This is a genomic window from Streptomyces sp. NPDC054961 (genome assembly GCF_053609145.1).
In genome coordinates this window covers 167,763-210,329 of the sequence record NZ_JBSGWY010000006.1, presented here as the reverse complement: position 1 = coordinate 210,329, position 42,567 = coordinate 167,763, and the positions used below count along the sequence as shown (strand labels likewise).

General features: G+C 71.5%; 40 protein-coding genes and 1 riboswitch. Of the genes, 10 read left to right on the top strand and 30 right to left on the bottom strand.

What is annotated here, in order from left to right; all coding sequences use genetic code 11:
• Positions 1-129: 129 nt before the first annotated feature.
• Positions 130-1,485, bottom strand: a complete 1,356-nt coding sequence (locus tag ACWF9Z_RS09220; RefSeq protein WP_356653979.1) for a class II 3-deoxy-7-phosphoheptulonate synthase — start codon at positions 1,483-1,485, stop codon at positions 130-132.
• A 69-nt stretch (positions 1,486-1,554) separates the two neighbouring features.
• On the opposite strand from ACWF9Z_RS09220, the gene ACWF9Z_RS09215 reads away from it, so the two are divergent.
• Together ACWF9Z_RS09215 and ACWF9Z_RS09210 are read left to right on the top strand one after the other, a co-directional pair.
• A complete protein-coding gene (locus ACWF9Z_RS09215; RefSeq protein ID WP_453599260.1) occupies positions 1,555-1,671 on the top strand; it encodes a trp operon leader peptide in 117 nt (38 codons plus the stop codon).
• A 102-nt stretch (positions 1,672-1,773) separates the two neighbouring features.
• On the top strand, positions 1,774-3,714 hold the full coding sequence (locus tag ACWF9Z_RS09210) for an anthranilate synthase family protein (RefSeq protein ID WP_453599338.1): 1,941 nt from the start codon (positions 1,774-1,776) through the stop codon (positions 3,712-3,714).
• On the opposite strand, the gene ACWF9Z_RS09205 is transcribed toward ACWF9Z_RS09210, so the two are convergent.
• The 5 genes from ACWF9Z_RS09205 to ACWF9Z_RS09185 all read right to left on the bottom strand — a co-directional run bounded on the left by ACWF9Z_RS09205 (position 3,669) and on the right by ACWF9Z_RS09185 (position 8,656).
• Complete coding sequence (locus ACWF9Z_RS09205; protein ID WP_453599258.1) at positions 3,669-4,661, bottom strand: 2-hydroxyacid dehydrogenase; 993 nt, start codon at positions 4,659-4,661, stop codon at positions 3,669-3,671. The genes ACWF9Z_RS09210 and ACWF9Z_RS09205 overlap by 46 nt on opposite strands.
• An 82-nt stretch (positions 4,662-4,743) precedes the next feature.
• Positions 4,744-5,772 (bottom strand): 6-phosphofructokinase, encoded by a 1,029-nt coding sequence (locus ACWF9Z_RS09200; RefSeq protein WP_453599255.1) that lies wholly within the window; start codon positions 5,770-5,772, stop codon positions 4,744-4,746.
• A gap of 174 nt (positions 5,773-5,946) precedes the next feature.
• Positions 5,947-6,591: a response regulator gene (locus ACWF9Z_RS09195; protein WP_453599336.1), complete on the bottom strand. Its 645-nt coding sequence runs from the start codon at positions 6,589-6,591 to the stop codon at positions 5,947-5,949.
• 59 nt (positions 6,592-6,650) lie between these two features.
• Positions 6,651-7,859, bottom strand: coding sequence for a MacS family sensor histidine kinase (gene macS, locus ACWF9Z_RS09190; RefSeq protein ID WP_453599252.1), 1,209 nt, complete (start codon positions 7,857-7,859; stop codon positions 6,651-6,653).
• A gap of 38 nt (positions 7,860-7,897) precedes the next feature.
• Positions 7,898-8,656, bottom strand: a complete 759-nt coding sequence (locus ACWF9Z_RS09185) for a lysophospholipid acyltransferase family protein (protein ID WP_453599333.1) — start codon at positions 8,654-8,656, stop codon at positions 7,898-7,900.
• Between the two features lie 164 nt (positions 8,657-8,820).
• Between ACWF9Z_RS09185 and ACWF9Z_RS09180 the strand changes: the two genes are divergently transcribed.
• From ACWF9Z_RS09180 to ACWF9Z_RS09170, 3 genes are all read left to right on the top strand, one after another.
• Positions 8,821-9,600 carry an alpha/beta hydrolase gene (locus tag ACWF9Z_RS09180; RefSeq protein WP_453599249.1) on the top strand — a complete coding sequence of 260 codons (780 nt, stop codon included), beginning with the start codon at positions 8,821-8,823 and terminating at the stop codon, positions 9,598-9,600.
• Positions 9,593-10,180 (top strand): hypothetical protein, encoded by a 588-nt coding sequence (locus ACWF9Z_RS09175; RefSeq protein WP_453599246.1) that lies wholly within the window; start codon positions 9,593-9,595, stop codon positions 10,178-10,180. Before ACWF9Z_RS09180 ends, ACWF9Z_RS09175 begins: the two co-directional genes overlap by 8 nt.
• A 218-nt stretch (positions 10,181-10,398) precedes the next feature.
• Entirely contained in the window at positions 10,399-10,845 is a 447-nt protein-coding gene (locus ACWF9Z_RS09170; RefSeq protein ID WP_453599243.1) for a DUF7144 family membrane protein, read from the top strand.
• 76 nt (positions 10,846-10,921) lie between these two features.
• Here ACWF9Z_RS09170 and ACWF9Z_RS09165 read toward each other — a convergent pair whose 3' ends face one another.
• From ACWF9Z_RS09165 to ACWF9Z_RS09140, 6 genes are all read right to left on the bottom strand, one after another.
• Positions 10,922-11,677 (bottom strand): endonuclease/exonuclease/phosphatase family protein, encoded by a 756-nt coding sequence (locus ACWF9Z_RS09165; protein WP_453599240.1) that lies wholly within the window; start codon positions 11,675-11,677, stop codon positions 10,922-10,924.
• 107 nt (positions 11,678-11,784) lie between these two features.
• Positions 11,785-12,726: an ROK family glucokinase gene (locus ACWF9Z_RS09160; RefSeq protein ID WP_453599238.1), complete on the bottom strand. Its 942-nt coding sequence runs from the start codon at positions 12,724-12,726 to the stop codon at positions 11,785-11,787.
• A gap of 61 nt (positions 12,727-12,787) precedes the next feature.
• A complete protein-coding gene (locus ACWF9Z_RS09155) occupies positions 12,788-13,318 on the bottom strand; it encodes a DUF5304 domain-containing protein (protein WP_453599235.1) in 531 nt (176 codons plus the stop codon).
• 76 nt (positions 13,319-13,394) lie between these two features.
• A complete protein-coding gene (locus ACWF9Z_RS09150; RefSeq protein ID WP_453599232.1) occupies positions 13,395-14,534 on the bottom strand; it encodes an ArsA family ATPase in 1,140 nt (379 codons plus the stop codon).
• An 87-nt stretch (positions 14,535-14,621) separates the two neighbouring features.
• Positions 14,622-15,065 carry an SRPBCC family protein gene (locus ACWF9Z_RS09145; RefSeq protein ID WP_453599229.1) on the bottom strand — a complete coding sequence of 148 codons (444 nt, stop codon included), beginning with the start codon at positions 15,063-15,065 and terminating at the stop codon, positions 14,622-14,624.
• Between the two features lie 109 nt (positions 15,066-15,174).
• Complete coding sequence (locus ACWF9Z_RS09140; RefSeq protein WP_453599226.1) at positions 15,175-15,957, bottom strand: metallophosphoesterase family protein; 783 nt, start codon at positions 15,955-15,957, stop codon at positions 15,175-15,177.
• A 229-nt stretch (positions 15,958-16,186) separates the two neighbouring features.
• Here ACWF9Z_RS09140 and ACWF9Z_RS09135 point away from each other — a divergent pair, with 229 nt between their 5' ends.
• Positions 16,187-17,983, top strand: a complete 1,797-nt coding sequence (locus ACWF9Z_RS09135) for an AMP-dependent synthetase/ligase (protein ID WP_453599223.1) — start codon at positions 16,187-16,189, stop codon at positions 17,981-17,983.
• On the opposite strand, the gene ACWF9Z_RS09130 is transcribed toward ACWF9Z_RS09135, so the two are convergent.
• From ACWF9Z_RS09130 to ACWF9Z_RS09100, 7 genes are all read right to left on the bottom strand, one after another.
• Positions 17,980-19,605 (bottom strand): GMC oxidoreductase, encoded by a 1,626-nt coding sequence (locus ACWF9Z_RS09130; protein ID WP_453599220.1) that lies wholly within the window; start codon positions 19,603-19,605, stop codon positions 17,980-17,982. The two genes, ACWF9Z_RS09135 and ACWF9Z_RS09130, sit on opposite strands and share 4 nt — an antisense overlap.
• Before the next feature lie 106 nt (positions 19,606-19,711).
• The gene (locus ACWF9Z_RS09125; protein WP_453599218.1) at positions 19,712-20,854 is read right to left on the bottom strand and encodes a glycosyltransferase family 4 protein; all 1,143 of its coding nucleotides are present in this window, start codon (positions 20,852-20,854) and stop codon (positions 19,712-19,714) included.
• 21 nt (positions 20,855-20,875) lie between these two features.
• Positions 20,876-22,138 carry a hypothetical protein gene (locus ACWF9Z_RS09120; RefSeq protein ID WP_453599215.1) on the bottom strand — a complete coding sequence of 421 codons (1,263 nt, stop codon included), beginning with the start codon at positions 22,136-22,138 and terminating at the stop codon, positions 20,876-20,878.
• 25 nt (positions 22,139-22,163) lie between these two features.
• Positions 22,164-23,216 (bottom strand): NlpC/P60 family protein, encoded by a 1,053-nt coding sequence (locus ACWF9Z_RS09115; RefSeq protein ID WP_453599212.1) that lies wholly within the window; start codon positions 23,214-23,216, stop codon positions 22,164-22,166.
• 242 nt (positions 23,217-23,458) lie between these two features.
• A complete protein-coding gene (locus ACWF9Z_RS09110) occupies positions 23,459-24,481 on the bottom strand; it encodes a C40 family peptidase (RefSeq protein WP_356654011.1) in 1,023 nt (340 codons plus the stop codon).
• A 252-nt stretch (positions 24,482-24,733) separates the two neighbouring features.
• Positions 24,734-26,098 (bottom strand): NYN domain-containing protein, encoded by a 1,365-nt coding sequence (locus tag ACWF9Z_RS09105; protein ID WP_453599331.1) that lies wholly within the window; start codon positions 26,096-26,098, stop codon positions 24,734-24,736.
• A 40-nt stretch (positions 26,099-26,138) separates the two neighbouring features.
• The gene (locus ACWF9Z_RS09100; RefSeq protein WP_215027827.1) at positions 26,139-26,378 is read right to left on the bottom strand and encodes a hypothetical protein; all 240 of its coding nucleotides are present in this window, start codon (positions 26,376-26,378) and stop codon (positions 26,139-26,141) included.
• A 140-nt stretch (positions 26,379-26,518) separates the two neighbouring features.
• Here ACWF9Z_RS09100 and ACWF9Z_RS09095 point away from each other — a divergent pair, with 140 nt between their 5' ends.
• Both ACWF9Z_RS09095 and ACWF9Z_RS09090 read left to right on the top strand, forming a co-directional pair.
• Complete coding sequence (locus ACWF9Z_RS09095; protein WP_453599208.1) at positions 26,519-27,241, top strand: rhomboid family intramembrane serine protease; 723 nt, start codon at positions 26,519-26,521, stop codon at positions 27,239-27,241.
• A complete protein-coding gene (locus ACWF9Z_RS09090; protein WP_215027823.1) occupies positions 27,238-27,519 on the top strand; it encodes an Lrp/AsnC ligand binding domain-containing protein in 282 nt (93 codons plus the stop codon). The genes ACWF9Z_RS09095 and ACWF9Z_RS09090 overlap by 4 nt, the downstream gene beginning before the upstream one ends.
• A 75-nt stretch (positions 27,520-27,594) precedes the next feature.
• On the opposite strand, the gene ACWF9Z_RS09085 is transcribed toward ACWF9Z_RS09090, so the two are convergent.
• The 7 genes from ACWF9Z_RS09085 to ctaE form a co-directional block, all read right to left on the bottom strand.
• Complete coding sequence (locus ACWF9Z_RS09085) at positions 27,595-28,179, bottom strand: ferredoxin (RefSeq protein ID WP_453599205.1); 585 nt, start codon at positions 28,177-28,179, stop codon at positions 27,595-27,597.
• 13 nt (positions 28,180-28,192) lie between these two features.
• Positions 28,193-29,638 (bottom strand): aminotransferase class V-fold PLP-dependent enzyme, encoded by a 1,446-nt coding sequence (locus ACWF9Z_RS09080; RefSeq protein WP_453599203.1) that lies wholly within the window; start codon positions 29,636-29,638, stop codon positions 28,193-28,195.
• Positions 29,639-29,860: 222 nt separating this feature from the next.
• Positions 29,861-29,977, bottom strand: a riboswitch (SAM riboswitch).
• A 117-nt stretch (positions 29,978-30,094) separates the two neighbouring features.
• Positions 30,095-31,159, bottom strand: a complete 1,065-nt coding sequence (gene trpD, locus ACWF9Z_RS09075) for an anthranilate phosphoribosyltransferase (protein WP_453599200.1) — start codon at positions 31,157-31,159, stop codon at positions 30,095-30,097.
• Between the two features lie 193 nt (positions 31,160-31,352).
• Positions 31,353-32,978: a cytochrome bc1 complex cytochrome b subunit gene (gene qcrB, locus ACWF9Z_RS09070; RefSeq protein WP_453599197.1), complete on the bottom strand. Its 1,626-nt coding sequence runs from the start codon at positions 32,976-32,978 to the stop codon at positions 31,353-31,355.
• The gene (qcrA, locus tag ACWF9Z_RS09065; protein ID WP_453599194.1) at positions 32,975-34,033 is read right to left on the bottom strand and encodes a cytochrome bc1 complex Rieske iron-sulfur subunit; all 1,059 of its coding nucleotides are present in this window, start codon (positions 34,031-34,033) and stop codon (positions 32,975-32,977) included. Before qcrA ends, qcrB begins: the two co-directional genes overlap by 4 nt.
• Positions 34,030-34,839 (bottom strand): cytochrome bc1 complex diheme cytochrome c subunit, encoded by an 810-nt coding sequence (gene qcrC, locus ACWF9Z_RS09060; RefSeq protein ID WP_453599192.1) that lies wholly within the window; start codon positions 34,837-34,839, stop codon positions 34,030-34,032. The genes qcrA and qcrC overlap by 4 nt, the downstream gene beginning before the upstream one ends.
• Before the next feature lie 76 nt (positions 34,840-34,915).
• A complete protein-coding gene (ctaE, locus tag ACWF9Z_RS09055; RefSeq protein ID WP_453599189.1) occupies positions 34,916-35,536 on the bottom strand; it encodes an aa3-type cytochrome oxidase subunit III in 621 nt (206 codons plus the stop codon).
• A 211-nt stretch (positions 35,537-35,747) separates the two neighbouring features.
• On the opposite strand from ctaE, the gene ACWF9Z_RS09050 reads away from it, so the two are divergent.
• Positions 35,748-36,149, top strand: coding sequence for a hypothetical protein (locus ACWF9Z_RS09050; RefSeq protein WP_453599186.1), 402 nt, complete (start codon positions 35,748-35,750; stop codon positions 36,147-36,149).
• A gap of 90 nt (positions 36,150-36,239) precedes the next feature.
• Here ACWF9Z_RS09050 and ACWF9Z_RS09045 read toward each other — a convergent pair whose 3' ends face one another.
• From ACWF9Z_RS09045 to ctaC, 4 genes are all read right to left on the bottom strand, one after another.
• Positions 36,240-37,487, bottom strand: a complete 1,248-nt coding sequence (locus ACWF9Z_RS09045; RefSeq protein WP_453599183.1) for an Ig-like domain-containing protein — start codon at positions 37,485-37,487, stop codon at positions 36,240-36,242.
• 144 nt (positions 37,488-37,631) lie between these two features.
• Positions 37,632-38,030, bottom strand: coding sequence for a cytochrome c oxidase subunit 4 (locus ACWF9Z_RS09040; protein WP_453599180.1), 399 nt, complete (start codon positions 38,028-38,030; stop codon positions 37,632-37,634).
• Positions 38,027-39,757 carry an aa3-type cytochrome oxidase subunit I gene (gene ctaD, locus ACWF9Z_RS09035; protein WP_453599177.1) on the bottom strand — a complete coding sequence of 577 codons (1,731 nt, stop codon included), beginning with the start codon at positions 39,755-39,757 and terminating at the stop codon, positions 38,027-38,029. Before ctaD ends, ACWF9Z_RS09040 begins: the two co-directional genes overlap by 4 nt.
• Positions 39,754-40,728, bottom strand: a complete 975-nt coding sequence (gene ctaC, locus ACWF9Z_RS09030; protein WP_453599174.1) for an aa3-type cytochrome oxidase subunit II — start codon at positions 40,726-40,728, stop codon at positions 39,754-39,756. The genes ctaD and ctaC overlap by 4 nt, the downstream gene beginning before the upstream one ends.
• A gap of 294 nt (positions 40,729-41,022) precedes the next feature.
• Between ctaC and ACWF9Z_RS09025 the strand changes: the two genes are divergently transcribed.
• Positions 41,023-42,402: an aminotransferase class V-fold PLP-dependent enzyme gene (locus ACWF9Z_RS09025; RefSeq protein ID WP_453599171.1), complete on the top strand. Its 1,380-nt coding sequence runs from the start codon at positions 41,023-41,025 to the stop codon at positions 42,400-42,402.
• Positions 42,403-42,567: the final 165 nt, after the last annotated feature.

Sequence of the window (42,567 nt, the reverse complement as noted above, 5' to 3'; positions counted from 1 at the left end):
CACCCCCCCACCCCCCGATCCTGCATGTTGGGGGGGGAGGTTTTTTTATAAAACCCCCCCCGCGGGGGGGCGCTAAACACATCGATCCGCGCCCCATCGTCGTCGAAAGCTACAGCGTGAAGATCGCGCCTACTGGTCGCGGTACATCTCGGCCACCAGGAACGCCAGGTCCAGGGACTGGCTGCGGTTCAGACGGGGGTCGCAGGCCGTCTCGTAGCGCTGGTGCAGGTCGTCGACGAAGATCTCGTCGCCGCCGCCCACGCACTCGGTGACGTCGTCACCGGTGAGCTCGACGTGGATGCCGCCCGGGTGGGTGCCGAGACCCTTGTGGACCTCGAAGAAGCCCTTGACCTCGTCGAGCACGTCGTCGAAACGGCGCGTCTTGTGGCCGGAGGCCGCCTCGAAGGTGTTGCCGTGCATCGGGTCGGTGACCCAGACGACGTTCGCGCCGGAGGCGGTGACCTTCTCGACCAGTTCGGGGAGCTTGTCGCGGACCTTGTCGGCGCCCATGCGGACGACGAAGGTCAGCCGGCCCGGCTGGCGGTCGGGGTCCAGGCGGTCGATGTAGGTCAGCGCCTCATCCACCGTGGTGGTGGGGCCGAGCTTGACGCCGATCGGGTTGGCGATCTGCGAGCAGAACTCGATGTGCGCGTGGTCCAGCTGCCGGGTGCGCTCACCGATCCAGACCATGTGGCCGGAGGTGTCGTACAGCTTGCCGGTGCGCGAGTCCGTACGGGTGAGGGCGCCCTCGTAGTCGAGCAGCAGCGCCTCGTGCGAGGAGTAGAACTCGACGGCCTTGAACTCGGCCGGGTCGGTCCCGCACGCCTTCATGAAGTTCAGCGCGTTGTCGATCTCCCGCGCGAGCTGCTCGTAGCGCTGCCCGGAGGGGGAGGACTTCACGAAGTCCTGGTTCCAGGCGTGCACCTGGCGCAGGTCGGCGTAACCGCCGGTGGTGAAGGCGCGCACCAGGTTCAGCGTCGAGGCGGACGCGTGGTACATGCGCTTCAGCCGCTCGGGGTCCGGGATCCGGGCCTCTTCGGTGAAGGGGAAGCCGTTGACCGAGTCGCCGCGGTAGGTCGGCAGGGTGACGCCGTCGCGGGTCTCGGTGTCCTTGGAGCGCGGCTTGGAGTACTGGCCCGCGATGCGGCCGACCTTGACGACCGGCACGGAGGCCGCGTACGTCAGGACGGCGCTCATCTGGAGCAGCGTCTTCAGCTTGGCGCGGATGTGGTCCGCGGAGACGGCGTCGAAGGCCTCGGCGCAGTCGCCGCCCTGCAGCAGGAACGCCTCGCCCTTGGCGACGGCTCCCAGACGGGTGCGCAGCTGGTCGCACTCACCCGCGAAAACGAGGGGAGGATACGACTCGAGGTCCGCGACGACAGCGCGCAGGGCCTCGGCATCGGGGTACGAAGGCTGCTGCGCCGCGGGGAGGTCTCGCCAGGTCGCCTTGGCGGCGGGGGCATGGGATTCAGCGTTCACGGTCACCCCACACACATTACGGCGTCCCACGGCGCGTCCAGCCCGACGCCCACTACGTGAGACGGATGTCTCTGGATGTGTTACCCGTCCGTGCGCCACCCCGGGTGGGCTAGGGTTCACCGCATGTACGCGCACTCCGGCAAGAACTGGTGGTGGACCGCTCCCGGCGGCCCACCCCTCGTGCGTACCTGAAGACACGAGTGACGCGAAGGCCGCCCCGAGGGGCGGCCTTCCGTGTTTTCGCGGAGCGCAGGCCGTCCCTCCACCACCCGGAAGGACGCCCCCTCCATGCCGATGTCCATGGACCCCAGCCGACCGTTCGACCTGCACGCCCTGCTGGACGGGTCCGGCCCGCCGTTCGCGCTGCTGCGCCGCCGCACCCCCGGCCGCGACCACGACACCGTCGAGGTCCTGACCGGCCCGGTCCACGAGGCCGAGCGCCTCGCCGACCTGCCGGTCGGCGGGCGTCCGGCCCTGGCCCTCGTCCCGTTCCGGCAGATGAGGGAGCGCGGGTTCGACGTCCGCGACGACGGCACGCCGCTGAGCGTGCTGGTCGCCGACGAGGCGTACGAGGTCCCGCTCGCGCAGGCGCTGGCCGCCCTGCCGGACCACGAGGTGCGGGTCGACGGGGGCGCCTTCGACGTCCCCGACGAGGAGTACGCGCGGACCGTCCGGCGCGTCATCGAGGACGAGATCGGCCGGGGCGAGGGCGCGAACTTCGTCATCCGGCGCACCTTCGAGGGCCGGATCGACGGCTTCGGCCGCGCCGACGCGCTCGCGCTGTTCCGGCGCCTGCTGGAGGGCGAGCGGGGCGCCTACTGGACGTACGTGGTCCACACCGGGGACCGCACCCTCGTCGGGGCCAGCCCCGAGGTGCACGTGCGGATGTCCGGCGGCACGGTCGTGATGAACCCGATCAGCGGGACGTACCGGTACCCGGCCGGGGGCCCGACGGTGGACTCCCTGCTCGGCTTCCTCGGGGACCGCAAGGAGACCGAGGAGCTGTCCATGGTCGTGGACGAGGAGCTCAAGATGATGTGCACCGTCGGCGACATGGGCGGGGTCGTCGTCGGGCCGCGGCTCAAGGAGATGGCCCACCTCGCGCACACCGAGTACGAGCTGCGCGGCCGCTCCTCGCTGGACGTGCGGGAGGTCCTGAAGGAGACCATGTTCGCGGCGACGGTGACGGGGTCGCCGGTGCAGAACGCCTGCCGGGTCATCGAGCGGTACGAGACGGGCGGGCGCGGCTACTACGCGGGCGCGCTGGCGCTGCTGGGCGTCGACGGTTCGGGGGCGCAGACCCTGGACTCGCCGATCCTCATCCGCACGGCGGACATCGCCGCGGACGGCGCGCTGCGGGTGCCCGTCGGGGCCACCCTCGTGCGCCACTCCGACCCGGCCTCGGAGGTGGCGGAGACGCACGCGAAGGCGGCGGGCGTGCTGGCGGCGCTGGGCGTCCGGCCGGCGGCCGGGCGGCCGGCCCCGGCGGCGTCCGGCCTCGCCCGCGACCCCCGGGTCCAGGCGGCCCTGGCCGAGCGGCGGCGGGACCTGGCGCCGTTCTGGCTCCGGATGCAGGAGCGGCCGGCGGCGGTGACGGGCCACGCGCTGGTGGTGGACGGCGAGGACACCTTCACCTCGATGCTGGGGCACGTGCTGCGGGTGGCCGGCCTGGAGGTGTCCGTACGCCGCTACGACGACCCGGGGCTGCGCGCGGCGGCCCTGTCGTGGGACGGGCCGGTCGTGCTGGGCCCCGGGCCGGGGGATCCGGGGGACGCCCGCGATCCGAAGGTCCGGATGATGCGGGGGCTGGCGGCGGAGCTGCTGGACGCGCACCGGGGCGGGCTGCTCGGGGTCTGCCTCAGCCACCAGCTGATGGCGGCGGAACTGGGGCTCCCGCTGGTCCGCAAGGCGGAGCCGGCGCAGGGGGCCCAGACGCGGATCCCGTACTTCGGGGCGCGGGAGGTGGTGGGCTTCTACAACACGTACGCGGCCTCCTGCTCCGCGGAGCAGGAGGGGGAGCTGGCGCAGCGCGGCATCGAGGTGTCGCGGGACTCCGCGACGGGGGAGGTCCACGCGCTGCGCTCCACGGGCCGCGGCTTCGCGAGCGTCCAGTTCCACCCGGAGTCGGTCCTGACCCTGCGCGGCGCGGAACTCGTCCGCGACCTCGTCGCCGCGGTGCGCGCCGGGCGTCAGGAGGGCGACAGGGTGTTCTCGGAGCGGCGGCCCGCCACGTAGTCCGCGACGTTGGCGACCGTGGTGTCGATGATCTGGCCGACCGCGTCGTGGGTGTAGTACGCCTGGTGGGAGGTGACGACCACGTTCGGGAAGGTGATCAGGCGGGCGAGGGTGTCGTCCTCGACGGCCACCAGTGACTTGTCCAGGAAGAAGAGTCCGGCCTCCGCCTCGTACACGTCCAGGCCCACGCCGGCGAAGCGCCCGGACCTCAGTTCCGTGACCAGCGCGTCCGTGTCGATCAGGCCGCCGCGGCTGGAGTTCACCAGGATCGCGTCGTCCTTCATCGCCTTCAGCGCCCGGGCGTCGATGATGTGGTGCGTGGACTCCAGCAGCGGGACGTGCAGGCTGATCAGGTCCGCGGACGCGAACAGGGTGTCCTTGTCCACGTACCGCATGCCCAGTTCCCCGCACGCCGGGTTCTGCGCCACGTCCCAGCCCAGCAGGTTCATCCCGAAGCCGTGTGCGATCCGGGTGAACGCCTCGCCGATCTTGCCGGTGCCGAGCACGCCCACCGTGCGGCCGCGCATGTCGCGGCCCATCAGGCCGTTCAGCCGGAAATCGAAGTCCCGCGTCCGATTCGAGGCGCGGACGATCCGCCGGTTCACCGCCATGGCCAGGGTCCACGCGAACTCGGCCACCGAGTAGGGGGAGTAGTACGACACCCGGCTGACCGTCAGGCCGAGCTCGCGGGCGACCGCCAGATCGATGTTGTTGAAGCCGGTGGAGCGCTGGGCGATCATCCGCGTCCCGCCCGCCGCCAGGATCCGCAGCACCCGTCCGCTCAGGTCCGCGTTCACGCTCGACGACACGATCTCGTACCCGGCCGCGATGGGGGCGGTGTCCTCGTTCAGGAAGACGTCGAGGCAGCGCACCTCGTGCTGTCCCTCGAAAGCCTTCTCGAGGAGCGGCTTCTCGTCCGCCTGCACCCCGAATGCCAGGATTTCCACGTTCGCTCCCGTCGTGCGCGAAAGATTCGGATCATGGGCCGTCCGTCACCTTACGACCCATGCTCCGCCGTCGCGCTCCGGCTCAGCCGAAGAACACCCCGGCCTCCTGGTACAGCGCCGGGTCCACGGTCTTGAGCTTCGCCGTGGCCTCCGCGATCGGCACCCGCACGATGTCCGTCCCCTGGAGGGCGACCATCGTGCCGAAGTCTCCGTCGCGCACCGCGTCGATGGCGTGCAGACCGAACCGGGTCGCCAGCCACCGGTCGAACGCGCTCGGCGTGCCGCCGCGCTGGATGTGCCCGAGCACCGTCGTGCGGGCCTCCTTCCCGGTCCGCGCCTCGATCTCCTTGGCCAGCCACTCGCCCACGCCGGAGAGTCGGACGTGCCCGAACGAGTCCGTGGTGGCGTCCTTGAGCACCATCTCCCCGTCCTTGGGCATCGCGCCCTCGGCGACGCACACGATCGGCGCGTAGCTGGCCTTGAAGCGCGAGGTCACCCAGGCGCACACCTGGTCCACGTCGAAGCGCTGCTCCGGGATGAGGATGACGTTGGCGCCGCCGGCGAGGCCCGAGTGCAGGGCGATCCAGCCCGCGTGGCGGCCCATCACCTCGACGACCAGGACGCGCATGTGGGACTCGGCGGTGGTGTGGAGCCGGTCGATGGCCTCGGTGGCGATGCCGACGGCCGTGTCGAAGCCGAAGGTGTAGTCGGTGGCCGACAGGTCGTTGTCGATGGTCTTCGGGACGCCGACGCAGGGGATGCCGTACTCCGCGTACAGCCGTGCGGCCACGCCCAGGGTGTCCTCGCCGCCGATCGCGACCAGGGCGTCGACCTCGTACTTGGCGAGGTTCTCCTTGATCTGGCGGACGCCGTTCTCCAGCTTGAACGGGTTGGTGCGCGAGGAGCCGAGGATGGTCCCGCCGCGCGGCAGGATGCCGCGCACGGCGGGGATGCCGAGCGGGACGGTGTCCCCCTCCACGGCTCCGCGCCAGCCGTCCTTGAATCCGATGAACTCGTACGCGTACTCCTGCACGCCCTTGCGCACGACGCTGCGGATGACCGCGTTGAGACCCGGGCAGTCGCCGCCGCCGGTCAGCACTCCGACCTTCATGGAATTTCCCTTCGCCACAGGGCCCGCTGAGGCCGCGGGGCCCGCATGACCGTCACGCTAGTGGTGACTCAGGTCACAGCAAGATGCCGGGAAAGGGCAATTCCGGTGGAATGAAGGGGTGTTGCGTACGCCAGTTCACTCGTACGGGGATCCGGTCACCCCGTACGCGCGCCCTCACACCTCGTCGAGGCCGCGCTCGATCGCGTACCGGACGAGCTCGACCCGGTTGTGCAACTGGAGCTTGCCCAGGGTGTTCTGCACGTGGTTCTGCACCGTGCGGTGGGAGATGACCAGGCGCTCCGCGATCTGCTTGTACGACAGCCCCTTGGCCACCAGGCGCAGCACCTCGGTCTCCCGGTCGGTCAGCTGCGGGGCCTTCGGCTCGTCGGCGGCGGCCGGCGCGGGGTGGGTGGCCAGGCGCCGGTACTCGCCGAGGACCAGCCCGGCCAGGCCCGGGGTGAAGACGGGGTCGCCGGCGGCCGTGCGGCGGACGGCGTCGATGAGCTCCTGGGCCCCGGCGGACTTCAGCAGGTATCCGGTCGCGCCGGACTTCACCGCCTCCAGGACGTCGGCGTGCTCACCGCTCGCGGACAGGACCAGCACCCGCAGTGCCGGGTTGGCGCCGACCAGCTCCTTGCAGACCTGGACCCCCGGCATGCCGGGCAGGTTGAGGTCGAGGACCAGCACGTGGGGGCCGGTCGCGCGGGCCCGGCGCACCGCCTCCGGGCCGTCCCCGGCGGTGGCCACCAGGTCGAAGCCGGCCGCGGCCAGGTCCCGGGCCACCGCGTCCCGCCACATCGGATGGTCGTCGACGACCATGACCTTGATGTCGCCGGCACTGTCGGCGCCGCCGGTGCGGCCGGCCGCGTTCTGCTCGTTCACTGGGTGCTCCCCCTCGGTACTTTCAGTTCCACTTCGGTGCCCTGCCCGGGGACGGACACCAGCTCGGCGCTGCCGCCGAGTTCGCGCAGCCGGCCCCGGATGGACAGGGCCACGCCCATCCGCCCCTCGCCCTCCGCCTGGTCGAGCCGGCCCGCCGGGATGCCCGGACCGTCGTCGCGGACGGTCACGATCACCTCGTCGCCCCAGTCCTCGACCAGGATCCAGGCGCGGGCCCCGTCGCCCGCGTGCTTGCGCACGTTGTCCAGGGCCGCCCCGACCGCCGCGGCCAGCTCCCGCGCCGCGGGCACCGGCAGCGGCACCGGGGTGCCCGGCTCGGCGAAGCTCACCCGGGAACCGGCGTGCGGGGCGAGCAGGGTCCGCAGGTCCAGTTCGCCCTCGTCGGCGCCCGGCTCCTCGACCTCGTACGCGGCCACGAGCGCGCCGAGCGACTCGTCCCGGGAGACCCGGGAGGGGCGCACGAGACCGCTGGTGACCAGGGTGCGCAGCGCCACCTCCTGCTCCCCCGCCATCCGGCCGAGCTCCGCGGCCTCCCCGCCCAGTTCGGTGCCGCGCCGCTGGACCATGGCGAGGACCTGGAGGACCCCGTCGTGGATGTCGCGGGCGAGGCGTTCGCGCTCACGGGTGGCCGCCTCGATCTCCAGGGCGCGGGCGAGCGTGGCCTCACTGGCCCGGGCGACCTCGACGACGTAGCCGATGGCGACGGAGGCGACCCAGACCAGCAGCACGTTGTGCAGGGTGTCGCGGGTGGGCTCGCCGCGCTGGACCAGGTTGGCGGCGCCGACGAAGGTCGAGGCGAAACAGGCCCAGCGCCAGCCGCCCTTGAGGGCGAAGGCGAGGACGGCGCCCGCGGTCCAGATGCTGGGCAGGGTGGGGCCGCCGGCCGCTATCCGCGCGTGGGTGTCGGCGAGCGGGGTGAGCAGGATCCCGACGCAGGCGACGGTGAGGTCGGCGCACAGGAACCGCTTGGTGCAGCTGGCGGCGTTCGCCACCTTGGGCAGGGTGAGCAGGGTCCAGCCGCCCAGGACGGCCAGGTAGCAGACGGCGATCCACGGGCGGTCGAACTTCTTGTACGCGGAGGCGAACAGCAGCACGGCGTAGACCGTGGTGAGCACCCGGTAGGCCGTCAGGGCCCGCCACAGCGGCTGCTCGACCGACATGCGGACGACACGCTCGCGCTTCGCCATCTCCCCCACCCCGTACGGGCGGTCCCGCCCGCGTCCTGCTACTGGTCGGTCTCCGCGGCCTTCGCGGCCTTGTCCGCTTCGGCCTTCTCGGCCTTTTCGGCCTTCTCGCTCCTGGCAGCGGCCTTCTCGCCGTCGGCGATCTGGCGCTTGGCGGCCGTCGCGTAGATGTCCGCGTACTCCTGGCCGGACAGCTTCATGATCTCGTACATGACCTCGTCGGTCACCGCCCGGAGGATGAACCGGTCCCCGTCCATGCCGTGGTACCGGCTGAAGTCCAGCGGCTTGCCGATCCTGATGCCCGGACGCATCAGCTTCGGAACCACCTTGCCGGGCGGCTGGATCTTCTCGGTGTCGATCATCGCCACGGGGATCACGGGCGCGCCGGTGGCCAGGGCCACGCGCGCCAGGCCGCCCGGCTTGCCGCGGTACAGGCGGCCGTCGGGGGAACGCGTGCCCTCGGGGTAGATGCCGAACAGCTCTCCGCGCTCGATGACCTCGATGCCGCTCTTGATCGCGGCCTCGCCCGCCCCGCGCGCACCGGAACGGTCCACCGGGAGCTGTCCGACGCCCTTGAAGAAGGCGGCGGTCAGCTTGCCCTTGATGCCCGGGGAGGTGAAGTACTCCGCCTTCGCGATGAAGGTCACCTTCCGGTCCAGTACGGCCGGGAGGAAGAAGGAGTCGGAGAAGGACAGGTGGTTGCTCGCGAGGATCGCCGGCCCCTCCGCGGGAATGTTCTCGAGGCCCTCCACCCACGGCCTGAAGGCGAGCTTCAGGGAACCGCCGATCGAGAACTTCATTGCGCCGTAGATCAACTCGAAAGCCTTCCTGTGTCTGTCGGACAGACCTTAACCCGTGGCCGCCCCGGCAGCGGCCCTACGGCCCTGGTCGGTGCCACCCCCGTCGCGTACGGTGAAGTCACACAGCGCTACGCACCCCCCGTGCCCCCTCGAAGGAGATCCTGGTGCCCGTCCTCCCTGGAGCTGAGCCGTTCCGCCACGAGGGCGGAAAGGTAGGCGTCCTCCTCTGCCACGGCTTCACCGGTTCCCCGCAGTCGCTGCGCCCCTGGGCCGAGCATCTCGCGGCGCGCGGACTGACGGTGTCGCTGCCCCTGCTCCCCGGGCACGGGACCCGCTGGCAGGACATGCAGCTCACGGGCTGGCAGGACTGGTACGCCGAGGTGGACCGCGCCCTGCGGGACCTGCTCGACGCCTGTGACCAGGTGTTCGTCTTCGGCCTGTCCATGGGCGGCGCGCTGACGCTGCGGCTTGCGGCCAAGCACGGGGAGTCCATCAGCGGGATCGTCCTCGTCAACCCGGTCAACAAGATCCACGACCCGATGGCCGTGACCCTTCCCGTGGTCAAGCACCTCGTCCGGTCGCGGCCGGGCATCGCGAGCGACATCGCCAAGCCGGGCGCGGAGGAGGTCGGCTACGACCGGGTCCCGACCCGGGCCGCGGACTCCCTGCGGCGGTTCCTGCTGATGCTGGACACCGAACTGCCGCAGGTGACCCAGCCGCTGCTGCTCCTGCACAGCCCGCAGGACCACGTCGTACGGCCGGCCGACTCCGCGCGGATCCTGGCGCGGGTGTCCTCCACGGACGTCACCGAGACCCTGCTGGAACAGAGCTACCACGTCGCGACGTTGGACCATGACGCGGAGCGGATCTTCGCGGACAGTTATGCGTTCGTCGGACGACTGGCGGAGAGCGTGGGCAGGGAGGGGGCGGCCAGCGGTGGCTGAGCACGAGGAGTCCGCGGGGGGCGTTCCTCCGCTGGACGAGGAAGCGGCGTGGGCGGCGATCGTCGCCGGCTACGGCCAGGAGCCGGCGGACCCGCCGGGCGCGCGGCCCTTCAGACCGATCGAGAACCTGCTCCTGCCGGAGGAGGACGTGAAACCGTCCCCGCCCGAGTCCGGTACGGACTCCCCCGCGGACGCCGTGCCGGACTCCGCCCCCGAGGCCCCGTCCGCGACGGCCCTGGGCAGTTCGGTGGTGTTCGCGCCGGGCGTGGGCATGGCGGGCCCCCGGGACCACTCCCTGGCGGATCCGGAGGACTCCCCCGCCGCGGCGAAGGACGAGGGCCACTTCGTGCCCCCGGAGCCGGAGCTGCCGGAGGCGGACGCGACGTCGAAGTTCGCGTGGCTGGCGGTGGTGGGCGGACCGGTCCTGCTGCTGCTGGCGGTCCTGCTCCAGTGGGAGATGACCTGGTGGCTGACGACGCTGGGCGTCGGCGGCTTCCTGGGCGGCTTCGCGACGCTGGTCGCCCGGATGTCGGCCGGCGACGAGGACGATGACGACCCGGGCCGCGGAGCGGTGGTGTAGTCCGCCCTTCCCGACCTGCCTCGTGAAGCGGCATCCCTTCGCTCGGCCGCAGCTGCCCGCGGATCCCGGGGGCAGCTGCGGGATCCGCGTTTCCCCTGGTCACGGCGGCGGTACGGCTTCCGCATGCCGACGCAGTGCCGTCATGCCAGGCTGAGACGGGGGATCGCGCGGTCCGGCGCACGACGGCCGGACGGCGCTGCTGAGCAAGGGAGCCCGACATGGCCAGTGACTCCGCCCGAACCACGGCAGACGACGTCCACCAGCGCCCGTGGCACGGGCCCACATCCGGGACCACCGTCTTCGCGGCGGCGCTGATGATCTTCGGTGGAGCGATGGCGCTCTTCGAGGGCATCGCCGCCCTCGCCAAGGACGACCTGTTCCTCTCGACGCGTCACTACGTGTTCGAGTTCAGCCTGACGGGATGGGGCTGGGTCCACCTCATCCTGGGCATCGCCCTCATCCTCGCGGGCTGCGCCGTACTCACCGGGGCCCTGTGGGCGCGCTTCTTCGGAGTGGTCGTCGCGGGGCTGGGCGCGATCGCCAACTTCCTCTGGATCCCGTACTACCCCGTCTGGGCCACGATCCTGGTCGCGGTCAACATCTTCGTCGTCTGGGCGCTGTGCACGGGCATGCACAGAGAGATCCCCGACGGCCGGACCGCTTGAAGCGAGCGGTGGTCGCCCCCGCGGCACGCGACCCGCGGCACGCGACCCGTGGCACGCGACCCGCGGCTAGCGCTGCCTAGCAGGAGGCCGGGAGGCGCAGGGCGGCCAGGACCGGGAGGTGGTCCGTGGCCGCCTCCAGGTCCGCGGGCGTGATGCCCGGCAGGGCGGTGGGGACACCGCACGCGAGGACCTCGACGCCCCGCGACGCGAAGACCGCGTCGATGCGGCGGGGCGGGCCGGACCGGACGAAGGTGTGTTCCCCGCCCCAGGAGGACACCGCCCAGCAGTCCTGGAGCTCGGCCCCGAGCCGCCGGAAGGCGGCTCCCCGCGGCTCCTCGTTGATGTCGCCCGCGACGATCGAGTGCGGCGCGTCCGACGACGCGACCCGGTCCAGCAGCAGACCCGCCTGGGCCTCGCGCTCCTCCCGGTTCAGGGACAGGTGCGCGCTGACCACGGACACCCGCGCCTTCCCGAAGCGCACCACCGCCGTCGCGAAGCCGCGCCGGTGCAGGCCCGGCGTGAGCGGCAGCAGCACGTCCTCGGTCCGCTCCACGAAGGCCCGTAGGGAGCACAGGAGCAGCGGGCCGGCCGCCGTGGCGCCGCCCGACAGCACGACCAGGCCGCTCTTCGCCGCCAGCCGGCTCGCGTGCTTGCGCCACCGGAAGAACCGCGGGGCCTCCTGGACGAACACGAGGTCCGGCGCGCACGCGAGGATCACCCGCGCCAGCGCCTCCTCGTCGTCGCGCAGCGAGCGGACGTTGTAGGAGAGCACCCGGATCACGGCGGAACCATCGGCTTCGGTGCGGGAGTTCGGCAGCTCGGCGAGTTCCATACCGGGCAACATAACCAGACTGCCCGCCGTACCCCAGAGGGCGCGGCGGGCAGTGCGAAGAATCGGGCGGTCGGCCCGGGTGGGGCGGGACGGCCCCCGGCGGGCGGTCAGCCCTGGCGGGCCAGGTCCGCCGCGCCGACCAGGCCGGCCTTGCCGCCCAGCTGCGCCGCGAGGACCTGCGCGTGGGGTCGCCACGCGCCGCCGATCAGCCAGCGCTTGAAGGACTTGCGGATCGGGTCGAGGACCAGGTCGCCCTCGTCCGAGACGCCGCCGCCGACGATGAACGCCGACGGGTCGAAGAGCGAGGCCAGGTCCGCGAGGCCGGCGCCGGCCCAACGGGCCAGCTCGCGGAAGGAGTCGATGGCCACCAGGTCGCCGGCCCGTGCGGCCTCGCTGATGTGCTTGCCCTCGATGCCCTCGGGGGTTCCGTCGCCCAGGGCGAGCAGGACCGCCGCGTTCTCGGGGGTCGCGTTGGCACGCTGCTTGGCGTAGCGGACGAGCGCGCGCCCGGAGGCGTACTGCTCCCAGCAGCCCTGGCTGCCGCACCCGCACAGCAGGCCGTCCGGGACGACCCGGATGTGGCCGAACTCGGCGGCGACGCCGAAGCGTCCGCGCCGGAGCTTGTTGCCGATGATGATGCCGCCGCCCAGGCCCGTGCCGAGCGTGATGCAGATGACGTCCTCGTGGCCCTGGCCGGCGCCGAAGCGGTATTCGCCCCAGGCCGCGCAGTTCGCGTCGTTCTCGACGACGACGGGCAGGCCGATGCGCTGCTCGACCTTGTCCTTGAGCGGCTCGTGGCGCCAGTTGATGTTCGGCGCGAAGAGTACGGTCGCGCGCTTGTCGTCCACGTACCCGGCGGCGCCGATGCCCACGGCCTCGATGGTGTGGCTGCTGCCCACCTCGGACACCGCGGCGCAGATCGCGTCCGTCACTCCGTCCGCCGTCGGCGGAGTGGGCACCTTGTACGTCTCCAGGATGGTGCCGTCTTCGTCGACCACGCCGGCCGCGATCTTCGTGCCGCCGATGTCGACGCCGATGGTGAGTCCCATTAGTCCCTCGGTTTCCGGTCAAACCCCGCCGCTGTCAACCGTACCCGAGAGGTGGAGAGGATCAGTCGAGATCGATCCGCTCGGCGGGACCGTCCGTGCCGCCGTCGTCGTGCCGGTCCGTGCCCGGTGCCGTGCCCTCCTCCGCACCCGCGGAGGCGTCCCGGCCCCGGGTCTGCCCGTCCCGGCCCCTGGTCCCGCCCGGGCGCTCGTCGCGCGTCCAGCGGCGCTCGTGGCCCTCGACCGCGGAGCGGTAGGCGGCGAGCAGCTCGGATCCGGCGGCCGCGAGGTGGTCGAAGACCTCCGGATTGCGCTCGATGACGGGCTGGGCGGCGGTCTTCGCCTGGTTGACGAACTGCCGGACGGCGCCCTGGGCGGCCCCGGTGATCAGTGGGTTGTTCAGCCCGGACACCTTGTCGGCGACGGCCTCGAACAGCTTGAAGAGCTCCTCGGCGGCGCTCCCGGTGCCCGCCCCGGCGCCCGCGTCCCGCGCTCTGCGCCGCTCCTTCTCCGCGGCGAGGTCCTCGGCGCAGGCCTCGGCCCAGGCCTCGTCGTCGACGGGAGCGTCGTGGGGGCGGTCGGTGGCCTCGCTCATGGCGGACTCTCCTGCGGCGGATGCGGGGCGTGCGGTACGGGCTACCTTCGACGGTACCCGAACGGCGGTAGGGCGTTCAGTGCGTCCGGGGCCACAGGCCCGGGTCCGGGGTGAAGCGGATGCGGAGCACGTCCGCGGCCAGGGCGGCGCCGGAAACCGCGCAGCGGCGCAGCGCCGAGGGGAGCGGAACGATCCTGCGGTAGGGGCCCACCGTGAGCAGCAGCTCGTCGCCCCGGCGCACCAGGTCGAGCTCCCGCTTCTCGGCGCGGGGCAGCGGGACGCACCAGACGAGCACCCCGTCCTCGGCGAGCCGGTCCTCGACGGCCCACTCGGGGCACGGGCGGGGCGGGCCGGCGGCGAAGCCGTCCGTGGCGGCGAGCCCGGCCAGGTCCTGCGGGCCCTTCGGATCCCGGCCCAGGTGGGGCAGGGTGGCCAGGGGGATCCCCGACGTCTCCCACTGCCGCGCGAAGGCGCGCTGCTGGTCGGCGATCCCGGCGACCCAGGGGTCGGCGGAGGCCTGCGGCACCGTGCGGTTGAGGACCAGGTCGCCGATGCCGATCCGGTGCAGGGCCAGGCCGAGCACCCCGGGGCGCAGGGCCGCGTCGGCGGCCGGTCCCGGTTCGGCGACCAGGCGGACCCGGGTTCCGGGGGCCTCCACGACGGCCTGGACGGCCGCCAGCTCCTCGTCCCACCGGGCGGCGGCCTCGTACAGCCACTGCGCGGGCATCGGCACCCCGGCGAGCTGGGCCAGGACGGGGCGCAGGGCGCGGGCCGCCTGGCGCTCCGCGGGGAGCAGCCGGGCGAGGTAGCGGCGCAGCTGGGCGGGGAGCGCGAGGGTGGCGACGGCCTGGTGCAGCGGTGGCATGTCGACGACCACGAGGTCGGTGGCGGGCTCGGCGGCGGCCCGCCGCAGGGCGCGGAGCAGCGCGAACTGTTCGGCGCCGGGGAGCTCGGTGAGCTCGTCGGCGGCCAGGGGGCGGGCTCCGAGCATCCCGAGGAGGGCGGATCCGCGCTCCTGGAGCGCGACGAGCTCCTGGCGGAACTCCTCGCCGGAGTCGACGCGGGCGACGCGCACGCCGTCGGCCGGGGCCGCGGGCTCGGCGGTGAGCAGCAGCACGCGGCGTCCCTGGCGGGCGGCGGCGAGCGCGGTCGCCGTGGCGACGGTGGTTCTCCCTGCCCCTCCGGGGCCGGTGACGAGCAGGGTGGGGGTGTGCATGGTGCTCCTAGGCCGTCTGGCCGCGCGTGCCGGTGCCGACGTGCGGGTGGCCGGCCCCGCGGGGCCGGTTCCCTGACCGCGTCCGGGTCAGGCGGCCGCTTCCACGCGCTTCTTCAGGCCCGTCAGCGCGCGGTCGATGATGACCTTCTCCGCCTTGCGCTTGATCATGCCGAGCATCGGGATCTTGACGTCCACGGTCAGCTGGTAAGTGACCTCGGTACGGGTCCCGTCGCCCAGCGGCGCCAGCAGGTAGGAGCCGTCCAGCTGCCTGAGCATCTGGGACTTGCTCAGGCTCCAGCTGACCACGTTCTCCCGCGGCCAGGAGTACGCCAGCGTGTGGTCGTCCTTGATCGCGCCCGCGTCCAGCAGCAGGCGGACCAGCGAGGCCCGGCCGTCGGCGTCGGTGGCGAGCACCTCGGCCTCCTTCACCTCGCCGGTCCACTCCGGGTAGCGGGCGAAGTCGGCGATCACGGCCATGACGTCGGCCGGGGACGCCTCGATCGTGATGTTCGAGCTGGTGTGTTCCGCCATCGCGGTCGCTCCTCCGGGCAGGGGGTACGTCCCAGCGGTGGCTGGGGGAGTTCGAGGAAGTGTGCGGACGGCCTGGGCCGCCGCGTGAAGGCTATCGCGCGTACGGACCTCACCACTCCAGGGCCCACGGCCTTCCGGTCGCCGCGAAGTGGCCCACGTTCACGCACTCCGTGGCGCCGATCCGCATCCGCCGGGCCAGCGGCTGGTGCACGTGTCCGAAGAGGGCGTACCGGGGCCGGGTCCGCCGGATCGCGGCGAGCAGCGCCCCGCTCCCGCGTTCGAAACGCCGCGCCACCGTGTCGTAGCAGAGCTCCGGGACCTCCGGCGGGATGTGCGAGCACAGCACGTCCACCTCGCCCAGCGCCTCGACCTTGGCGGCGTACTCCTCCTCGGACACCTCGTACGGCGTCCGCATCGGCGTCGGCAGCCCGCCGCCGACGAAGCCGAAGACCCGTCCCCCGATCTCCGCCCGCTGCCCGTCGAGCACGGTCAGGCCGGGGCCGGCGTACTCGGGCCACAGACCCGGGATGTCGACGTTGCCGTACGTGGCGTACGTCGGCCGGGGGAAGGCGGCGAACATCTCCGCGTACTGGCGGCGCACCGCGCCCTCGACCAGCTGGTCCCGGTCCCGTCCGGTCCACAGCTCCCGGGCGAAGTCGCGGGCCTCCTCGAAACGGCGCGCGGTGCGCAGTGCGACGATGCGGTCGGCGTTCTCGACGCCGAAGAGGTCGGGAAAGATGCCGCGCGAGTGGTCGGCGTAGTCGAGGAAGAGGACGAGGTCACCGAGGCAGATCAGCGCGTCGGCGCCCTCCCCGGCCCGTGCGAGGGCCTCGGTGTTCCCGTGGACGTCGCTGACGACATGGACCCGCGTACCGCTCTTCGTGCCACCCATGCCGCCACCCTAGGGGCGCTTGCCCCTCGGGGGTAGGGGATCCGGTTCAGGCTGCCGGACCTGCGGTTACTTCCGAGTCGCAAACGGGGTCGACTACTGTCGGCAGCGCACGGCCGTGGCATGTGACGCACGGAACAATCGGCCGGTTCCCTCTATCCGGAACCCACTACCGGTGGGTAACGTCCGGTCGGTCCACATGGTGGCGATGGCGCCCAGAGGAGCAGCAGTCTTGCGCGAGTTCAGCCTTCCGGCTCTGTACGAGGTCCCGTCGGACGGGAACCTCACGGATCTCATCCGCCGCAACGCCGCTCAGCACCCAGACACCGCCGTGATGTCCCGCAAGGTCGACGGCCAGTGGCAGGACGTCAGCGCGAAGCAGTTCCTCGCCGAGGTCCGGGCCGCCGCCAAGGGCCTGATGGCGGCCGGCATCCAGCCGGGCGACCGGGTCGCCCTGATCTCCCGCACCCGCTACGAGTGGGTACTGATCGACTTCGCGATCTGGAGCGCGGGCGCCGTCACCGTCCCGGTGTACGAGACCAGCTCCCCCGAGCAGATCCAGTGGATCCTCGGCGACTCCGGCGCCGTCGCCGCGATCGTCGAGTCCCCCGGGCACAGCGCGGCCGTGGCCGCGCTGCGCGACCGGCTGCCGGAGCTGCGCGAGGTCTGGGAGATCGAGCAGGGCGCCCTGCGGACGCTGGAGAACGCGGGCGTCGGGGTCACCGACGCCGAGGCCGACGCGCGCAGCGGCCTGGCCAACGCCGACGACCCGGCCACCATCGTCTACACCTCGGGCACCACCGGCCGCCCCAAGGGCTGCGTGCTGACCCACCGCAACTTCTTCGCCGAGTGCGGCAACGCCGTCGAGCGCCTGAAGCCGCTGTTCAAGACCGGCGAGTGCTCGGTGCTCCTCTTCCTCCCGGCCGCGCACGTCTTCGGGCGCCTGGTCGAGGTGGCCGCGGTGCTGGCGCCGATCCGGCTGGGCTGCGTGCCGGACATCAAGAACCTCACCGACGAGCTGCAGTCCTTCAAGCCGACGCTGATCCTCGGCGTGCCGCGCGTCTTCGAGAAGGTCTACAACTCGGCGCGCGCCAAGGCCCAGGCCGACGGCAAGGGCAAGATCTTCGACGCTGCGGCCGAGACGGCGATCGCGTACAGCCGCGCGCTGGACACCCCGCGCGGGCCGTCCTTCGGGCTGAAGCTCAAGCACAAGGTCTTCACCAAGCTGGTCTACAGCAAGCTGCACGCGGTCCTCGGCGGTCGCGGCGAGTACGCGATCTCCGGCGGCGCCCCGCTGGGCGAGCGGCTCGGGCATTTCTTCCGCGGCATCGGCTTCACGGTGCTGGAGGGCTACGGCCTGACCGAGTCCTGCGCGGCGACCACCTTCAACCCGTGGGACAAGCAGAAGATCGGTTCGGTCGGCCAGCCCATGCCGGGCTCCGTGGTGCGCATCGCGGACGACGGCGAGGTGCTGCTCCACGGCGAGCAGATCTTCCAGGGGTACTGGAGGAACGAGACGGCCACCGCCGACGCGCTGACCGACGGCTGGTTCCACACCGGCGACGTCGGCACCCTCGACGAGGACGGCTACCTCACGATCACCGGCCGCAAGAAGGAGCTCATCGTCACGGCGGGCGGCAAGAACGTGGCCCCCGCGGTGATCGAGGACCGCATCCGGGCGCACGCGCTGGTCGCGGAGTGCATGGTCGTCGGCGACGCGCGCCCGTTCGTGGCCGCGCTGGTCACGATCGACGAGGAGTTCCTGGGCCGCTGGGCCGCGGAGCACGGCAAGCCGGCCGGCGTCACGGCCGCGGAGCTGCGCGAGGACGCGGACCTCATCGCCGCCGTCCAGAAGGCCGTGGACGACGGCAACGCGGCGGTTTCCAAGGCGGAATCGGTGCGGAAATTCCGCATTCTGCCCTCCCAGTTCACGGAGGAGTCGGGCCACATCACGCCTTCGCTGAAGCTGAAGCGGAATGTGGTGGCGAAGGACTTCGCGGACGAGATCGACGCCCTCTACCGGGGCTAGGAGCCCGGCCGGGGGTCCTCGGCGAGGACCCGGGCCATGTTCCGTTCCGCAAGGGCGGTGATGGTCACGAACGGGTTCACGCCGAGTGATCCCGGGATCAGTGAGCCGTCGGTGACGTACAGGCCCCGGTAGCCCCTGACGCGGCCGAAGTCGTCGGTCGCGTCGCCGAGGACGCAGCCGCCCAGCGGGTGGTAGGTGAAGTTGTCGGCGAAGTTCCTGTTCTCGCCGAAGAGGTCGTACCGGTAGATCGTGAAGTTCGCCCGGTTCACGCGGTCGAAGAGCTTCTTCGCCGACTGGACGGCCGGGGTGTTCTGGTCCCGGGTCCACAGGAGCTTCGCCGAGTCGCTGGCGGCGTCGTAGGCGAAGCGCCCGCGCTCGGGGTTCTTGGTGATGGCCAGGTACATCGAGATCCAGTGCTCGATGCCCATCGGCAGCGGGGCGATCTCGGCGAAGACCGGGTTCGAGGCGTTGTCCCAGTCGTCGATGCCCAGGGCGGGCATGGTGGCCTGGTTGGCGCCGACGGTGTCCCACAGGTGGTTGGCGCGGGCCGTCATGACGTTCCCGTTGGGCCCCCAGCCGAGGCCGACCTTCTCGTTCAGGGCGGGCAGCGCGCCGGTCTCGCGGGCGCGCAGCAGGATCTCGGTGGTGCCGAGGCTTCCGGCGCCGAGGAAGAGCTGCGCGCAGCCCAGTTCGCGGACCTGGGTGACGCGGCCGGTGGTGTCGCTGGTCTGGACGGTCAGGACGTAGCCGCCCGCCGGGTCCTGGCGCACGGCGACCACCCGCTGCATGGTCTCGATGGTGACGTTGCCGGTGCCGAGGGCCGCGGCGAGGTAGGTCTTGTCCACGCTCTTCTTGCCGTGGTTGTTGCCGTAGATGACCTCGCCCGCGAGCGCGGACTTGGTGGCGGTGCCCGCGGCCTCGCGCTTCATGTACTCGAAGTCGTAGACGTTGGGGACGAAGGTGGTCCTCAGCCCGGTGTTCTGGGCGTGCTTGCGGGAGATCCGGGCGAAGCGGTACCACTCGGTGGACTCGAACCAGGCGGGGTCGATGTCGTTGACGCCGAGCATGGCGCGGGCCCGGGGGTAGTAGGTGCCGTACATCTCGTCGGCGTTCACCCGCGGCAGGACCTCGGTGAAGTACGAGCGCTTCGGCGTGGGGGCCATGCCGCCGTTGACCAGGGAGCCGCCGCCGACCCCGCGTCCCACGTACACGGACATGTCCCCGTAGTTCACCCGGTCCAGGACCCCGGGGTACGGGCTGATGTTGCGGTTGACCACGTCCAGCCAGAGGAACTGCGCGAGCGGGGCCTCGGTGCGGTTGCGGTACCACATGGAGCGCTGGTCGGGCGCGGAGGTGGACGGGAAGATCTTCCCGTCGGAGCCGGGGGTGTCCCAGAGCCGGCCCATCTCCAGGACGACGGTCCGTACGCCGGCCTGCCCGAGGCGCAGTGCGGCGACGGCTGATCCGTAGCCCGAGCCGACGACGATGGCGGGGGCGTACGCCGCGGCCGCGGGCTCGGCGGCCGCCGCGGACTGCGGACCGATGCGGGTGAAGCCGAGGGCGGCCGCGGTCTGGAGGGCGCCGAGCCCCAGGAGGTGACGGCGCGTCAGTTTGGGTGTCATGGCGGCATGATGGGGCGGATCGCCCCATACCCCCAGAGTCCGTGCTGACACACATCTCGGTGACAGTCGCAGGTGTCGGCCGCCGGGACGCGGGGAGGGGGACGGGTCAGAGCAGCTCGCGCAGGCGCTCCGCCAGCAGGTCCCAGCGCCACTTCTCCTCGACCCAGGCGCGGCCCCGGGCGCCCATGCGCTCGCGCAGCTGCGGATCCCGGAGCAGGGCGACGACACGGTCCGCCGCGTCGTCCGGGGAGCCGCCGGGGACCACCCAGCCCGTCTCCCCGTCCAGCACCGCGTCCGGGGCTCCGCCCGAGTCGCCCGCGACGACGGGCAGACCCGTGGCGGAGGCCTCGAGGTAGACGATGCCCAGGCCCTCGACGTCCAGGCCGCCCCGGCGGGTCCGGCAGGGCATCGCGAAGACGTCTCCCGCGCCGTAGTGGGCGGGCAGTTCCTCCCACGGCACCGCGCCCGTGAAGACCACCGAGCCGGCGACCCCCGTCGAGGCGGCCAGTTTGCGCAGGTCCCCCTCGTACGGGCCGCCGCCCACCACGAGCAGCACCGCGTCCGCCACCTCCGCCAGGATCCGCGGCATCGCCTCGATCAGCGTGTCCTGTCCCTTGCGGGGGACGAGGCGCGAGACGCACACGATCACCGGCCGGTCCGACAGGCCCAGCCGGGCCCGGACGGCGGCGCCGCCCGATCCCGGATGGAAGGTCTTCTCGTCCACCCCGGGCGGGAGCTGCTCCATCCGCGCGGCGGCCCGGTCCGTCAGGGCCGAGGCGATCCGCGAACGCGTGTACTCCCCCAGGTAGGTCAGCGTGTCCGTGCCCTCGCCGATCCGCCGCAGCAGCTGCCGCGCGGCCGGCAGCTGCGCCCAGCCCGCCTCGTGCCCGTGCGTGGTCGCCACGATCCGCCGCGCACCGGCCCGGCGCAGCGCGGGTCCCATCAGGCCCAGGGGGGCGGCCGCCCCGAACCACACCGACTCGCAGCCGTGTTCGCGCAGCAGGTCCACCGCCCGCCGGGTCACGCGCGGGGTGGGCAGCAGCATGGTCGTGCGGTCGCGCACGACCTGGAACGGCTGCTCGGCGTCGAAGGCCGCGGTGGCTTCCCTGCCCTCGGCGGAGCGCTTCCAGGTGGAGGCGTAGACGACGACCCGATCGGGGTCCAGCCGCAGGGCCATGTTGTGGAGGAAGGCCTGGATGCCTCCCGGCCGCGGCGGGAAGTCGTTGGTCACGATCAGCGTCTTGTGCATCGCTTCGCGACCCTACCGGAGCTACCGGAGCTCCTGGCGCAGCTCCCTCTGCCAGGCCCGGGTCAGTGCGTCCGCGTCCGTCCCGAGGCTCTCCTCCAGCGCCGCGGGCAGCGAGGTGCGGCCGGCCTTCTCGTAGAGCGACACGAGCGCGGCGTCCCCCCAGGTGCGCGCGATGAGCCTGCAGACCAGCCAGGAGCCCTCGTAGGCCCGCGCCAGGGCCTGCGCGTCCCCGCCGAAGGCGAAGGCCGCGTTGCCGGGCAGGGAGCCCGGCAGGTCCCCCTGGCGCACCGCCCGGGCGAGCGCCGGCGCGGCCTCGGCCGCCGTCCGCGCGCCGCCCCGGTACGCCGCCCAGTCCGCGTAGCCCTCGGAGAGCCACAGCGGGGTCTTCGCGGTGGTCGCCGCGCGGGTGGCGACGTGGGTGGTCTCGTGGGTCAGGATGACCTGGCGGCCCTCCGCCGTGAGCCCGCGGTACCCCTCCGGGTTGACCACGACGCGGTCGGCGGGGGCCGGGCCGCCCCCGGTCAGCCCGGTGGTGACGGCGCCCAGGCCCCGGTACTCGTCGGCCGGGCGGCCCAGCAGCGCGGCCATCGCGTCCAGCGAACCGGGGACCAGCACCACCACCCGGCCCGCCCACGGGCGCGGCCAGGCGGCGTTCACCGCGGGCACCGCCGCGTCCGCCGCGGCGGCGACGGCGGACAGCGACTCGGGGCTCTGGCCGGAGCCGCCGAGCACCAGGGCGTGCGCCCCCCGCTCCACGGTCACCGGGCCCTGGTCCCACAGCTGCGGCGGGGCCCCGGGCGCGGGCCGGTCGGCGGTCACCGTCCAGGCGCCGCCCCCGTCGCCGGGCGCGGCAGCGGAGCCCGGGCCGTCGGCGGCGCTCCGGGTGAGCTCGACCTCGCGGGCCGACCCGGCGGGGGCCGAGTCGTAGCCGGTGAGCCGGTAGCGCAGCTCGGCGCGCGCGAAGGCCCGTACGCCGTCCTCGCGGACCGAGGAGACCTCGTACGACCAGTCCTCCAGCGGGATCGCCGCGAGCCGGGCGGGCGGGGCCGCCGACCAGGCGGCGACGGCCCGGCGGACCGCCCGCTCCGTGGCGGACACCGCCGGTCCGGAACCGGAACCCGAAACGGAACCGGTGTCGGCGCCGGGGGCGCAGCCCGCGAGCGGCACGCACAGCAGCAGCGCCAGCACCGGGGCCAGCGCGCGGGCGCACGGACCGCGGCGGCCGCGGAGACGGCGCGGGCGGTGGAGACGGTGGAGGCGCAGACGGTCCGGACCCGGGAACATCAGCCGATCGTACGCAGAACGCCCCTCAGGGCCGCGTCACCGAGGACACCGGCATCATCCCGACCGGGTCGTAGCGCACCCGCGCCCCCGGGTACGGGGCGTGCACCACCTGGCCGTTGCCCACGTACATGCCCACGTGGCTGGCGTCGGAGCGGTACGTCACGAGGTCCCCGGGCCGCGCCTGCGACAGCGGCACCTGCCGCCCCGCGTGGCGCTGCGCCTGCGAGGTCCGCGGCAGCGAGACGCCCGCCTGGCGGTAGGACCACACCATCAGCCCGGAGCAGTCGAAACCGGAGGGGCCGGTGGAACCCCATACGTACGGCCGTCCGACCGCGGAGCGGGCCGCCATGACGGCGGTCGCGGCGCGGCCCGAGGAGGGGCCGAACGAGGCCGGGACGGACGGGTCGGGCAGGCCGTCGGGGCGCCCGCCGGACCGCGAGGCGCGCTCGAAGTCGGCACGCTCCCCCGTGGGCATGGCGTTCAGCAGCCTGCGGGCGGCGGCGAGCTTCGCGGTGACGGCCCGCTTCTCCCTCGCCACGTCGGCGCGCAGCGCGTCGAGTTCGGTGAGCTTGCGGGAGGCCTCCTCGCGCTCCTGGCCGAGCCGGCGCTGCTCGGAGCGCAGTTCGTCGAGCTGCCGGGCCTGACGGCCGGTCAGCCGGTCGAGGGCGGACGCCCGGGCGAGGTACTCGTCGGGGTTGTCGGAGAGCATCAGCTCGACCGCGGGGTCGATGCCGCCGGCCCGGTACTGGGCTCCGGCGTAGGTCCCGAGGATCCCGCGCATGGTGTTGATGCGGTCCTGGCCGCGGGCCACCGCGTCCTGGATGCGGCCGACTTCGGTCCGGAGCCGGTCGGCCTTCTCGCCCGCCCGGTGGAAACGCTCCGTGGCCTGTTCGGCCTCCTCGAAGAGCTGGTCGACCTGGGCGCGGGCGCCCGCGGAGGGCTCCTGCGGCAGACCGGGTGCCGCGCTCGCCGGTGCGCCCGTCAGGGCGACCGCGGCGCTCGCCGCCACGGCGGTGAGGACGGTGACCTTCGTGTTCCGGTCGAGGACTCTGGGCCCGGACCGGCGATGGGACGCCACGTGAAACCGCTCCCTTCCGCTGCGCGGGGCCCGGGTCCGCCCTCCGTGGACGGCCGTGTGCCGGGGTTCCGCGCTGGCAGACAGTAACCGCGCCGCGGGGCACCGGCCAACGACCGCCGGCGGGCACACACAGTGACGCCCCGCCGGAGACGCAGGTCACCGGCGGGGCGTGTGGTCAGAGCGGGGCCTCGGAATTCGCCCGGATGGGCGGTGTGCGGCGTGCCCTGTCGGGTGCGGGGGCGTCAGCTGCCGACGCGGACCCCGTAGGCGAACCCGCTGAGGGACCCGTACAGGATGCCGGCGCTCGGGTTGGCGGCGTGGAAGACCTTGCCGTTGCCCGCGTACAGCCCGACGTGCTGGAGGTTGGAGTAGAAGACCAGGTCACCGGGCTGGAGCTCGCTCAGGCTGACCTTCGGGCCTTCCTTGACCTGGTCGAAGGTGGTGCGGCCGATGGTGATCCCGGCCTGCCGGTAGGCCCACTGCGTGAGGCCGGAGCAGTCGAACGCGTTCGGGCCGGTGCCGCCGCGGACGTAGGTCCCGCCGTTCTTGGTCACGGCGGCCCGCAGTGCGTCCGCGGCCCGGCCGGATCCCTTGACGTTGCTGAGCTCGGCCTGCTCGGACGCGCTGCCGCCCGCCTTCTTGGCCTCCTCCTTGAGCTGGGCGCGCTCCTGCGCGGTCAGCGTGTTGAGGAGGGCCTGGGCCTCGGCGAGCTTGTCCGTCGAGATCTTCTTCTTCTCGGCCAGCTCCTTGCGGGTGGCGTCGAGGTCGGTGAGCTTGCCGGCGGCCTCCTGGCGCTGCTGCGCGAGGCTGCGCTGCTTGGCCTGGATCTTCTGGACCGCCTCGACCTGCTTGCCGCTCAACTGCTCCAGCGTGGAGGCCTTGTCGAGGTAGTTGTCCGGGTCGGCGGAGAGGAACAGCGCGAGGGACTGGTCCATGCCGCCGGTGCGGTACTGGGCGTTGGCCATCGAACCGAGGGTGCCGCGCAGGGTGTTGAGCTCTCCCTGGCCGCGGGCGACCTGGTCCTGGAGCTGGCCTATCTCCTTCTCGAGGCTGTCCTGGCGCGTCTGGGCGCCGTTGAGCTTCTCGGTGGCCTGCTCCGCCTCTTCGTAGAGGGCGTCGACCTTGCTCTTGACCTCGTCCTTGCTCGGCTTGGCCGGCGCCGCGTTGGCGGCCTGGCCCGAGAGGACCACGGCAGCGGCCGCGGTGACGGTGAGCACGGTCACGCGAGTGCGGGTCGGCTGCTTGGGTCGACGGTGGGACGCCACGAAGGCGAGCTCCTTCTTCCTAGAGCCGCCGAAGAACGCAGCTCGGCGACACCTCCGCCATCACTCCGAATGAGTGAACTACCGCACGAAGGTTTGAGGTGACCCTAGTGACCCAACTGTGATCAGTTCAAATCCTGCCGGGAAAAAACTTGGCCCCCGTCCAGCTTCTTTACCTACAGTGCACGCTGCGTGCAGACGACTTGACGGTCCGTCCCCCCGATCACATGCCAATTCCGGCATTCGGGCCAGGCCTTACGAAACGCGCGAAAGCCGCTTCAGGAGCAAGGCGGACGTCACCGGCCGCGCCCCGGCCTTCGCCACCCCGTCGGCGACCTCGCGGTCCGTGGAGACCACGACCACCGGCCGGCCCGGCGGCTCGGCGCGCACCAGCTGGCGGATCAGCTCGTCCGCCGTCACGCCCGCCTTCGAGAACAGCACCCGCACCCCGCGCGGCGGTGCGAGCAGCACCGGCGCCGCCAGCTCGGCCCCGTCGAAGACACAGGTCATCTCGGCGCCCGTCTGCGCGGCGAGCATCGACAGCCCGCCCAGCAGCCGCAGCCGCTGCTTCTCCAGCGGCATCGTCGGGTACCCGGTCTTGGTGACGTTGTAGCCGTCGACCACCAGATGGGCCTGAGGCAGCGCCAGCAACTGGTCCAGCAGCGCCGGGTCGGTCTCCGACAGGGCGCGCGCCGCGATGTCCTTCGGGGTCATCCGGCCCGGTTCCACCGCCTCCACCGTGTCCGCGGGCCGCGTGGAGACCGGCGGCAGCGCCAGCTCGCGGCGCAGCCCCGCCGCGGCGTCCAGCACGGTGTCCAGGAGCAGCCGCAGCCGCATGTCCTCGATGCTGCGGCCCTCGCGGGTGGCCCGGCGCGAGGTTTCCAGCGCCGTCTCCACCTCCGCGAGGCGGGACTTGAGCCGCCGGGTCTCGCTCTCGGCGGCGGCGACCCGCGCGGCCGCGTCGCCGCGGATCCCGTCGATCTCGGCGTTGATCTTGCGCAGGGCGGCGTCGCCCCGCTTCACGTCGCTGAGGGCGCTGCGCAGTTTGCGCTGAAGCGATTCCGCTTCCTTGCGGGCCGTCTCCAGCTCCGTGCGCACCTGGTCGCCGCCGGCCCGCTGCAGTTCCCGTACGTGGGCCAGCTCCTCGCGGAGCCGGTCCATCTCGCGACGGCTCTCCTCACCGACCCGCTCGGCGTCGGCGCGTTGCGCCTCCTCGCCCGCGGCGGCCACCAGCTTGACCCAGCCGGCCGGCCGCAGGACGTACGCGGCGGCCGCCACGTCCAGCGGATCGGCGGCGGCGGGCGGGGCGCCCGACTCCAGCGCCCCGGCCAGGTCGGAGTGCGCCTCGCGGAACTTCTCGGCGACCCGGCCCCGGAAGACGGGGTCGCCCTCCACGGCCGCGGCCATGGCGTTGCCCGCGAACTTGGCACGCCGGGTCGGGGTGAAACGGGCGTACTGGCGCAGCTGCGCCGGGAGGTCCGCGACCGTCAGACCGCCGAAGGCGTCCGACACGAGCGCGACGACCCGGCGCCGCACGCCTTCCGGCAGCGGGCGGTCGAGCACCTCGGCGGCGTCGTCGGCCGCGTCGGCCGGCTCAGCACCGCTTGCTGGCTCCACAATCCGTCACCCCTACCGTCATTCACCTGCGGACGGGGCTCCCTCAGGAGTCCGCGCCCGGCCTGTCCACGAGCTCGATCTGGTCCACCGCGTTGCACCAGCGGCAGCGCACCGACTCGATGGTCTCATTGACCACCTCGCGCTCCTCGACCTTGGGCTCCCCGGCGAGGTCCAGGTGGACGTACTCCACGACCTTCGACGAGCGGGTGACGTCGAAGCGCGTGAGGTTGCCGCAGAGGGTGCAGCGCCACCGGGTGGTGTCGGTCGGCTGGGGAACCGTCATCAGGCCGTTCTCTCCTTCAGTCTTTTGCGCGAACATACGTACGTGAGCGGGCGCGGGCGTGCGCACGCGGACGTGCGTAGCTCGTAACCCTACGGCCTGCCGCGCCCGCGGGTGGGTCCGGCTGGGTCATGCTCGATCGCATGATCGTAAAGTGGCGGGCCGTACGCGAGGCCGCACGGGGCCCGGTGATCACCCACACGCTGATCGCCGGCTGCTGCCTGGTGTTCCTGCTGAGCCCCGCGTCGGGGCTGAACCCGGTCTACGGAACGGGCGAGCGGCTGCTGGAGACGGGCACCGCGTACTTCCGGCGCTGGGGCGTGGTCCCCGACGAGCTGTTCGCCGGCTCCGGCCGGGCGCTGCTGACCCCGCTGACGGCCCTGTTCGTCCACGGCAGCTGGCTGCACCTGACGGGCAACATGCTCTTCCTCCACGTCTTCGGCGCGATGACGGAGCGGCGCATGGGCCGGGCGGGTTTCCTCTGCTTCTACGTCTGTACGGGCTACCTGGCCCTGGCGGCGTACGCGGCGGCCAACGCCTCCTCGGACCAGACCCTGGTCGGCGCGTCCGGGGCGATCTCGGCGGTGCTGGGGGCCTTCCTGTGCCTGTTCCCCGGGGCCCGGGTGACGAGCCTGTTCCCGTTCCTGTTCTTCCTCCCGCTGCGCTTCCCGGCGTGGATCGTCCTGCTGTTCTGGTTCGCCCTGCAGTGGTTCGCGGCGCAGCGGGCGGGAAGCGGCCCGGGAGTCGCCTATCTGGCCCACGTGGTGGGCTTCTCCGTGGGCTTCCTCTACGCGTGGGTCCGCTACCGGCGTGGGACTAGAGTGAGGCGACCTGTGACTGCCGGCGAGGGAGACAGCCAACCGTGATCACCGCGATCGTGCTCATCAAGACCAGCGTGGACCGGATCCCCGAGATCGCCGAGGCCATCGCGGCGCTGGAGAACGTCAGCGAGGTCTACTCCGTCACCGGTACGTACGACCTGATCGCGCTGGTGCGCGTGGCCCGTCACGAGGCGCTGGCCGATGTCATCCCCGGCCGCATCAGCAAGATCCCGGGCGTCGAGGCCACGGACACGCACGTGGCGTTCCGCACGTACTCCCAGCACGACCTGGAAGCGGCGTTCGCGATCGGCCTCGACGCGTAGGGCCTGGCCGGCCGGGACGGGGACGGGCCTGGGCTCCGCCCCGGGACCGGCCCTGCGGCCCGCCGGTGCCGCGCCTCAGGCTCCGCCGAGCACCGGCAGGCTCTCGCCCGGCCCGGCCGGGCGGCCTTCGGCCAGCCAGAAGACGTAGTCGCGCAGGTGCTCCTCGAGAGCGCCGTCGATGTACGCGGCGTAGGCACGGGCGCCGCCCGCGTCGTCCCGCCGGTCCTCGCGCGTCGAGGGCGACCAGGCCCGGTCCAGGGCCACGGCCCGCTCCCGCCACCAGTCGCGGACCAGCTCCGGGGTCCAGTGCGCGTCGCCGTCCCCGCCGTAGGCCCCGAAGACCTCACACTCCCCCGCGCAGATCAGGTCGTACACCTCCTGCGGCGTACGGGGCTGGCGGTAGACGAACTCGTGGCCGCTGCAGCCGTCGTCGTACAGCACGTGCGCGGGTGCGCAGTGACGACCCGTCCAGCAGCTGTCGGTTTCCGACGCGTAGAACGGGCCCGGGACGCTGCGCCAGTCCCGGTCGGCCCACGCGTGGTACGCGGGCCCCGCGGGGCCGCTCCAGTCGTGCAGCACCGGGCGGGCCCCGGGTCCCCACTGGGGCAGCGGCTGGCCGACGATCGCGCGGGCGGTGGGCATCGGGTCCCCGTACGTCATGACCGGCAGGGTGTCAGACGGCCGGGACGCAACGGCCCTCTTCGGTGCGGTACTGCCACTTCGCGCCGTCCGCGACGAGCTCCTTGACTGCGCGGACGAACCGCTCGACGTGCTCGTCGGGGGTGCCGGCGCCGAAGCTGACGCGGATCGCGTTCAGCGAGCGCTCCCCCGGCGCCGTTTCCGGGGCCCCGCACTCGCCCTGGGCCTGCGGCTCGCTGCCGAGCAGGGTGCGCACCAGCGGGTGGGCGCAGAACAGGCCGTCGCGGACGCCGATGCCGTACTCGGCGGAGAGCGCGGCCGCGAAGTGGGAGCTGTTCCAGCCGTCCACCACGAAGGAGATGACGCCCACGCGGGGGGCGTCGTCGCCGAAGAGGGACAGGACGCGGACCGCGGGGACCTCGGCGAGGCCCTCGCGGACCCTGGCGATGAGCTGCCGTTCGCGGGCCACCAGGTTCTCGAAGCCGGCCTCGTTCAGCGCCTTGCAGGCGGAGGCGATGGAGTACACGCCGATGACGTTCGGGGAGCCGGCCTCGTGGCGCGCGGCCGTGGTGTGCCACTCGACGTCCACGCCGCCGTCCTCGCGGCGGGCCACCTTGCGCGAGGCGCCGCCGCCGGCGAGGTACGGCTCCGCCTCCTGCAGCCAGTCCGCGCGGCCGGCGAGCACGCCCGAGCCGAAGGGCGCGTAGAGCTTGTGACCGGAGAAGGCCACCCAGTCCACGTCGAGCTCCCGCACGGAGACGGGGTGGTGCGGGGCCAGCTGGGCGGCGTCCAGGACGATGCGCGCGCCGTGCGCGTGGGCGGCGGCGGCGAGTTCCCTCACCGGCCACAGCTCGCCGGTGACGTTGGACGCGCCGGTGACGCACACGAGGGCGGGGCCGTAGGGGTCGCGGCCGGCGAGCGCCCGCTCCAGGGTGGCGACGGCCTCGTCCGGGGTGCGCGGGGCGTTGAGGTAGGTGACCCGCGCGTTCGTCCAGGGCAGCAGCGAGGCGTGGTGCTCGGTCTCGAAGACGAAGACCTGGCAGTCGGCCGGGAGCACGGCGGCGAGCAGGTTGAGGGAGTCGGTGGTGGACCGGGTGAAGACCACCTGGTCGCCGGGGCGGCAGTCGAGGAACTCGGCGACCGTGACCCGGCTCTGCTCGAACAGGTCGGTGGAGAGCTGCGAGAGGTAGCCGGCGCCGCGGTGCACGCTGCCGTAGTACGGGGCGTACGCGGCCACGTCGTCCCAGACGCGCTGCAGGGCGGGGGTGCTGGCCGCGTAGTCGAGGGCGGCGTAGGTGACCTCGCCGCCGGTGACGAGGGGGACGGTCACGTCACGGCCGAGGACCGCCAGCGGCTCGGCACGGGCGGGGCCGACGGCGGCCTCGGCCGCAGCGGTGGTGGCGGCAGCGGTGGTGGTGGCAGCGGTGGCGGCAGCGGTGGCGGCGGCAGCGGTGGCGGCGGAGTTCAGGGCAGCGGACATGGCGGAATCTCCCGGCAGGCAGGTCTGAATGGCTTCGGTGTGCCCGTACGCGGGTACGACTCGGCTCGGCGGCCGGGGACCGGGGTACGGGAAGTCCTCGGACCGCTCCGGGTACACGGAAGTGACCCTTGGTCCGAGGGTGGAAGAGGGGCTGAGTCGCCCTATCGCATTCGCTTGCTCACGGAAACGCTCCTCGAGAGACCAGGACCCCTGGTGTCGAGGGATCCGCGCTTGCCGTAGGCCTTGCTGCCTACGACCTGGTCATCACCCGGGGCACCCCGCCACGGAAGGAGGGTTGCCGGACAGCAAGCCGGGGCCTAAACGCTGTCACTCGTGACCTGTTCAGCATCCTGCCACATGATCCCCCCGGCGCAAGACCCCGGTCCGAATGGCGGACCGGGGCCGTGGCGCGAAACGATCAGTCGGAATCGGGCGCTCCGGAGGCCGCCCGGCGGGCTACGCGTTGCTCGCCGCCACCCAGCGCTCCAGCGCCGCCCGCGCCGCACCCGAGTCGACCGACTCCGCCGCACGGGCGATGCCGGCCGCGAGCTGCTCCTCCAACGTGCCCGTACCCGGGTCCAGCGCCACCAGGGCCGCGGCCGAGTTCAGCAGGACGGCGTCGCGGACCGGGCCCGTCTCCCCGGCCAGCAGGCGGCGGGCCACGTCCGCGTTGAACGCGGGGTCCCCGCCGCCCAGGGCGGACACGTCCACCAGGGAGATGCCCACGTCGCGCGGGTCGAAGGACTGCTCGGAGACCTTCCCGTCGCGCACCCACCACACCCGCGAGGTGGCGGTCGTGGTCAGCTCGTCCAGACCGTCGTCACCGCGGAACACCAGCGCGGACGAACCCCGCTCGGCGAGTACGCCCGCCACGATCGGGGCCACCCGGGCATCGGCGACACCGGTGGCCTGGGCCCGCACCCGGGCCGGATTGGTCAGCGGGCCGAGGAAGTTGAAGGTGGTGCGGATGCCCAGTTCCTTGCGCGCGGCCGCCACGTGCCGCAGCGCCGGGTGGAACTTCACGGCGAAGCAGAAGGTGATGCCGGCCTCCTCCGCGACCCGCACGACCCGCTCGGGGGTGAGGTTGAGGTTGACGCCGAGCTGCTCCAGGACGTCCGAGGACCCGCTCGCGGAGGACGCGGCCCGGTTGCCGTGCTTGACCACCTTCGCACCCGTGCCGGCCACCACGAGCGCCGACATCGTGGAGATGTTCACCGTCTTGGCCCCGTCGCCGCCCGTGCCGACGATGTCCACCGTCCGGCCCGGCACCTCGATCAGGTTGGCGTGGTCGTACATGGCCCGCACCAGACCGTTGATCTCCGCGATGGTCTCGCCCTTGGCCCGCAGCGCGACCGCGAAGCCGGCGATCTGGGCGTCGGTGGCCTCTCCGCGCATGATCCGGTCCATCGCCCAGGCCGTGTCGTCGGCGCTGAGGTCCCGGCCGGTCAGCAGGGCGTCGAGGACGCCCGGCCAGCCACGGGCCGCCACGCTGTCGCCGCCTGCCGGGGTCACAACGTTCATGGTCCGCTCCTGCTGCTGGTCGGCCGTCCGATGCCGGGGCCCACGTCGAATGGGAAGGGCTTCAGCCTATCCAGCCCCGGAGACGGCAAAGAGCCCCGTCCAGACGCTGGACGGGGCTCCCGCTGTGGCGACACCAGGACTGACCGAAATCAGTCCCTCGAACGATCAGACGATCAGACTGTGACGCAGGGGATCAGTGGTGGCCGTGGCCGCTCTGGATCTCCTTGTACTCCTCCACCGTGGGCTTCGGAATCTGGTTGTTCTCCCCGTAGTAGCCCTTGTTGAGCTTCACGCGGAGCTTCTCGATGCGGCCGACCTTGCGCTCGACGCCGTTCTCGTCGACCAGCGGGCCGATCTCGGCCGGCTCGTACTGCTCGTACGAGGTCAGCGTGTGCAGCTGGCCCTGCGAGAGCGGCTCGTGGACCTCGATGAACTCACCGTGCGGCAGGCGCTTGATGATGCCGGTCTCGCGACCGTGCAGCACCTTGTCCCGGTCCCGGCGCTGGAGGCCGAGGCAGATGCGCTTGGTGATGACGAACGCGATGACCGGACCCACGAAGAACGCGATGCGGGCGAACCAGGTGATCGAGTTGATCGACAGGTGGAAGTACTGCGCGAACATGTCGTTTCCACCGGCGATCAGCAGGACGACGTACCACGTCAGCCAGGCCACGCCGAAGCCCGTGCGGGTCGGGGCGTTGCGCGGGCGGTCCAGGATGTGGTGCTCGCGCTTGTCGCCGGTGACCCAGGACTCGATGAACGGGTACACCGCGATCGCGGCCAGGACCATCGGGAAGATCACCAGCGGGATGAACACGCCCAGGACGAGCGTGTGGCCCCACAGGTTGATCTCCCAGCCGGGCATGGCACGGATCAGGCCTTCGGAGAAGCCCATGTACCAGTCGGGCTGCGCACCGGTGGACACGTTGTCCGGGCGGTACGGGCCGAGCGCCCAGATCGGGTTGATCGAGGCGATCGCCGCGATGGCCGCGATGACGCCGAAGACCAGGAAGAAGAAGCCTCCGGCCTTGGCCATGTAGACCGGGAGCAGCGGCATGCCGACGACGTTCTTCTCCGTCTTGCCGGGGCCCGCGAACTGGGTGTGCTTGTGGTAGAAGACCAGGATCAGGTGGGCCACCAGCAGGCCCATCATGATGCCGGGCAGCAGCAGGATGTGGACCGAGTAGAACCGGGACACGAAGTCGCCGCCGGGGAACTCGCCGCCGAAGAGGAAGAACGACAGGTACGTGCCGACGACCGGCACGGACAGGAGCGCGCCCTCCATGAAGCGGACACCGGTGCCCGAGAGCAGGTCGTCCGGCAGGGAGTAACCGGTGAAACCGGTGAACATGCCGAGGACCAGCAGCAGGAAGCCGAAGATCCAGTTGACCTCGCGCGGCTTGCGGAAGGCGCCCGTGAAGAAGACGCGCATCATGTGCACGAGCATCGCGGCGACGAAGATCAGCGCCGACCAGTGGTGGATCTGCCGGATGAGCAGACCGCCGCGGATGTCGAAGCTGATGTCGAGCGTCGACTTGAACGCCTCCGACATCAGGACGCCCTGCATGGGCACGTACGAGCCGTCGTAGACGACCTCGTTCATGCTCGGGTGGAAGAACAGCGTCAGGTACACACCCGTGAGGATGAGGATGACGAAGCTGTAGAGGCAGATCTCACCGAGCATGAAGGACCAGTGGTCCGGGAAGATCTTGCGCATGTTGGCCTTGGCCAGGCTGTAGATGCCCAGCCGGCCGTCCGCCCAGTCGGCCACGCGCTCGCCGGCCGGAGCTTTGCGCTCGGTTTCAGTGGCAGTGCTCATCCGCGCTCCCAGAATGCAGGACCGACGGGCTCTTCGAAGTCGCCGAGCGCCTCGAGGAAACCTTCGTCATTGACGCCGATCCGCAGCTGCGGGAGCGCGTGACCAGCCGGGCCGAAGATGACTCGGGCGCCGTCGGAGAGGTCGAAGGTGGACTGGTGGCACGGGCAGAGCACGTGGTGCGTCTGCTGCTCGTACAGGCTGATCGGGCAGCCGACGTGGGTGCAGATCTTCGAGTAGGCCACGATGCCCTCGTGGGACCACTCCAGCTCCTGCTTGTCCTTGATGTCCTCCGGCTTGATGCGGACGATCATCAGGGCAGCCTTGGCGATCTGCTTCTGGAAGTCGTGCTGGTCCTCTTCCAGGCCTTCCGGCATGGCGAAGGTCAGCGAACCGACGGGCACGTCCTCGGGACGCAGCGGCTCGTTGGTGTTCTGGTTGATGAGCAGCTTGCCCTTGGCCCAGATCGTCTTGCGGAGCTTGTCCTCGGGCAGCGGGCCCAGGTCGCGCAGGATCACGACGGCGGAGAGCGGCAGCAGGGCCAGCGCACCGAACATCGTGTTGCGGATCAGCGGGCGGCGGCCGATGGCCGACTCGCGCGCGCCGTCCGCGAAGTCCTGCATGACCTGCGCCTTGACCTCGGCCGGGGCCGCGATCTCGTGACGCTCGGCGGCGACCTCTACGTCGGACATCAGGGTGCGGGCCCAGTGGACCGCGCCCGCGCCGATGCAGAAGAGAGCCGTACCGAGGGTCATGCCCAGGGCGAAGTTGAGACCGCTCACCTTCCCGACGGGGAAGATGTAAACGATCTTGTCGACGGGGATGGTCACGAACGCGGTGATGAATCCGATCGTGGCCAGCATCGACAGGGTGAACAGGAGGGCCACCGTGCGCTCGGACCGCTTCGCGGCCCGCTCGTCGATGTCCTGGATGCGCGGCCTGTGAACCGGGAGGCCCGGGTCGGCGAACGGGTCGTCCGCCAGTGCCACGCCACCGTGGTGCGCGTCGCCCTGCTCGCTCGGCAGGTGCTTCTCTTCGGGAATGTCTTGGCTACTCATGACTTCTTGGCCTTAGCGGTGTGGGCCGCGACCCAGACGGCGACAGCGATCAGCGCACCCAGACCGAAGATCCAGCCGAACAGACCCTCGGAGACGGGGCCGAGGCCACCGAGCTTGAGGCCACCGGGGCTGGTCGACTTCTCGCCGTTCACGTTCTGGATGTACGCGATGATGTCCTTCTTCTGCTTCTCCGGCATGGTCGTGTCGGGGAAGGAGGGCATGTTCTGCGGGCCGGTGATCATGGCCTCGTAGACGTGCTTCGGTTCGACGCCCTCAAGGCTCGGGGCGTACTTGCCGGTCGTCAGAGCGCCGCCCTCGCCGGTGAAGTTGTGACACTGCGCGCAGTTGTTGCGGAACAGCTCACCACCCTTGGCGATGTCGGCACCCGCCGGGTCGTACTGCTTCTCTGTCGGCACGCTGGGGCCGGCTCCGAGAGACGCGATGTACGCAGCCAGCTGGTCGGTCTGCGCCTGGGTGTAGATGACGGGCTTCTTCGGCACCTGGGCGCCGGGCTGCTGGGCGGGCATACGGCCCGTGCTCACCTGGAAGTCGACGGCTGCGGAGCCGACGCCGACCAGGCTCGGGCCGTCAGAGGAACCCTGACCGCCGGTTCCGTGGCAGCTTGCGCAGCCGACGGCGTAGAGCTTCTGGCCCTCCTCGATGGCGAGGGACTGGGCGGTTTCGTCCGCCTGCGCATTGCCCGCGGGCGCGAAGGCGGCGTACAGCCCCCCGGTGACCGCCAGCGCGAAGAGTAGAACGACGACCGCCGCCAGCGGATGGCGTCGTCGTGCGGAGAGCTTTTTCACGGATTACCCCGGTGTCAGGATCTTCTGCGTCGGTGTGCCTGGATGGAGTGCCGGGACGGGCCCGGCGACGTGTTCGCTACTTGATCAGGTAGATCGTCGCGAAGAGGCCGATCCAGACGACGTCGACGAAGTGCCAGTAGTAGGACACGACGATGGCCGACGTGGCCTGTTCGTGGGTGAACCTCTTGGCCGCGTACGTCCGGCCGAGGACCAGCAGGAAGGCGATGAGACCGCCCGTCACGTGCAGACCGTGGAAACCGGTGGTCAGGTAGAACACCGATCCGTACGGTCCGGACGAGAGGGAGATGCCCTCGTGCTTGACCAGCTCGGTGTACTCGAACACCTGGCCGCCAATGAAGATCGCACCCATGACGAACGTGATGATGAACCACGTCCTGAGCTTCTTCACGTCACCGCGCTCGGCGGCGAATACGCCGAGCTGGCAGGTGAGCGAAGACAGCACCAGGATCGTCGTGTTCGTCGCCGAGAAGGGCAGGTTCAGGAACGAAGCCTGTTCTGCCCAGTACTCGGGTCCTGTCACGGATCGCAGGGTGAAGTACATCGCGAAGAGGGCCGCGAAGAACATCAGCTCGGAACTCAACCAGATGATGGTTCCGACGCTGACGAGGTTCGGCCTGTTGACCGTCGGGTGCGCGTGCCCGGTATCTACTGTCGTTGCTGTCGCCACGACCGACATTATGTCGGTCCCTTATCCCGCCCTCACCCCGGGGGGTGCCGTTCGGAGTGTCAGGGCCGTGTGCAAGGCCCGAACGGCCCATCAGATCGGCCCCGGGAAGTCTTCGCGGGATCTGCGGGCGAGGCTGCGCGAACCGATGTGGGCGGCGGGCCGGACGGAGTAGCATCCCGCGCAACATCAGCGTTTTTCACGGGACACGTGGAGGAACGAAATGCGGGCGACTGCGCGGGTTCTGGTCTACAGCGACGACGCGGGCACCCGGGAGCAGGTGCGGCTGGCGGCCGGGCGCAGGCCGGCCGCGGACCTGCCGCCGGTGGAGTTCCTGGAGTGCGCCACGCTGGATGCCGTGTTGAGCCAGCTGGACGCGGGCGGCATCGACGTGTGCGTGCTGGACGGCGAGGCGGTTCCGGCCGGCGGCATGGGCGTGTGCCGGCAGATCAAGGACGAGATCTTCAAGTGTCCGCCGGTCCTGCTCCTGATGGGCCGTCCGCAGGACGCCTGGCTGGCCACGTGGAGCCGCGCGGACGCGGCCGTCACCCTTCCGGTGGATCCGGTGGACTTCGCGCAGTCCCTGGCGGGTCTCCTGCGCGCGCGGCTCTCCCCGGCGGCCTAGGAGCCCCGTACGGCCCCTGCCGGGGCGCGGGAGACCTTGTGGGTCCCCTGCGCCCCGGCAGGGGCCGTACGGGCTCTCCTGCCCCGGTGGTTACACCTGGGGGCGCAGGCGCGCCCGGTCGACGGGGCTGCGGCCCTCCTGGGTGTCCTTGAGGAGGGCGCTGCCCTGGCGCCAGTCCTTCCAGTCCAGGTTCCAGTCGCCGTAGCCGTTGCCGAAGTTGTCCATGTCGTCGCCGATGCTGTTGATCACCTTGACGATGTCGCCCTCGGTGATGTTCTCGTAGAACCAGGCGGCGTTGCCCGTGCTCATGCCGGTACAGCCGTGGCTGACGTTCTCGTAGCCCTGGGAGCCGACGGACCACGGCGCGGCGTGGACGTATTCACCACTCCAGGTGACGCGAGTCGCGTAGTAGACGGGCAGGTTGTAGTACTCGCTGCCCCCGATGCCGACCGTGTCGCCGCGCATCTGCACGTAGTACTGCTTGCCGAGGACCACCTTGACGCCGTTGCGGGTGGAGAAGCCCGGCTTTCCGGTGGTCACCGGAATGGTGTTGATCACTTCTCCGTTGCGCTTGAACGTGAGGTAGTGCGAGGCGGCGTCCGTGGTGACCTCGACGCGGTCGCCGATCTCCAGCTTCAGCGGCTTCGAGGCGGCTCCGTGGAACTCGTCGGAGATCTTGACGCCCTCCAGGTTGCTCCGGACGGACACCGTGGTGTTGGCGGGCCAGTAGTCCTTGGGCCGGTAGTGGAGCGTCTTGTCGTCCACCCAGTACCAGGCGCCGACGGCCTCGGACGGGGCGTCGACGATCAAGCCCCGTTCGATGACGGCGCGGGCGGCCTTGTCCTTCACGGGTTCGTTGAGTTCGGCCGTGAGGGGTTGGCCGACGCCGTACTTGCCCTCCTCCGGGCCGAATTCGACCTTGAGGACCTTCTTGGCCGGGGTGGTGTCGAAAGAGAGCCTGCGCTGCCCCGGGGCCCCTCGCTCGTCCTCGGTGCTGACGACGACGTCGTAGCGGACGCCGGCGGCCATCGGCGCGGTGCTGTGCCAGCGGTCGCCCGCGGCGGACAGCTCGCCGGCGAGCCGGCGGCCGTGGGTGTCCACGGCGCTCACGTCGGTGATGCGGCCCTCGCCGCTCTTGGCGGTGACCTCCAGGGGCCGGTCCGGATCGACGGGGCGACTCCCGGCGGACTGGTTGAAGGCGATCTGATGGCCCGCGTCGTAGGGGCGGGCAGACAGCGGGTTCTTGTCGCCGGACCCGCATGCGGTGGCGCCGGCCCCGAGGGACGCGACCAGCAGGGAGCAGCCGATGACCGTCCAAAGACGCGGTGACTGGTTCATGGAGTCAACGCTATGAAGATATGACAATTACGGCGCGCGGGATGACTGCAAACGAGGGGCCCGGACTCCTCCATCGGAGGTGTCCGGGCCCCTGGTCCCACGGTGCGGCCGCCGCCTGGGCGGCGGCCGCGCGCGCGGGTGCGGCTACTGGTTCTGGTTCTCGCCGCGGTAGTACTCGTACACCCAGCCCCACAGGCCGATCAGGATGAGCGGGGCCGAGAAGTACATGAGCCACCATCCGAAGATGACGCCCATGAAGGCGAACGCGCCGCCGATGGCCAGCGAGAGCGGCTGCCAGCTGTGCGGGGAGAAGAACCCCAGCTCGCCCGCCTCGTCGGCCACCTCGGCCTCGAGGTTGTCCTGGGCCATCTCGTCCACGCGCTTGGCCGTGAAGGCCAGGTAGTAGCCGATCATGACGCTCAGGCCGAAGGCCAGGAAGAGCGCGGTGGTACCGACGGGCTCCTTCGACCACACGCCGTACACGACGGCCATGATCAGGATGAAGAAGGAGAGCCAGAGGAACATCTTGCCCTGGATCTTCACTTGCCGGCCTCCTTGCCGCCGGTGACTGCCGTGGTACCGGCGCCGTGGTCCGCGAGGTGGTCGAGGGCCGCGATCTCCGGGTGGTGCAGGTCGAACGCCGGGGACTCGGAACGGATCCGCGGCAGGGTGAGGAAGTTGTGCCGCGGCGGCGGGCAGGACGTCGCCCACTCGAGCGAACGGCCGTAACCCCACGGGTCGTCGACCTCGACCTTCTTGCCGTACTTGGCCGTCTTCCAGACGTTGTACATGAACGGAAGCATCGACAGGCCGAGCAGGAAGGAGCTGATCGTGGAGATCGTGTTCAGCGTGGTGAAGCCGTCGGCCGCGAGGTAGTCCGCGTAACGGCGCGGCATGCCCTCGACACCCAGCCAGTGCTGCACCAGGAAGGTGCCGTGGAAGCCGGTGAACAGCGTCCAGAAGGTGATCTTGCCGAGGCGCTCGTCCAGCATCTTGCCCGTCATCTTCGGCCACCAGAAGTGGAAGCCGGCGAACATCGCGAAGACCACGGTGCCGAAGACGACGTAGTGGAAGTGCGCGACGACGAAGTACGAGTCGGAGACGTGGAAGTCCATCGGGGGCGAGGCCAGGATGACGCCGGTCAGACCACCGAAGGTGAAGGTGACCAGGAAGCCGATCGTCCAGAGCATCGGGGTCTCGAAGGACAGCGAGCCCTTCCACATGGTGCCGATCCAGTTGAAGAACTTCACACCGGTCGGTACCGCGATCAGGAAGGTCATGAAGGAGAAGAACGGCAGCAGCACACCGCCGGTGACGTACATGTGGTGGGCCCACACCGTCACCGAGAGGCCGGCGATCGAGATCGTCGCGGCGATCAGGCCGATGTAACCGAACATCGGCTTGCGCGAGAAGACCGGGATGACCTCGGAAACGATGCCGAAGAACGGTAGCGCGATGATGTACACCTCTGGATGCCCGAAGAACCAGAAGAGGTGTTGCCATAGCAGGGCGCCGCCGTTGGCCGCGTCGAAGACGTGCGCACCGAACTTCCGGTCGGCCTCCAGCGCGAAGAGCGCGGCGGCCAGCACCGGGAAGGCGAGCAGGACCAGGACACCGGTCAGCAGCACGTTCCAGGTGAAGATCGGCATGCGGAACATCGTCATGCCGGGGGCGCGCATGCAGATGATCGTGGTGATGAAGTTGACCGAGCCGAGGATCGTACCGAAGCCCGAGAAGGCCAGACCCATGATCCACATGTCGGCGCCGATGCCCGGCGAGCGGACGGCGTCCGACAGCGGGGAGTAGGCGAACCAGCCGAAGTCGGCGGCACCCGAGGGGGTGACGAAGCCGGCCACCGCGATGGTCGAACCGAAGAGGTACAGCCAGTACGCGAACATGTTCAGCCGCGGGAACGCCACGTCGGGCGCGCCGATCTGCAGCGGCATGATCCAGTTGGCGAAACCGGCGAACAGCGGGGTCGCGAACATCAGCAGCATGATCGTGCCATGCATGGTGAACGCTTGGTTGAACTGCTCGTTCGACATGATCTGCGTGCCCGGACGGGCCAGCTCGGCGCGCATGAAGAGCGCCATGATCCCGCCGATGATGAAGAACACGAACGATGTGACCAGGTACATCGTGCCGATGGTCTTGTGGTCGGTCGTGGTCATCCACTTCACGACCACGTTGCCCGGCTGCTTGCGCCGCACCGGCAGCTCGTTCTCATACGAGTCGGCGGCGGCACCCTGAGATTCGTTGAGGATGCTCACAGTTTGTTCACTTCCGCATTCCGGGCCGGGTCGGTCTGCTGGATGCCGGCCGGGAGGTAGCCGGTCTGACCCTTCTCCGCCAGCTCCTTCAGGTGCGCCCGGTACGCCTCGGGCGAGACCACCTTGACGTTGAAGAGCATCCGGGAGTGGTCGACTCCGCAGAGTTCGGCGCACTTGCCCATGAAGGTGCCTTCTTGGGACGGGATGACCTCGAAGACGTTGGTGTGCCCCGGGATCACGTCCTGCTTGAACAGGAAGGGGACCACCCAGAAGGAGTGGATGACGTCGTTCGACGACAGGATGAACCGGACCTTCTCGCCCTTGGGGAGCCAGAGGGTCGGACCCGGGTTGCCGGTCTGCGGGTTCCGGTCGCCGGGGACACCCTTGGTGTAGACGCCTTCGGCGCCCGCGGGGAAGTCCTTGGTGAAGCGGTCCGGGATGGAGGCGAGTTCCTTCGGAACCTCGCCCGCCTTCGGGGTGGCCGCGTCGCCGTCGACGTTCTCGATGTAGTTGAAGCCCCAGCTCCACTGGTAGCCGACCACGTTGATCGTGTGCGGCGGCTTGGGGGTGAGGGCGAGCAGCTTCGATTCATCGCGCGCGGTGAAGTAGAACAGCACCGAGACGATGATGAGCGGAACCACGGTGTACAGCGCCTCGATGGGCATGTTGTACCGGGTCTGCGCGGGGATCTCGATCTTCGTCCGGCTGCGCCGGTGGAAGATGACGCTCCACAGGATCAGGCCCCACACCAGGATGCCCGTGATGAGCGCGGCCGCCCAGGATCCCTGCCACAGGGAAAGGATGCGCGGCGCCTCCTCGGTGACCGGAGTCGGCATTCCGAGGCGGGGGAAGTCTTGCCATGTATACGAGCAACCAGTGGCGGTCGCCAGGACCGCGCCCGCAGTCAGCGCCTGCAGCAGCTTCCGCCGCATCGGGCGCCGCGGCGAGCGGTCGGAGCCGTAGGGACTCACGTAGCGCCTTCCCGAGAGTCTCGGCCCGCGCGGCCGGCCGCGGCCGTATTCGGGTCGGTCGCCGGCCCTGACGCAGGCAGGGGTTTGGATGTTTATGCGGACCAAACCCTACTGGACGCTATTTGGGGTCGCGCGGGGAGGGTGCCCAACGCGCCGTTACTGACCCCGAAGGGATGGATCCGCCGTACGGGGGACGGCCCAACCCGCCCCGAATGGCAGCATCCGGGCGACATCTGACGGCCCCTGACCTCGGCCGGAGGCCGGGCCGGCGGGGCCGCCGGTTAGCGTGACCGGATGCCGTACTTCGACACCGCGTCCGCCGCCCCGCTGCACCCCGTGGCCCGGCAGGCGCTCCAGGCCTCCCTCGACGAGGGCTGGGCCGACCCCGCCCGGCTGTACCGCGAAGGGCGGCGCGCCCGGCTGCTGCTGGACGCGGCCCGGGAGGCGGCGGCGGAGTCCGTGGGCTGCCGTCCCGACGAGCTCGCTTTCACTCCTTCGGGGACGCATGCGGTTCACTCGGGCATGGCGGGGGTGCTCGCGGGGCGCCGACGCGTCGGCGGGCACCTGGTCGTATCGGCGGTGGAACACAGTTCCGTACTCCACGCGGCGGAGCTGCACGCGGCGGGCGGCGGCCTGGTGAGCGAGGTCCCCGTGGACCGGCTCGGCCGGGTCTCGCCCTCCTCCTACGGGGACTTGGTGCGCCCGGACACCGCGCTGGCCTGTCTCCAGTCGGCCAACCACGAAGTGGGCACGCTGCAGCCGGTGGCCGAGGTGGCCGAGCTCTGCGGGGCGGCCGGGGTGCCGCTGTTGGTGGACGCGGCCCAGTCGCTGGGCTGGGGGCCCGTCGAGGGAGCCTGGTCCGTGCTGTGCGCGAGCGCCCACAAATGGGGCGGGCCGGCCGGGGTCGGCCTGCTGGCGGTCCGCAAGGGGGTCCGCTTCTCCCCCCAAGGCCCCTCCGACGAAAGGGAGTCGGGCCGCTCCCCCGGCTTCGTCAACCTGCCGGCGGTCGTCGCGGCGGCCGCCTCCCTGCGGGCGGTGCGGGCCGAGGCGGAAGCGGAGGCCGCGCGGCTGCGGACCCTGGTCGACCGGCTGCGGCGGCGGGTGGCCCGGCTGGTCCCGGACGTGGAGGTGGTGGGCCACCCCGACCTCCGGCTGCCGCACCTGGTCACCTTCTCCTGCCTGTACGTGGACGGCGAGACGCTGCTCCACGAGCTCGACCGGGCGGACTACTCCGTGTCCTCGGGCTCCTCGTGCACCAGCTCGACGCTGACCCCGTCCCACGTCCTGCGGGCGATGGGGGTGCTGTCGGAGGGAAACGTACGGGTGTCCCTGCCACCGGGCACCACGGCGGCGGAGGTCAACGGCTTCCTGGAGGTCCTGCCGGGGCTGGTGGCGGGCGTCCGCGAACGGCTGGGCGTGACGCAGCCGGCCGAGTCGCTGCCGGAGGCGGACTCCCTGGAGCTGGACGCGCTGGGGCTCCGCTGCCCGCAGCCGGTGATCGAGCTGGCGCGGGCGATCGGGCGGGTGCCGGTCGGGGGGACGGTGACGGTCCTGTCCGACGACGAGGTCGCGCGGCTGGACATCCCGGCGTGGTGCGCGATGCGGGGCCAGCAGTACGTGGGCGAATCCCCCCGCCCCGGGGGCGTGGCGTACACGGTCCGCCGCACGGCGTAGCCGCTCGCGGGGCCCGCCCCCGCCCGCCCCCGTGCCGTTCCCGGGTGACGCCCCGGCCCCCCCCGGGGGGCGGGGGGGGGCCCGCGGGGGGGGGGGGGGGCCCCCCCGCCCGCCGCGGGCTGCCCCTGGTTGGGGGCGGGCGCCCGCGGCGCCGCCTGGGCCGGG

Coding starts and splice junctions, on each gene's coding strand:
- ACWF9Z_RS09160 (WP_453599238.1), bottom strand. CDS start 12,726: ATGGGACTCACCATCGGCGTCGACATCGGCGGCACGAAGATCGCGGCC.
- ACWF9Z_RS09080 (WP_453599203.1), bottom strand. CDS start 29,638: ATGTCCGCTGCCCTGAACTCCGCCGCCACCGCTGCCGCCGCCACCGCT.
- ACWF9Z_RS09200 (WP_453599255.1), bottom strand. CDS start 5,772: ATGAAGGTCGGAGTGCTGACCGGCGGCGGCGACTGCCCGGGTCTCAAC.
- ACWF9Z_RS09125 (WP_453599218.1), bottom strand. CDS start 20,854: ATGCACAAGACGCTGATCGTGACCAACGACTTCCCGCCGCGGCCGGGA.
- ACWF9Z_RS09185 (WP_453599333.1), bottom strand. CDS start 8,656: ATGAAGTTCTCGATCGGCGGTTCCCTGAAGCTCGCCTTCAGGCCGTGG.
- ACWF9Z_RS09150 (WP_453599232.1), bottom strand. CDS start 14,534: ATGCACACCCCCACCCTGCTCGTCACCGGCCCCGGAGGGGCAGGGAGA.
- ACWF9Z_RS09215 (WP_453599260.1), top strand. CDS start 1,555: ATGTGTTACCCGTCCGTGCGCCACCCCGGGTGGGCTAGGGTTCACCGC.
- qcrB (WP_453599197.1), bottom strand. CDS start 32,978: ATGAGCACTGCCACTGAAACCGAGCGCAAAGCTCCGGCCGGCGAGCGC.
- ACWF9Z_RS09050 (WP_453599186.1), top strand. CDS start 35,748: ATGCGGGCGACTGCGCGGGTTCTGGTCTACAGCGACGACGCGGGCACC.
- ACWF9Z_RS09140 (WP_453599226.1), bottom strand. CDS start 15,957: ATGGGTGGCACGAAGAGCGGTACGCGGGTCCATGTCGTCAGCGACGTC.
- ACWF9Z_RS09085 (WP_453599205.1), bottom strand. CDS start 28,179: ATGACGTACGGGGACCCGATGCCCACCGCCCGCGCGATCGTCGGCCAG.
- ACWF9Z_RS09045 (WP_453599183.1), bottom strand. CDS start 37,487: ATGAACCAGTCACCGCGTCTTTGGACGGTCATCGGCTGCTCCCTGCTG.
- ACWF9Z_RS09195 (WP_453599336.1), bottom strand. CDS start 6,591: ATGGTCGTCGACGACCATCCGATGTGGCGGGACGCGGTGGCCCGGGAC.
- ACWF9Z_RS09145 (WP_453599229.1), bottom strand. CDS start 15,065: ATGGCGGAACACACCAGCTCGAACATCACGATCGAGGCGTCCCCGGCC.
- ACWF9Z_RS09155 (WP_453599235.1), bottom strand. CDS start 13,318: ATGAGCGAGGCCACCGACCGCCCCCACGACGCTCCCGTCGACGACGAG.
- ACWF9Z_RS09025 (WP_453599171.1), top strand. CDS start 41,023: ATGCCGTACTTCGACACCGCGTCCGCCGCCCCGCTGCACCCCGTGGCC.
- ctaE (WP_453599189.1), bottom strand. CDS start 35,536: ATGTCGGTCGTGGCGACAGCAACGACAGTAGATACCGGGCACGCGCAC.
- ACWF9Z_RS09165 (WP_453599240.1), bottom strand. CDS start 11,677: ATGGAACTCGCCGAGCTGCCGAACTCCCGCACCGAAGCCGATGGTTCC.
- trpD (WP_453599200.1), bottom strand. CDS start 31,159: ATGAACGTTGTGACCCCGGCAGGCGGCGACAGCGTGGCGGCCCGTGGC.
- ACWF9Z_RS09170 (WP_453599243.1), top strand. CDS start 10,399: ATGGCCAGTGACTCCGCCCGAACCACGGCAGACGACGTCCACCAGCGC.
- qcrA (WP_453599194.1), bottom strand. CDS start 34,033: ATGAGTAGCCAAGACATTCCCGAAGAGAAGCACCTGCCGAGCGAGCAG.
- macS (WP_453599252.1), bottom strand. CDS start 7,859: ATGGCGAAGCGCGAGCGTGTCGTCCGCATGTCGGTCGAGCAGCCGCTG.
- ACWF9Z_RS09095 (WP_453599208.1), top strand. CDS start 26,519: ATGATCGTAAAGTGGCGGGCCGTACGCGAGGCCGCACGGGGCCCGGTG.
- ACWF9Z_RS09120 (WP_453599215.1), bottom strand. CDS start 22,138: ATGTTCCCGGGTCCGGACCGTCTGCGCCTCCACCGTCTCCACCGCCCG.
- ACWF9Z_RS09210 (WP_453599338.1), top strand. CDS start 1,774: ATGTCCATGGACCCCAGCCGACCGTTCGACCTGCACGCCCTGCTGGAC.
- ACWF9Z_RS09100 (WP_215027827.1), bottom strand. CDS start 26,378: ATGACGGTTCCCCAGCCGACCGACACCACCCGGTGGCGCTGCACCCTC.
- ACWF9Z_RS09130 (WP_453599220.1), bottom strand. CDS start 19,605: ATGACACCCAAACTGACGCGCCGTCACCTCCTGGGGCTCGGCGCCCTC.